This is a genomic window from Marivibrio sp., from assembly GCF_040218065.1.
Classification (GTDB): Bacteria; Pseudomonadota; Alphaproteobacteria; order UBA8366; family Aestuariispiraceae; genus Marivibrio.
On sequence record NZ_JAVJQE010000010.1, the window covers coordinates 170,118 to 223,141 of the forward strand.

The 53,024-nt window shown below is 68.2% G+C and carries 59 protein-coding genes, 1 tRNA gene and 1 pseudogene (2 of these 61 cut by a window edge); 24 read left to right on the forward strand and 37 right to left on the reverse strand.

Going from position 1 to position 53,024, the window contains the following annotated elements:
• A protein-coding gene (locus RIB45_RS10815) for an acyl-CoA thioesterase (protein WP_350050282.1) crosses the window boundary here: on the forward strand, positions 1-279 show its 3' portion. It extends 168 nt beyond the left edge of the window; only the last 279 of its 447 coding nucleotides appear in the window; the start codon falls outside the window, past its left edge; it ends in the stop codon at positions 277-279.
• Positions 280-304: 25 nt separating this feature from the next.
• On the opposite strand, the gene RIB45_RS10820 is transcribed toward RIB45_RS10815, so the two are convergent.
• Together RIB45_RS10820 and RIB45_RS10825 are read right to left on the reverse strand one after the other, a co-directional pair.
• Positions 305-580 (reverse strand): type II toxin-antitoxin system RelE/ParE family toxin, encoded by a 276-nt coding sequence (locus RIB45_RS10820; RefSeq protein WP_350050283.1) that lies wholly within the window; start codon positions 578-580, stop codon positions 305-307.
• A complete protein-coding gene (locus RIB45_RS10825) occupies positions 573-866 on the reverse strand; it encodes a type II toxin-antitoxin system RelB/DinJ family antitoxin (RefSeq protein WP_350050284.1) in 294 nt (97 codons plus the stop codon). Before RIB45_RS10825 ends, RIB45_RS10820 begins: the two co-directional genes overlap by 8 nt.
• A gap of 187 nt (positions 867-1,053) precedes the next feature.
• Here RIB45_RS10825 and RIB45_RS10830 point away from each other — a divergent pair, with 187 nt between their 5' ends.
• Positions 1,054-1,848, forward strand: coding sequence for a phytanoyl-CoA dioxygenase family protein (locus RIB45_RS10830; RefSeq protein ID WP_350050285.1), 795 nt, complete (start codon positions 1,054-1,056; stop codon positions 1,846-1,848).
• Positions 1,849-1,865: 17 nt separating this feature from the next.
• On the opposite strand, the gene RIB45_RS10835 is transcribed toward RIB45_RS10830, so the two are convergent.
• Entirely contained in the window at positions 1,866-2,729 is an 864-nt protein-coding gene (locus RIB45_RS10835) for a ferredoxin--NADP reductase (protein WP_350050286.1), read from the reverse strand.
• Between the two features lie 155 nt (positions 2,730-2,884).
• Here RIB45_RS10835 and RIB45_RS10840 point away from each other — a divergent pair, with 155 nt between their 5' ends.
• From RIB45_RS10840 to RIB45_RS10850, 3 genes are read left to right on the forward strand one after another with little or no spacing between them, the layout of a single operon-like run.
• On the forward strand, positions 2,885-3,523 hold the full coding sequence (locus RIB45_RS10840; protein ID WP_350050287.1) for an HAD family hydrolase: 639 nt from the start codon (positions 2,885-2,887) through the stop codon (positions 3,521-3,523).
• A gap of 15 nt (positions 3,524-3,538) precedes the next feature.
• A complete protein-coding gene (locus tag RIB45_RS10845; RefSeq protein ID WP_350050288.1) occupies positions 3,539-4,504 on the forward strand; it encodes a M14 family metallopeptidase in 966 nt (321 codons plus the stop codon).
• A complete protein-coding gene (locus RIB45_RS10850; RefSeq protein ID WP_350050289.1) occupies positions 4,501-5,577 on the forward strand; it encodes an AbrB family transcriptional regulator in 1,077 nt (358 codons plus the stop codon). Before RIB45_RS10845 ends, RIB45_RS10850 begins: the two co-directional genes overlap by 4 nt.
• Here the strand turns inward: RIB45_RS10850 and RIB45_RS10855 are convergent.
• From RIB45_RS10855 to RIB45_RS10870, 4 genes are all read right to left on the reverse strand, one after another.
• Positions 5,574-6,089 (reverse strand): GNAT family N-acetyltransferase, encoded by a 516-nt coding sequence (locus RIB45_RS10855; protein ID WP_350050290.1) that lies wholly within the window; start codon positions 6,087-6,089, stop codon positions 5,574-5,576. The genes RIB45_RS10850 and RIB45_RS10855 overlap by 4 nt on opposite strands.
• A 113-nt stretch (positions 6,090-6,202) precedes the next feature.
• Entirely contained in the window at positions 6,203-6,730 is a 528-nt protein-coding gene (locus RIB45_RS10860) for a hypothetical protein (protein WP_350050291.1), read from the reverse strand.
• A gap of 14 nt (positions 6,731-6,744) precedes the next feature.
• A complete protein-coding gene (locus RIB45_RS10865) occupies positions 6,745-7,551 on the reverse strand; it encodes an SDR family NAD(P)-dependent oxidoreductase (RefSeq protein ID WP_350050292.1) in 807 nt (268 codons plus the stop codon).
• A gap of 75 nt (positions 7,552-7,626) precedes the next feature.
• Positions 7,627-9,144, reverse strand: a complete 1,518-nt coding sequence (locus RIB45_RS10870) for an AMP-binding protein (protein ID WP_350050293.1) — start codon at positions 9,142-9,144, stop codon at positions 7,627-7,629.
• 124 nt (positions 9,145-9,268) lie between these two features.
• Between RIB45_RS10870 and RIB45_RS10875 the strand changes: the two genes are divergently transcribed.
• The 4 genes and pseudogenes from RIB45_RS10875 to RIB45_RS10890 form a co-directional block, all read left to right on the forward strand.
• Positions 9,269-9,796, forward strand: coding sequence for a GNAT family N-acetyltransferase (locus RIB45_RS10875; RefSeq protein WP_350050294.1), 528 nt, complete (start codon positions 9,269-9,271; stop codon positions 9,794-9,796).
• A 63-nt stretch (positions 9,797-9,859) separates the two neighbouring features.
• Positions 9,860-10,552 carry a rhomboid family intramembrane serine protease gene (locus RIB45_RS10880; RefSeq protein ID WP_350050295.1) on the forward strand — a complete coding sequence of 231 codons (693 nt, stop codon included), beginning with the start codon at positions 9,860-9,862 and terminating at the stop codon, positions 10,550-10,552.
• Between the two features lie 44 nt (positions 10,553-10,596).
• The gene (locus tag RIB45_RS10885) at positions 10,597-11,199 is read left to right on the forward strand and encodes a nitroreductase family protein (RefSeq protein WP_350050296.1); all 603 of its coding nucleotides are present in this window, start codon (positions 10,597-10,599) and stop codon (positions 11,197-11,199) included.
• A 70-nt stretch (positions 11,200-11,269) separates the two neighbouring features.
• Positions 11,270-11,488, forward strand: a pseudogene (locus RIB45_RS10890) (fasciclin domain-containing protein); the annotation flags it as partial.
• Between the two features lie 39 nt (positions 11,489-11,527).
• Here RIB45_RS10890 and tssG read toward each other — a convergent pair.
• The 7 genes from tssG to tssB form a co-directional block, all read right to left on the reverse strand.
• Positions 11,528-12,619 carry a type VI secretion system baseplate subunit TssG gene (gene tssG / locus RIB45_RS10895; RefSeq protein WP_350050297.1) on the reverse strand — a complete coding sequence of 364 codons (1,092 nt, stop codon included), beginning with the start codon at positions 12,617-12,619 and terminating at the stop codon, positions 11,528-11,530.
• Positions 12,583-14,409: a type VI secretion system baseplate subunit TssF gene (gene tssF, locus RIB45_RS10900; RefSeq protein WP_350050298.1), complete on the reverse strand. Its 1,827-nt coding sequence runs from the start codon at positions 14,407-14,409 to the stop codon at positions 12,583-12,585. The genes tssG and tssF overlap by 37 nt, the downstream gene beginning before the upstream one ends.
• Complete coding sequence (gene tssE / locus RIB45_RS10905) at positions 14,406-14,888, reverse strand: type VI secretion system baseplate subunit TssE (protein ID WP_350050299.1); 483 nt, start codon at positions 14,886-14,888, stop codon at positions 14,406-14,408. Before tssE ends, tssF begins: the two co-directional genes overlap by 4 nt.
• A 53-nt stretch (positions 14,889-14,941) precedes the next feature.
• On the reverse strand, positions 14,942-15,487 hold the full coding sequence (locus RIB45_RS10910; protein ID WP_350050300.1) for a hypothetical protein: 546 nt from the start codon (positions 15,485-15,487) through the stop codon (positions 14,942-14,944).
• A gap of 40 nt (positions 15,488-15,527) precedes the next feature.
• On the reverse strand, positions 15,528-16,013 hold the full coding sequence (locus tag RIB45_RS10915) for an Hcp family type VI secretion system effector (protein ID WP_350050301.1): 486 nt from the start codon (positions 16,011-16,013) through the stop codon (positions 15,528-15,530).
• Positions 16,014-16,066: 53 nt separating this feature from the next.
• Entirely contained in the window at positions 16,067-17,518 is a 1,452-nt protein-coding gene (tssC, locus tag RIB45_RS10920; RefSeq protein ID WP_350050302.1) for a type VI secretion system contractile sheath large subunit, read from the reverse strand.
• Between the two features lie 61 nt (positions 17,519-17,579).
• On the reverse strand, positions 17,580-18,104 hold the full coding sequence (gene tssB / locus RIB45_RS10925; RefSeq protein WP_350050303.1) for a type VI secretion system contractile sheath small subunit: 525 nt from the start codon (positions 18,102-18,104) through the stop codon (positions 17,580-17,582).
• A gap of 327 nt (positions 18,105-18,431) precedes the next feature.
• Between tssB and RIB45_RS10930 the strand changes: the two genes are divergently transcribed.
• Together RIB45_RS10930 and RIB45_RS10935 are read left to right on the forward strand one after the other, a co-directional pair.
• On the forward strand, positions 18,432-18,716 hold the full coding sequence (locus RIB45_RS10930) for a hypothetical protein (RefSeq protein WP_350050304.1): 285 nt from the start codon (positions 18,432-18,434) through the stop codon (positions 18,714-18,716).
• A 25-nt stretch (positions 18,717-18,741) separates the two neighbouring features.
• Positions 18,742-18,915, forward strand: a complete 174-nt coding sequence (locus RIB45_RS10935; protein WP_350050305.1) for a hypothetical protein — start codon at positions 18,742-18,744, stop codon at positions 18,913-18,915.
• Between the two features lie 272 nt (positions 18,916-19,187).
• Here the strand turns inward: RIB45_RS10935 and RIB45_RS10940 are convergent, their stop codons facing one another.
• A complete protein-coding gene (locus RIB45_RS10940) occupies positions 19,188-22,865 on the reverse strand; it encodes a vitamin B12-dependent ribonucleotide reductase (RefSeq protein ID WP_350050306.1) in 3,678 nt (1,225 codons plus the stop codon).
• A gap of 407 nt (positions 22,866-23,272) precedes the next feature.
• On the opposite strand from RIB45_RS10940, the gene RIB45_RS10945 reads away from it, so the two are divergent.
• Genes RIB45_RS10945 through RIB45_RS10965 form a run of 5 tightly spaced genes read left to right on the forward strand, consistent with a single transcriptional unit; the run spans position 23,273 to position 25,931 of the window.
• On the forward strand, positions 23,273-23,635 hold the full coding sequence (locus tag RIB45_RS10945; protein ID WP_350050307.1) for an NADH:ubiquinone oxidoreductase subunit NDUFA12: 363 nt from the start codon (positions 23,273-23,275) through the stop codon (positions 23,633-23,635).
• Complete coding sequence (gene mlaD, locus RIB45_RS10950; RefSeq protein WP_350050308.1) at positions 23,632-24,237, forward strand: outer membrane lipid asymmetry maintenance protein MlaD; 606 nt, start codon at positions 23,632-23,634, stop codon at positions 24,235-24,237. Before RIB45_RS10945 ends, mlaD (RIB45_RS10950) begins: the two co-directional genes overlap by 4 nt.
• Positions 24,238-24,262: 25 nt before the next feature.
• Complete coding sequence (mlaD, locus tag RIB45_RS10955; RefSeq protein WP_350050309.1) at positions 24,263-24,718, forward strand: outer membrane lipid asymmetry maintenance protein MlaD; 456 nt, start codon at positions 24,263-24,265, stop codon at positions 24,716-24,718.
• Complete coding sequence (locus RIB45_RS10960; RefSeq protein WP_350050310.1) at positions 24,715-25,494, forward strand: methyltransferase; 780 nt, start codon at positions 24,715-24,717, stop codon at positions 25,492-25,494. The genes mlaD (RIB45_RS10955) and RIB45_RS10960 overlap by 4 nt, the downstream gene beginning before the upstream one ends.
• Before the next feature lie 8 nt (positions 25,495-25,502).
• Positions 25,503-25,931: a DUF2155 domain-containing protein gene (locus tag RIB45_RS10965; RefSeq protein WP_350050311.1), complete on the forward strand. Its 429-nt coding sequence runs from the start codon at positions 25,503-25,505 to the stop codon at positions 25,929-25,931.
• A 9-nt stretch (positions 25,932-25,940) separates the two neighbouring features.
• Here RIB45_RS10965 and RIB45_RS10970 read toward each other — a convergent pair whose 3' ends face one another.
• From RIB45_RS10970 to aroQ, 7 genes are all read right to left on the reverse strand, one after another.
• Complete coding sequence (locus RIB45_RS10970) at positions 25,941-26,462, reverse strand: hypothetical protein (RefSeq protein WP_350050312.1); 522 nt, start codon at positions 26,460-26,462, stop codon at positions 25,941-25,943.
• 158 nt (positions 26,463-26,620) lie between these two features.
• Positions 26,621-27,034, reverse strand: a complete 414-nt coding sequence (locus RIB45_RS10975; RefSeq protein WP_350050313.1) for a hypothetical protein — start codon at positions 27,032-27,034, stop codon at positions 26,621-26,623.
• Positions 27,034-27,468 carry a hypothetical protein gene (locus RIB45_RS10980; protein ID WP_350050314.1) on the reverse strand — a complete coding sequence of 145 codons (435 nt, stop codon included), beginning with the start codon at positions 27,466-27,468 and terminating at the stop codon, positions 27,034-27,036. Before RIB45_RS10980 ends, RIB45_RS10975 begins: the two co-directional genes overlap by 1 nt.
• A 146-nt stretch (positions 27,469-27,614) precedes the next feature.
• Positions 27,615-28,268: a leucyl/phenylalanyl-tRNA--protein transferase gene (aat, locus tag RIB45_RS10985; RefSeq protein WP_350050315.1), complete on the reverse strand. Its 654-nt coding sequence runs from the start codon at positions 28,266-28,268 to the stop codon at positions 27,615-27,617.
• 133 nt (positions 28,269-28,401) lie between these two features.
• The gene (gene accC / locus RIB45_RS10990; RefSeq protein ID WP_350050316.1) at positions 28,402-29,745 is read right to left on the reverse strand and encodes an acetyl-CoA carboxylase biotin carboxylase subunit; all 1,344 of its coding nucleotides are present in this window, start codon (positions 29,743-29,745) and stop codon (positions 28,402-28,404) included.
• A 32-nt stretch (positions 29,746-29,777) separates the two neighbouring features.
• Positions 29,778-30,224 (reverse strand): acetyl-CoA carboxylase biotin carboxyl carrier protein, encoded by a 447-nt coding sequence (gene accB, locus RIB45_RS10995; protein WP_350050317.1) that lies wholly within the window; start codon positions 30,222-30,224, stop codon positions 29,778-29,780.
• A 129-nt stretch (positions 30,225-30,353) separates the two neighbouring features.
• Positions 30,354-30,806, reverse strand: a complete 453-nt coding sequence (gene aroQ, locus RIB45_RS11000) for a type II 3-dehydroquinate dehydratase (protein WP_350050318.1) — start codon at positions 30,804-30,806, stop codon at positions 30,354-30,356.
• Between the two features lie 157 nt (positions 30,807-30,963).
• Between aroQ and RIB45_RS11005 the strand changes: the two genes are divergently transcribed.
• Complete coding sequence (locus RIB45_RS11005) at positions 30,964-32,904, forward strand: S9 family peptidase (protein WP_350050319.1); 1,941 nt, start codon at positions 30,964-30,966, stop codon at positions 32,902-32,904.
• 36 nt (positions 32,905-32,940) lie between these two features.
• On the opposite strand, the gene RIB45_RS11010 is transcribed toward RIB45_RS11005, so the two are convergent.
• From RIB45_RS11010 to RIB45_RS11030, 5 genes are all read right to left on the reverse strand, one after another.
• The gene (locus RIB45_RS11010) at positions 32,941-33,231 is read right to left on the reverse strand and encodes a hypothetical protein (protein WP_350050320.1); all 291 of its coding nucleotides are present in this window, start codon (positions 33,229-33,231) and stop codon (positions 32,941-32,943) included.
• 82 nt (positions 33,232-33,313) lie between these two features.
• On the reverse strand, positions 33,314-34,636 hold the full coding sequence (locus tag RIB45_RS11015) for a sulfite oxidase (protein ID WP_350050321.1): 1,323 nt from the start codon (positions 34,634-34,636) through the stop codon (positions 33,314-33,316).
• Positions 34,637-34,752: 116 nt separating this feature from the next.
• Entirely contained in the window at positions 34,753-35,586 is an 834-nt protein-coding gene (locus RIB45_RS11020) for an anti-sigma factor (RefSeq protein ID WP_350050322.1), read from the reverse strand.
• Positions 35,587-35,602: 16 nt separating this feature from the next.
• Positions 35,603-36,139, reverse strand: a complete 537-nt coding sequence (locus RIB45_RS11025; protein WP_350050323.1) for an RNA polymerase sigma factor — start codon at positions 36,137-36,139, stop codon at positions 35,603-35,605.
• A 93-nt stretch (positions 36,140-36,232) separates the two neighbouring features.
• A complete protein-coding gene (locus RIB45_RS11030; RefSeq protein WP_350050324.1) occupies positions 36,233-37,192 on the reverse strand; it encodes an AEC family transporter in 960 nt (319 codons plus the stop codon).
• Between the two features lie 80 nt (positions 37,193-37,272).
• On the opposite strand from RIB45_RS11030, the gene RIB45_RS11035 reads away from it, so the two are divergent.
• Together RIB45_RS11035 and RIB45_RS11040 are read left to right on the forward strand one after the other, a co-directional pair.
• Positions 37,273-38,061, forward strand: a complete 789-nt coding sequence (locus RIB45_RS11035; protein ID WP_350050325.1) for a competence/damage-inducible protein A — start codon at positions 37,273-37,275, stop codon at positions 38,059-38,061.
• Positions 38,062-38,087: 26 nt separating this feature from the next.
• Entirely contained in the window at positions 38,088-38,339 is a 252-nt protein-coding gene (locus RIB45_RS11040; RefSeq protein WP_350050326.1) for a hypothetical protein, read from the forward strand.
• A gap of 24 nt (positions 38,340-38,363) precedes the next feature.
• Here the strand turns inward: RIB45_RS11040 and RIB45_RS11045 are convergent, their stop codons facing one another.
• The gene (locus RIB45_RS11045) at positions 38,364-38,534 is read right to left on the reverse strand and encodes a hypothetical protein (protein ID WP_350050327.1); all 171 of its coding nucleotides are present in this window, start codon (positions 38,532-38,534) and stop codon (positions 38,364-38,366) included.
• Positions 38,535-38,652: 118 nt separating this feature from the next.
• On the reverse strand, positions 38,653-40,332 hold the full coding sequence (locus RIB45_RS11050) for a multicopper oxidase family protein (RefSeq protein WP_350050328.1): 1,680 nt from the start codon (positions 40,330-40,332) through the stop codon (positions 38,653-38,655).
• 308 nt (positions 40,333-40,640) lie between these two features.
• On the opposite strand from RIB45_RS11050, the gene RIB45_RS11055 reads away from it, so the two are divergent.
• The 3 genes from RIB45_RS11055 to RIB45_RS11065 all read left to right on the forward strand — a co-directional run bounded on the left by RIB45_RS11055 (position 40,641) and on the right by RIB45_RS11065 (position 42,541).
• Positions 40,641-40,970, forward strand: a complete 330-nt coding sequence (locus RIB45_RS11055) for a hypothetical protein (protein ID WP_350050329.1) — start codon at positions 40,641-40,643, stop codon at positions 40,968-40,970.
• A gap of 64 nt (positions 40,971-41,034) precedes the next feature.
• Positions 41,035-41,120: transfer RNA gene (locus RIB45_RS11060), tRNA-Leu, on the forward strand.
• 92 nt (positions 41,121-41,212) lie between these two features.
• Positions 41,213-42,541, forward strand: coding sequence for a hypothetical protein (locus tag RIB45_RS11065; RefSeq protein ID WP_350050330.1), 1,329 nt, complete (start codon positions 41,213-41,215; stop codon positions 42,539-42,541).
• 12 nt (positions 42,542-42,553) lie between these two features.
• Here RIB45_RS11065 and RIB45_RS11070 read toward each other — a convergent pair whose 3' ends face one another.
• The 3 genes from RIB45_RS11070 to RIB45_RS11080 form a co-directional block, all read right to left on the reverse strand.
• Positions 42,554-43,522, reverse strand: coding sequence for an HpcH/HpaI aldolase/citrate lyase family protein (locus RIB45_RS11070; protein ID WP_350050331.1), 969 nt, complete (start codon positions 43,520-43,522; stop codon positions 42,554-42,556).
• A 56-nt stretch (positions 43,523-43,578) separates the two neighbouring features.
• Positions 43,579-44,907 (reverse strand): diguanylate cyclase, encoded by a 1,329-nt coding sequence (locus RIB45_RS11075; RefSeq protein WP_350050332.1) that lies wholly within the window; start codon positions 44,905-44,907, stop codon positions 43,579-43,581.
• Positions 44,908-45,023: 116 nt separating this feature from the next.
• A complete protein-coding gene (locus RIB45_RS11080) occupies positions 45,024-46,193 on the reverse strand; it encodes a GNAT family N-acetyltransferase (protein WP_350050333.1) in 1,170 nt (389 codons plus the stop codon).
• Positions 46,194-46,554: 361 nt separating this feature from the next.
• Here RIB45_RS11080 and RIB45_RS11085 point away from each other — a divergent pair, with 361 nt between their 5' ends.
• Positions 46,555-48,165, forward strand: a complete 1,611-nt coding sequence (locus RIB45_RS11085; protein ID WP_350050334.1) for a phytoene desaturase family protein — start codon at positions 46,555-46,557, stop codon at positions 48,163-48,165.
• 12 nt (positions 48,166-48,177) lie between these two features.
• On the opposite strand, the gene RIB45_RS11090 is transcribed toward RIB45_RS11085, so the two are convergent.
• The 4 genes from RIB45_RS11090 to RIB45_RS11105 form a co-directional block, all read right to left on the reverse strand.
• A complete protein-coding gene (locus RIB45_RS11090; RefSeq protein ID WP_350050335.1) occupies positions 48,178-48,486 on the reverse strand; it encodes an HNH endonuclease family protein in 309 nt (102 codons plus the stop codon).
• Positions 48,486-49,553 (reverse strand): LLM class flavin-dependent oxidoreductase, encoded by a 1,068-nt coding sequence (locus tag RIB45_RS11095; protein ID WP_350050336.1) that lies wholly within the window; start codon positions 49,551-49,553, stop codon positions 48,486-48,488. Before RIB45_RS11095 ends, RIB45_RS11090 begins: the two co-directional genes overlap by 1 nt.
• Before the next feature lie 38 nt (positions 49,554-49,591).
• Positions 49,592-50,371, reverse strand: a complete 780-nt coding sequence (locus RIB45_RS11100; protein WP_350050337.1) for an SDR family NAD(P)-dependent oxidoreductase — start codon at positions 50,369-50,371, stop codon at positions 49,592-49,594.
• Between the two features lie 70 nt (positions 50,372-50,441).
• Positions 50,442-51,104 (reverse strand): hypothetical protein, encoded by a 663-nt coding sequence (locus RIB45_RS11105; protein ID WP_350050338.1) that lies wholly within the window; start codon positions 51,102-51,104, stop codon positions 50,442-50,444.
• A gap of 168 nt (positions 51,105-51,272) precedes the next feature.
• Between RIB45_RS11105 and RIB45_RS11110 the strand changes: the two genes are divergently transcribed.
• Positions 51,273-51,479 carry a YjiS-like domain-containing protein gene (locus RIB45_RS11110; protein WP_350050339.1) on the forward strand — a complete coding sequence of 69 codons (207 nt, stop codon included), beginning with the start codon at positions 51,273-51,275 and terminating at the stop codon, positions 51,477-51,479.
• A gap of 607 nt (positions 51,480-52,086) precedes the next feature.
• Here the strand turns inward: RIB45_RS11110 and RIB45_RS11115 are convergent.
• Positions 52,087-53,024, reverse strand: partial view of an NAD-dependent succinate-semialdehyde dehydrogenase gene (locus tag RIB45_RS11115; RefSeq protein ID WP_350050340.1) — the 3' portion only. The gene runs 523 nt beyond the window's last position; the window shows 938 of its 1,461 coding nt (coding positions 524-1,461); the start codon falls outside the window, past its right edge; its stop codon occupies positions 52,087-52,089.

Sequence of the window (53,024 nt, forward strand, 5' to 3'; positions counted from 1 at the left end):
GATCCCCAGACGACGCAGGAGGTGGGGCTGGTGGTGGAGACACAGTGTCGGTTCCTGAAGGAGATCACCTTTCCGCAGACGGTCGCCGCCGGCGTTCGCGTGGTGAAGCTGGGCGGGCGGTCGATCGTCTACGAGATCGGCTTGTTCCGCGACGAGGAGACGGACGCCGCCGCCGTCGGCCGCTTCGTCCACGTCTATGTCGATCGCGATACCCGCAAGAGCGTCTCCGTGCCCGAGCGCGTGCGCGCGGCGGTCGAGGGGCTGGTCGTGGAGGGGTGAGGGGCGGCGGCGCGATCGCTTGCGCCTATGGCCACATTTGAGCGGCGTGCAACACCCGCAGAATGGCCACATCTCGACCGGTTTCCGCGTAGACGATCAGATACGTCGGCTGCACGATCAACTCTCGCGTTCCCTCCACACGGCCGGGGCGCCCACGTTTCGGATGCGCCGCCAACTTGGAGGCCGATCGGTCGATCTCGTCCAGAAGCGCAAGCGCCGCGCTCTGGTCGTCGTCCGAAATATAGTCGAGGATCGCTTTCAGATCGGCCAGTGCGGCGGCGCGCCAGCGGACCTCACCCACTCCTCTTCCGTTTGATCGCGGCGCGGGCGTCGGCCATGGCCTCATCGTGTAGGACGCCCGGGCCTCTTTCAGTCAAGGCTTCTTGAACTTTCGTGCGGAACCAGGCGTCGTAGGCCGCCGGATCTGCGGTCAGGCCGGCGGGCAGTCCGCCCTCCGCCGCGACGCGGGTGAGCAAGATACGAACGGCGTCGGACAGCGTCAGCCCCACATCGGACAACGCTTCGGCCGCCTTCTCCTTTAACGCGTCGTCCACCCGGACATGAAGCATAGACGTTTGCGCAGGCATAACGATTGTCTCCTCTGATTAGAGAGTATGTCTCTCAATTGAGAGACAATCAAGAGTGCAGATTATTGGTCGGCTTCGCCGGGCCGCTTCGATGGGCGGCCGGGGGCGCCGATTGAGGAAGTTTCACTTGCGCCGGCGTGCGACGCTCTTTTTAGTGCGCTGAAGAGCGTGAGCGAGGAGACGCGCCTTGGCGGACGCGACGCTTAAGGATCGGTTTTTCAAAGACGGCTTCGCGACCGACCTCGACATCCTGTCTGCGGAAGAGGTCGCGACGCAGACCGCCGCCTTGGATCGCGCCGAGGCGCGTTGGGGCGGCTCGCTGCATTATGTGCTGAAGCCGCATCTGCTTTATCCCGAGGCGGCGGCCATGGTCCGCCATCCGAAGCTCCTGGACGCCGTGACGGCGATCTTGGGGCCGGACGTTCTGGCCTACGAATCGAGCTTCATCATCAAGGAGCCGCAGACCGAGAGCTTCGTCAGCTGGCATCAGGATCTGACCTATTGGGGTCTGGATACGGACGAGGTGCTGACGGCCTGGATCGCGCTGTCGCCGGTCACGGTCGAAAACGGATGCATGCGCATGGTCCCCGGCTCCCACAAACAGGGCAAGCGCGCGCATGTCGACGCAGCCGCCGGCGCCAACATTCTCTCGCGCGGGCAGACGGTGGCCGACGTGGCGGAGGAGGCTGCGGCGGACCTTGTTCTGGCCCCGGGCGAAGCCTCGCTGCATCACGGCTGGACGCTGCACGCTTCGCAGCCGAACCGCAGCGCGGGGCGGCGGATCGGCTTCAGCGTCATCTTCATCACGCCGCGCGTGCAGCAGACCGTAAGCGGCCGGGAGAGCGCCGTGCTGGTCCGCGGCCGAGACGCCTACGGCTTCTACGAGACGGAGCCGACCGCCGAGCGCTTTTTCGACCCGGAGATGGTCGCGCTCCAGGCGGAGCTCGACGCCCGGCGCAAAGCCCTGTGGGAGACCGCCTAGGAGCGACGGCGGCGGGCCTACTCCGCGAACGCCTTCTCGATCACGAAATGGCCGGGCTTGTTGTTGGCGCCTTCCTCGAGCCCTCGTGTGAGGCAGATCCGCTTGAGGTCCTGCAGCATCGCCATGGAGCCGCAGATCATCACCCGATCCTCCTGCGCGCTCAACGGCGGCACGTCGAGATCCTTCGACAGCGTGCCGTTCTCCAGCAGCATCGTGATGCGGCCCTGGCGCGGGTAGTCGGGGTCGCGGGTGACGCTGGTGTAGTGAATCAGGCGGCCCTCGACCAACTCGCCGACCAGCGGGTCGTCGCGCATGGCGGCCACCAGTTCCTCGCCGTAGCGCAACTCGGCGCCCAAGCGGCAGGTGTGGGTCAGAATCACCTGCTCGAACTTCTCGTAGGTCTCCGGGTCGCGGATCAGGCTGGCGAAGGGCGCGATGCCGGTGCCCGTGGAGAACATGTAGAGCCGCTTGCCCGGCAGCAGCGCGTCGAGCACCAGCGTGCCCGTCGGCTTCTTGCGCATCAGCACCGTGTCGCCCGGCACGATCTTCTGCAAATGCTGGGTCAGCGGCCCGTCCGGCACCTTGATCGAAAAGAACTCCAGCGTCTCATCCCAGGCCGGGCTCGCCATCGAATAGGCGCGATAGACCGGCTTCTCGGCGTTCGGCAGGCCGATCATCGCGAATTCGCCGGATCGGAAGCGAAAGCTGTCGGGCCGGGTCGTGCGGAAGCGGAACAGACGGTCGGTGTAGTGCTCGACCTCCGTCACCGTCAGCGCGAAGACGTTGTCGGGGATGGGATACCCGCCGACGCCGGCGCGCTCGGCTTCGGCGCTCGGCTGCTGGGCGTCGGTACGGGTCTCTTGGCCGGCCCCGTCGGTCATGTCGCGTCTCTCCCGCCGGATCATGAAAGCGGCGGCGCCGGCAAAGGACGCCGCGGATGTGTGGAATCCCTACGGCTTTCGACCGCCGGGTCAAGGGATAAGTCCCGCGCCGTGCGGCTTTCCGGCCGCGCGCGGCTGCGCTATGAAGCGGCGTCATGGAGCGATTCGACGCCTATCTCTTCGATCTCGGCAACGTCGTCATCCGCTGGCGGCCCGAGCGGCTGCTGGCCGACATCCTGGGCGGACCGGAGGCGGCCGCGGCATTCTCGCGCGCGATCGATCTGCCGGCGCTGATTCTGGATCAGGATCGCGGCCTCAGCGTCGCCGGCGCTGAAGCCGAAGTCGCCCGTCGCGCGCCGGAATGCTTGGCCGCCTTTCAGGAGTACGAGCGTCGATGGGTCGAGACCATCGACGGCGAGATCGCGGAGACCGTGCGCTTCCTGGAGGCGCTGCGGGCCGACGGCCGGCCCGTCTTCGCGCTCAGCAACTACGCGGCGGAACATATGGACTGGTCCGAACCGCACTATCCCGTGCTGACGTCGTTCGACGGGCGCATCGTCTCCGCCCATGAAGGCGTGATCAAGCCGGAGAGGGAGATCTTCGAGCGCGCGATCGCGCGCTTCGGCCTAGAGCCTGGCCGGACGCTCTTCATCGACGATCGGCCGGAGAACGCCGCTGCGGCGCAGGCCCTCGGCTTTCGCGCCCATGTCTTCGACCCTGATCGACCGCGCGCGCTGGGCGCCGCGCTTCCGCCCTCCGACGCGGCGCTGTTCGCGACGGCGCTTGGCGCTTAGGCTCGGGTCCCCGCGATGACCGAGACGTCCCCGAACAGAATGGAGTTGGTCCCGCCCGATCTCACCCGTTGGCGCGGCGACGGGACCCCGCCGCATGTCCACCGCCTCGCCGCGCCTGACGGTCCCGAGGCGGCGGGTCCGCACGCCGTGGTCTGCGGGCTGGTGCACGGCAACGAGCTGTGCGGCGGCCTGGCGTTGGAGCGGCTGCTCGCCCGCGGCTTTCGGCCGGCGCGCGGGCGGTTGACCCTGGTCTTCGCCAATCCGGAGGCCTGCTCGCGCTTCGATCCGGCGCGTCCCTTCGCCAGTCGCGCTGTTGTCGAAGACTTGAACCGGCTGTGGGCGCCCGATGTGCTGGCCGCGTGCGCGCGCAGCCCCGACCATGTTCGCGCCAAGGCGCTGCGTCCGGTCGTGGATCAGGCGGACTATTTGCTCGACCTGCATTCCACCGCGGGCGACGAGCCGCCGATGATCCTGGCCGGCGAGACGGCGAAAAGCCTCGATCTCGCCCGCCGTATGGGCGCGCCGCGCGACATCCTGATCGACGCCGGGCATGCGGAAGGCGTGCGGTTGCGCGATTACGGCCCGTTCGCCGACCCGGCGCGGGCGGAGACGGCGCTGCTGGTCGAATGCGGTCAGCATTGGCGCGCGGCCAGCCTGACCACGGCGCTCGACGTCATCGCGCGGTTTCTGGCGGCGCTCGATATGTTGCCGCCGCACGACGCGGTCCTGCCGGCGCCGAGCCCGGCCCCCTCGCAGCGCCTGCTCAGGGTCACCCATGCGGTGACGGTGGAGACGGGGCCTCTGACCTTCACCAGCCCCTTTCAGGGCGGCGAGCGAATCGCCGAAGCCGGCGTCGTGATCGCCCATGACGGGTCCCGCGCGATCGTCACGCCCTATGACGACTGCATTCTCGTCATGCCGACCCATCGCGCCGGACCGGGCCAAACGGCGGTGCGCTTTGCGACGGCGGAGCCGTCATGAAGCGTCCGAGCGGCCTTGCTATCGCCCAGATGCTGATCGCGCTGGGGGCGGGCGTCGTCGGCGCGTTGGCTGCGAGCGCCGCGTCTCTGCCGTTGCCCTGGATGCTCGGCCCGATGATCGCCTGCACGGGCCTCGCGCTGTTCAAGGCGCCGATCCGCGGACCCCAGCCCTTGCGCCCGCCTATGATCATGGTGCTCGGCGTGATGCTGGGCTCCGGCTTCACCCCCTCGATGATCGAGCGCGCGGGCGAGTGGGCGGCGAGCCTCGCGCTGTTGAGCGCCTACATCCTCGTCGTCGGCGCGCTCGCCTATCCCTATTTCCGAAAGATCGGCGGCTATGACCGGGTGACCGCCTATTTCGCCGGCATGCCCGGCGGCCTGACGGAAATGATGCTGGTCGGCGGGGCGCTGGGCGGCGACGACCGGCGCATCGTGCTCACCCACGCCAGCCGCATCCTGTTGGCCGTGTTGGCGATCCCGATCTTCTTTCGGCTGACCTCTGACATCGACATGACCGACCGCGCGCGCTTCGGCGTCGGCCTCGACGAGGTGTCCGCCCTCGACTACGCGATCCTGATCGCCTGCGGGCTGATCGGGGCGCCGCTGGCCAGGCTGCTCCGTCTGCCTGCGTGGCTGCTGGTCGGGCCGATGCTGGTCAGCGCGGCCGTCCATCTCGCCGGCCTAAGCGCGGCCCAGCCGCCGACCGTGATCGTCAACCTGGCGCAGTGGGTGATCGGTACGGTGATCGGCTGTCGCTTCGTCGGCGTGGCGCGCGCGGAGATCCTGCGGGTCATCGGCCTGTCGGTCGGCTCGACCGCGATGATGCTGGGGGTGACCGTTCTGTTCGCGGCGGCGCTGCACCAGATGACGGGGGTGCGGATCGATTCCGTGGTGCTGGCCTACGCACCGGGCGGGCTGGCCGAGATGTCGCTGGTCGCGCTGGCGCTGGGCGCGGACGTGGCCTTCGTCGCCACTCACCATGTCGTGCGCATCATGCTGGTGGTGATCGCCGCGCCGACGGCCTTTCGCCTCGTCTTTCCCGCCTCGCGAGGCGATCCGCAGCGCGAGCCTTAGCCGCCCCACAGCGCCGGGTCGCGCCACACCTCGGGGACCTGCAGGGTCTGCGCCCGGGGCGCCGGCGCCCCGCCGAGCGCGAGACCGCGCCAGGCCGGCGCCCAGCCGTCGGGCAGGGGGTAGGGCGGGGCGACCGCCGTTTCCGGCGCGAAACCCGCGCGCGCGTAGTAGGCGGGATCGCCCAGCACCAGCACGCGGCCGACGCCGGTCAATGTCAGGCGGCGGACTCCTTCGCGCGTCAAGGCGGTCCCGATGCCGGCGCGCTGGCGCGCGGGCGTCACGCACAAAGGCCCCAGCAGCGCCAGATCGGGTCCGCCGCCGGCGGCCGGGCAGCGCGTGAAGACGATGTGGCCTACGACGGCGTCGCCCTCCGCCGCGATCAGCGACAACGCGTCGGGATGCGTCAGCAACGCCTGCACCAGCGCCGTCAGATCCTCCGCCGGAAAGGCGAGGGGGTAGAGCGCGAGGATCGAGTCGGCGTCGGTCGGGCCGGCGGATCTGATGGCGGTCATGACCAGTGTCCTGAGGATGGCCAAGGCGTGCGCCCGGAAAACGTCGACGGAGATATCGGGGACGCAATCCGTGACGTTGAGTGTCGTATTGTGTCCCCGAAACAGAGGGTCGTTCAGTTGGCGCGCCGCGGGGCGCCCGGTTGGCGCGCCGGGACGGCGTTCGGGTCGGCCAGGCCCCAGCGGCCTTTCTCCGCCGTCATCGTCAGCATGTGGGTCAGCCCGTGCAGCTCGCGCTGGGAGACGCCGATCTTGACCTGATCCGGCTTGTCGCCCGCGCCGGCGAAAATCAGGTCCAACCGTCCGTCCTTGTGGGCGGTCACCGTCAGCTTCGCGACCAGCAGCGGCCCGTCCGCCGGCCAGGGGCTGAGCGGCTCCTCTGGTCCGGGCTCGCGATAGGGCTTCTGGAAGTCGGTTCCCTGCACGGCGCTTTCGCGATTGAATTGCGCGACCGCGCGGCGCTGGGCGGGCGGCTGGGCCTCGCCGCCCTGTACATGCTCCAGCACGCGCGCGCTCGCCTGCAGCCATTGCTCGGCCATGCGGCGGGTGAGCCACAGGCGCACCTGTTTGGCGCCTGCGCGGTGGCGCATCAGGATGCGATCCTCGACCGCCTCGTAACTCATCGCGATCTGGACGCCCGCCATCGCCTCCGCCCGGTTCAGCTGTATTTCAGCGTGATGCCGCCGTCGACCACGAGCTCGAGCCCGGTGACGTACTTGCTCTCGTCGCTCGCCAGGAACAGGCAGGCGTGCGCGACGTCCCAGGCGTCGCCCATATGGCCCATCGGGACCTGCTTGTCGCGCACGCGCCACATCTCCTCCACATCGCCCTTGGCGTAGGAGCCGGCGAGGCCGACGGACTTCTCCACCATCGGCGTCTTCATCAGGCCGGGCAGCACCGCGTTGATGCGGATCCCCTTGGACGCGTACTGCACGGCGGTCGTCTTGGTCAGGTGGTTCATCGCCGCCTTGGTGGCGTAGTAGGTGGCGTAGGCGACGCCGGTGTAGCGGATCGAGGCGATCGAGGAGATGTTGACGATCGAGCCGCCGCCCTGCGCCTCCATCAGCGGGATCACGTGCTTCATGGTGAGATAGCAGCCCTTGAGATTCACGTCGAAGACGCGGCCCCACTCCTCCTCCGGAAGCTCCACCACGCCGCCGACATGGGCGAGGCCGACATTGTAGTCCAGCACGTCGATGCGCCCGAAGGTCTTATGGGTTTCGGCCACCATCGCCTCGACGTCGCCCGCGCGGGCGACGTCGGCGGAGAGCGCGATCGCTTCGCCGCCCTCGTCGCGGATCAGGGCGGCGGTCTCCTCCGCCGCGTCGGCGTTGACGTCGACGCAGGCGACGCGCGCCCCTTCGCGCGCAAACAGCGCCGCCGTCGCCTTGCCGTTGCCCCAACCCGGCCCGATCGAGCCCGCGCCGACCACCAGCGCGGCTTTGCCTTCCAAACGTCCGCTCACCTTTTCTTCTCCCCGTTTGCTCGGTCGCCAGAATTCCGTCGCCGGCCGGCCTGACGCGCCTCATCCGGCGGCGCGTCAGGCCGAGCGTCCCTCGTCCAACTTACGCAGTTCGGTCTTCAGGATCTTGCCGTAGTTGCTCTTCGGCAGATCGTCGACGAAGACGTAGACCTTCGGGCGCTTGAAGCGCGCCATATGCTCCAGGCAGTGGGCGTCAAGCGCGCCTTGATCGACGGCGCCGACGATGTAGGCGACGACGATCTCGCCCCAGTCCGGATCGCGCCTGCCGATGACCGAGCACTCCTCCACGCCCGTATGGGTCAGCAGCACCTCCTCCACCTCGCGCGGATAGATGTTGGTCCCGCCCGAGATGATCAGGTCTTTGGATCGGTCCATCAGCGTCAGATAGCCGTCCGCGTCGAACGCGCCGACATCGCCGGTGTGCAGCCAACCGCCGCGCAGGGTCTCGGCGGTGGCCTCCGGATTGTCGAGATAGCCCAGCATCACGCTGTCGCCGCGGCACACGATTTCGCCGCTTTCGCCGACGCCCACGGGACGGTCGTCCCGGTCGACGACGCGCACCTCGACGTTGACGTAGGGGCGCCCGGCCGATCCCAGGCGCTGCGCCGCGCGCGGATGGGCGCGATCGGCGATTTCGGCGCGGCTGAGGCAGGTGATCGTCATCGGGCTTTCGCCCTGGCCGTAGATTTGAACCAACCGGGGACCGAGGCGCGCAAGCGCCGCCTGCGCATCCTCCACATACATCGGCGCGCCGCCGTAAATGATCGCCTTCAGGTTTTCCAGCGCGCTCTGTGGGATCTCGCCCTCCCAGCGCACCAGACGGTTCACCATGGTCGGCGCGGCGAACATCGCGGCCCCCGGCCAGGCCTTCAGCAGATCGACGATTTCGGACGGCGAGAAGCCGCCGCTCTCGGGCGTGACGTTGACGCCGGCGTGAGCCAGATGCGGCAGGATGTAGAGGCCTGATCCATGGCTCATCGGGGCGGCGTGCAGGCACGCGTCGCCGGGCGCGACCGGCGCCACGTCCGCCAGATAGGCCGTCGTCATCGCCATCAGATTGCGGTGGCTCAACATCGCGCCCTTCGGCCGGCCCGTGGTGCCGGAGGTGAAGAACAGCCAGGCCAGTTCGTCCGGACCCGTCTCGGCCAAACGGGCCGGCGCGGCGTCGGCGATCAGGGCCTCATAGCCCTCGCCCTCCAGATCGATCAGATGCACCCCGGAGGCGGCGGCCGCGCCGGCCGTTTCGGCCAGATCGGGCGTGGTGAAGACGAGCGCCGCGCTGGACGCCTCTAGGATGTAGGCGACCTCGTCCCGGTGCAGCTTGTTATTGATCGGCACGGCGGCCATGCCGGCGCGCCAGATCGCGACCATCGCCTCGACATAGGCGGGGTGGTTCTTGGCGAACAGCGCGATCCGCGCGCCGGGGGCGAGGCCGAGATCCTTGAGGCCGCCGGCGAGCCGCGCGGCGCGGTCCGCCATCTCAGCGTAGGTGCGATGGACCCGCGAACCCCAACCTAGCGCCGGCGCGTCGCTGTAGGCGGCGCCCGCCCGCTCGACCCACACCGCCAGATTCATGGAACGCCTCCTCGCGCCGCGACTGTTTTCAACGAACGGCGGGGAGTATGCCCAAGCCCCGCAGGGCTGGCCAGAGGGCGCATCGGGGCGCTAAAAGCCTGGTCGGACTTTCTGGAGCGAGACCATGGCGCCCCCTCGGCCGCCCGTACGCACGCGCCCTGAACTGCGCCTCATGCGGGCGGCGGACGCCGCCGCCGTCGCCTTGCTGGCGGAGAAGCTGAACCGTCATTTCGGGGTGGCGGCGCCCGCCTTCGGCGCCAGCGCGATCGCGCCTTTGCTGGAGGGCGATCCGCCTTTCTTGAGCGGCCTGATCGCCGAGACCGGCGACCGTTCGACGACCCGCGAGCCGGTCGCCTACGCCCTCGCACAGGATTTCTTCGACACCGATACCGGGCGCATGGGGCTGTGGCTGTTCGACCTGTATGTCGAGCCGGATTGGCGCGGCGCCGGTCTGGGGCGATCGATGATAGCCGCGCTGGCGGCCCGGGCCGCGGGCCAAGGCAAGGGGATGATCGCGCTTGCGGCCTATCGCTCAAACCCGGCGCGCCGGCTCTATGAGCGGATCGGCGCCGCGCTGCCGGAAGAGGCGCTGGTCTACGAGCTGCGCGACGAAAAGCTGCAGGCGCTCGCCGACGAGGCGCCGGCGCTTTGACCGGGCGGCCCTGGCTCGGCATCATCGCGCGGTCACCGCGCCGGCAGGAAAGGCTCAACGCGCATGTCCGATCCCCAAGGCGGCAAGCAGCCGATCCTGAACGCCCCGGGCGTGGTGCGCTGGCTGCTGACCATCACGCTGGGCGCGCACATCCTGCGCATGGTGTCCGGCGACGGGCTGCTGATTCCGCAGAATGTCGCGGGCGAGATTTTCTTTACCCTGGCCTTCATCCCGGCGCGCTACGTGGTGCAGGTCGACCCGTCGGGCGATCTGCTGGCGGCGATCGTCTCGCCGGTCGGGCACACGCTGGTGCATGGCAACTGGATCCATCTGCTGACCAATCTGGGCTTTCTCCTGGCGTTCGGGACGCCGGTGGCGCGGCGGATGGGGCCGGTCGTCTTTCTGATCTTCTACGGGCTGTGCGCGGCGGCGGGCGCGTTTCTTTTCACCGCGTTGTCGCCGACGCAGATCACGCCGCTGGTCGGCGCGTCGGGCGCGATCTTCGGGTTGCTGGGGGCCATCTTGCGGGTCGCGCTGTACCCGCCCGAAGGCGCGCCGCCGGCGCCCTTTCCCTTCAACAACCGCCGCACGGCCTTTATGTTTGCGGGCGTCTATCTGGCCATTAACCTGTTGATGGGGATTGCGCCGGCGCTTTTCGGCGTCGACGCCGCCATCGCCTGGGAAGCGCATCTGGGCGGCTTCGCGGCCGGCTTTCTGCTGGCGCCCTTTGTGGACGGGCGCGGTCGAGTTAGATAGAAGACCGGTCCGGTCCCCTTTCTTGAAGCAGGAGTTGCGACGCCATGAGCGAAAGCCGGCCTTCGTCCGACGCGCTGATCGACTTCATCGCCTCGCGTCAGTCTTTCAAGGCGCTCGATCTCAACGAACCGGCGCCCGACGACGGCGAGTTGGAACGGTTGATGACGGCCGCGGTGACCGCGCCGGACCACGGGGCCTTGCGCCCCTGGCGGTTCCTGACGATCCGCGGCGCGGCGCGCGAGCGGTTGGCCGACGTCTTTGAGACGGCCCAGCGCGCCCGCGACCCGCAGAGCTGCGAGGAGGACGTGCTGGCGCTCAAGCAAAAGCCGCTGCGCTCGCCGCTCATCGTCGCCGTGGCGGCCGAGATTACCGAGAACCATCCGAAGGTGCCGCCGGAGGAGCAGGTGATCGCCGCCGCCTGCGCCGCGCAGAACTTCATGCTGGCCGCTCACGCCGCCGGATGGGGCGCGATTCTGCTGACGGGGTGGACCGCGCATGATCCGACGGTTCGCCACGCGTTGGGCTTCCAGGAGAAGGACCGGTTGATCGGCTGGATTTACATGGGAACCCCGCCGACGGGGCGCCGGGTCAAGAAGCGCCCGGAGCCGACGAAGTTCCTGACGGAATGGACGGCCCCGCCGTCCTGATGGGCGCCGCCGCCGTCCCGTCCGTCGCGCTTCCGACGGCCTTGGCCGCCGGCGCCGCCGGCGCGGCCGGCTGACGGAAAGGGCGGCGGACGTCACGGTTTTCGCCTCGACCGACGAGGCCTACGCCCGTCTGCCGGAGGGCGAGCTTGAGGCGCTGCTTGAGCCGGAAAACCGCGAGACGCTCACGGCGCTCCTTTGCTGTCACGCGGCGCAGGGTCAGGTGAGCTCGACGGACGCCTGCCGGAAAAGCCGCCTTGATCCCGACACCCCGCAGGGCCATGCGGTGCGCATCGACGCCGCCGGCGGGCGCGCCTCGCGTCGGGCGGGGCTAAAGGCGCGTCAGCGCGCTCTGGTCGCGGATGGTGATGCGGACTTGATCGTCGTCCCGCGTGAAGGGCTTGGTTTTGAGCCAGGTCGTCCAGCCGAGGCGCAGGTCCTGGCCCAGACGCATCTCCGGCGCGGTTTCCTTTTGCAGCACCAAGCGCGCCGTGAAGTTGAATTCCGGCGAGACGTAGAACAGCACCATCGACAAGAGCGGCTTGTTGGCTGCGCCCCCGGGCAGAAACTCAATGAAGCGCTCGTAGGGCAGGGGGCCGATGACGAGCTCGATGCCCGCCTGCTGCTCCCAGAAGCGCCCGCCCAGCACCGCGCTCTCCCCCAACACGCTGTTGGTCCGGCCGAGGCGCGTCCATTGGTCTTCGTCGAGCCGAAACCAGGCCCCCTGGAATTGCGCGAGGCGCATGGGGACGTCGTAATAGTCGCGGAACATCTGCTCCAGCCCCGCCGCGGTGCGCGGGCGATGGGCGAGCAGGCCGGCGTAGCGCACCAGCGCCCGATCCGGCGTCGTCATCCGGGCCTGCAAACCCGGCGTGCCGAGACCCATCAGCGAAAACAGGTAGCGCGCCAGCCGGCTGCGATGCGGCGCTCGGGTCTCCAGCGCGATGCGATGGGCCTTTTTGACCCGCACCATCAGCGAGATCAGCCGGTGATTGAAGATGTCGAGGAAGGCGCGCCATGCGCGGTCCTTCTTCGCCTGACGGTCCAACAGCCGCTCGGTGACGGGCCGCGGAAGGGGGCCCAGCGCGCCTGCGAGGCCTAGGAAGCGGGTCGTCATCGGCCGCGGACGGTCGGGCCGTTCCGCTTCGCCGATCGTCTCGATGGCGCTGGCGGGAAAGCGCAAGGACGGATCGGCGGTGAAGCGGACGGCCTCGCGCCGCGGGTCGCCGGTTTCGCCCACGGGCACGGCGCGCGGCGGCGCCTCGGCGCTTGGCGACAGGCGCTCCTCATGCGCCGGGTCGGCGTGCTCCAGGCCTCGGGCCTGCTCCAGGATCCGCACCGCCTGATAGACGTCGAAGCGCCAGGGCTCCGCCTCCAGGGCGCGGATCAGAGGAGGAATTGATCGCCGGCGCGTGGCGGCCATTGCTTCCAGATCCCGTCGCGTTGTTGCGAGCGCGCGGTCAATTGCGCGAATGAATTGATCGAGGCGTAGAGCCCCAGAAAGCGGTTGAGGACGCTAGCCAGCAGGATGGCGCTGGAGCCGACAAAGGCGCGCTCGTCGAAGGTGAGATTCACGTCGACTCCGCGCGCGAAGCCGCGCCACGCGTCGACCCCGAGCCGGCGCACGGCGCGCCGGCACTCCATCTTCACCACGCCGTTGATCTGCTGCTCGACCGCCGGATCGCCGGAGCGCGCGTAAAGGCGCAGGATCTCCTGCAGGGCTTTCAGCGAGCCCTCGAACTGGCTGAGCGAGAGGTAGTTCAGCGAGAGATGCGAGACGAGCCGCCACAGCGTCTCCCCGCCCATCGGCGGGTTGAACTGGCGCGTCGGCTTGGTCAGCGCTTCCGCGCCGGAGACGGGCGCGCCTTCCTCAATCTGCAGCATAGCGCCGGCCTGAAGTTGATCGGTCAAGCCGCGGTTGGTGCAGAGCGTGTGCGCGTAGAGCGTGGCGGCCGCCGGCTGCGCCGGCGTCCAATCGAGGTCGAGGAAGCTGATCCACAGATCGGTGCCGCTCAAATCCGCCCGCGCGGTCGCATCGCGTCGTGCGGACCAGAAGGCCTGGGCGCCGCGCCCGCCGTTCTGCTGCGAGGCGGCGTGATTGTAGGAGAAAAACGGTTGAACGCGATAGGCGTCGGCCTCCGGCAGATTACTGGCGGTGACGTCCAGAATGGAATGGATCTCGGTCGTGCGTTCGCGCCGCCGGTCGGCGACGAGGCGGTATTCGCTCTGCCGGCCGTCGATGCGCACGGGCTCCGAGGTCTTGCGGAACAGATTGATCGCCGGCGTGCAATGCAGCGCAAAGCTCTCGGCGTCGACGCTGAGCCGGCGTTCCGGCGTCTTGTCCAGCAGGATCAGGATGTCGAGCGTCTCGGCCGCCGGCTGCCGGTCCAGGCCGTCGACGTCGAAGAACAGGAACTTCTGCGGAAAGGTGAAATATTCCTGCAGCAGGTGATAGGCGGGCTGGCCGTGGGGCGGGGTGTCGATCACCGCTTCCTCGCGCTCAAAGCCGACCGGGCGGATCGCGTCGGCCGGCAATTCGTGCGGGCGTTTGCGGTCGCCGTCGGCCAGCAGCGCGACGCCGCGGGCGTGCACGAACAGCAATTCGTAGAGCGCGTCCGCCGTCACCCGGTCGGCGTTCAGATAGAAACGCAGCGATTTCAGGCCGAGATCGCGGATCGGCTCGTCCGTCGTGCGAATCTGCAGGCGCAACACCGCGTTCACGTTGCGCCGACTGTCCAGAAAATCGTAGCCGTCGGTCGATTCGATCGCGCCGACGCTGGTCTCCAACGGCCACAGCACCGTCGGATAGCTGGTGCGAAACCGGCAATCCATGCCGTTCGGCGCCGTCGCGAACAGGGCCGATCCTTTGGGGATCTCGTAGCCGCCGGTGAGCTTGCCGCGTTTCGGGTCGGGCCGGAATCGCGCGACGGTCATGGAGGGCGTCGGCGTTGTGAATTGAGGATAGAGGACGCCCAGCAGCGCCTCCGGGATCTTCGGAAACTCCGCGTCGACATTCTGTTGGATTCGCGCGGTCAGGAAGGCGACGCTTTCGATCAGGCGCTCGACATGGGGATCGGCGCTCTCTCCCTCGCCAATCTCGAGGCGTCCGGCGATCTTTGGGTAAGTCTGGGCGAAGGCGGCGCCCATGCGGCGCAGATAATCGAGCTCGCGCTGGTAATGCGGCAGCAGATCGGCGCGGTAGTCGTCGCTCATAGCGCGGCCTCCGCGCCGTCGCCTTCGCCGGGCGGGGCGATGCGCACGGGAAAGGCGATCGGATGGACGATCTCCCCCACCCGCATTTCGCCGGCGATCACGACGTCGAGCGCCCGCACCTCCCTGTGCAGCCGCTCCACCGTCACCGCGACCTTGGCGAGGCGCGGCTCGTACGCCGCGATGGTGCGCGCGATATGCTGCGACAGACGGCGCTGATCCTGGAGATCGGCGGTGAAGAAGCCGGAGAGATCGATCAGCCCGTAGTCGATCACGGTGCGGGCGTCATAGTCGATCTCGACCTCCGTCAGCGGGCAGCGGCTGTTGAGCAGCGTGCGGACCTCGCGTTCGACCGAGTCCGCAAGCCCCTCGATGTCGAGATAGATCTTCGGCATCGGCTCGCCTGGCGTTCCCGGGTTATCGTCGATCAGCCGGTCGAACAGCGGGGCGCGGGCGCCGTCGGATTTGTGCAGCGGGCGCATGGGCCTCCTTGCAGCCGGCTTCGGGGCGCCGGCGAGACGGCGCGCGGCCGGTATCAGGCGGCGGGACCGGCGGCGGCCTCCACCGCGGCGTTCTCGCGGGAATTCTTGTCGATCAGGTCGACGGCCCCGACACGCCGGATGTCGCCGTTCGCGTCCAGGCCCGGGATGTAGAACTGATAGCCTGTCAGCGGCCCGCCCGTCGCCGCGCTCGCCGCGCCGGACTGTCGGCGGATCTTGCCGAAAGCGGCCCAGGCCGGGACCATCAACTGGGCGATCACGACATAGCGCAGGCCCGCCCGCTCGTTCGCGTAGGCGCCGCTGTCCAGGAACACGTCGACCAGCGATGCGGTGGTCGACGCGCCGAGCTCCCGCCGGGCCTTGTAGCCGGGGTCGCCCTTGAAGCGCTTGTAGGGCGACCACCATTGGGTGACCTGGCCGCGGTCGCGGCCCTTGGGATTCTCCAGGCCGCGGCGTTGGGACAGCGTGAAGATCCGCGTGCCGCGCGGCAGCTCGATGAACCGGATCGACCCCTTAAAGGACTTCCTGACATAGCCCGGCAGATCGCCGGTCGAGCTGTTCGGCCCCAGTTTCGCGAGCATGCGCTCCGATCCTTCCAGGCGGCGTGCGGGGAGAGGGCCGTTACTGACCCTTGTTGACGGTCACGTCCCATTCGGACGCGATGGAGCCCGGCTCCTTCGACTGTTCGTCCTGAACCTTCACCTCCCATTTGATCTTGGTGTAGTTCAGCGAGACCATCTCGATCGGCGAGTCGCCGCCGCCGCCGGAGATCGAGACGGAGGAGACCATCGTGTTCTCCATCGTGTAGATCATCTGCGGCGCGTGCGCCTTCTCGCCCGTTGTGCGCAGCACCGTGAAGGTGACCGTGCCCAGATTGGCGCCGATGCAGCACTTGTAATTCAACAGCGGCGAGGCCTTGTCGGCGTATTTCGAGATCACGAAATCCGAATGCTCCACCCGACCGCGCGAGCGGCCGACGTTGGAGACGTCGGTATGCAGATGGTTGTGCACCGAGTGATTGAAGCTCTGGCACATGATCTGCTTTTCATAGCCCTCGATGGTGGCTTCGCCCTCCACCCCGTCGATCTTGATGACCAGCACGTCCATGACGGCTTCCCCCTAAATTAGCTGTTCGATCCCGCGGCCGACGAGGCGGCCGATCAGGCGGCCGGCGGCGGCAGTTCGGCCACCAGACGGACCGAGGCGGTGAGCTCCTCCAATTGGAAGTGCGGCTTCAGGAAGACGGTGGCGTTGTAGGCCCCCGGCTTGCCTGGGATCTCGCGCACGTCGACGCGCGCCTCGCGCAGCGGGAAGCGCGCTTTCGTCGCCTGCGGGGCGTCGTCCGTGAGCAGCACGTAATTCGCGATCCAGGTGTTGAGATACTCCTCTACATTGGCCGCAGTCAGGAAGCTGCCGACCTTGTCGCGCATGATCGCCTTCAGGTAATGGGCGAAGCGCGAGGCGGCGAGCACATAGGGCAGACGCGCCGACAGGGCCGCGTTGGCGTTGGCGCTGTCGAGATTGTACTTCTTCGGCTTCTGCGCCGTCTGGCCGCCGAAGAAGGCGGCGAAGTCGGCGCCCTTGCAATGGCACAGCGCGATGAAGCCGAGGTCGGAGAGCTCTTTCTCCCGCCGGTCGGTGATCGCGATCTCGGTCGGGCATTTCAGCGCGATGTCGCCTTCGTCGGTGCGGAAGGTGTGGGTCGGCAGGCCCTTGACCACCCCGCCGCCCTCGACGCCGCGGATGGCCGCCGTCCAACCGTAGAGCGAGAAGGCGTTGGTGATGCGCTGCGCAAGCGCCCACCCGGCGTTGCCCCAGAGATACTTGGAGTGGTCGCGGCCGTCGACGTCCTCTACGAACTCGAAGCCTTCGACCGGCACCGTGTCAGGCCCGTAGGGCAGGCGCAGCAGCACGTGCGGCAGGGTGAGCGCGACGTAGCGGCTCTCCTCGCTGTCGCGGAAACTGCGCCATTTGATCAGCTCCGCGCTCTCGAAGATCTTGGCCAGATCGCGCGGTCCGCCGAGGTCGGTGAAGCTGTCCATGTCGAACAGCCGCGGATTGGCGGCCGAGATCATCGGCGCGTGCGCCGCGGCGGCGACTTCCGCCAGCTTCTCCAGCAGGGCCATGTCCTGCGGATGGCGACCGAACTCGAAATCGACCATCAAGGCGCTGTAGGGGTGGCCGCCGAAGGTGCCGTACTCTTCCTCGTAAATCTTCTTGAAGAGCGCCGACTGGTCGAACTCCACCGCCTTTTCCAGGTCGGTGAGAACGTCCTTCCTGTTGGCGTTGAGGACGCGCAGCTTGAGCTGCGTGCCCGTCTCCGTGTTCATCACGAGGTAATGCAGACCGCGCCAGGTGGACTCCAACGTCTGGAAATCCTCATGGTGCATGATCTCGTTCAGCTGTTCGGTGATCAGCGCATCGATCTCGGCGATCTTCTGCGAGATCAAGGCGGCCGTGTCGGCGGAGACGTCGGTCCCCTCCGCCGCCACGCTGTCGATGAATTCGCCGATCAGATCGACGGCGTAGGGCTTTTGCTCCTCCGCCCGGGCCAGCTTGCCCTCGGTCATGATCTGCTCGAGGACGTTCAGTTCGCTTTTCTCGTCAGCCATCGCTCGCTTCCCCTAGTCGACGGCGCGCCCCCATCGGGCGGCGCTTCGGCCGTCCGCCCGCTTACTCGTCGCCCTTTTTCGCCGCATCCAGAAGCTTCTTGAGCTCCTTCTGCTTGGCGTCGTCGGAGACCATCTCGCGCAGCAGGCGATCGAGATCGTCGTTGCCGTCGAGCTTGGTCATCAGATCGGCGAGCCGCCGACGCGCGTCGAACAGCTTCTTCAGCGGTTCGATCTGTTTGACCACGTTCTCGGGTTCGAAATCGTCGAGGCTGCGGAAGGCGAGCTCGACATTCATCTTGCCGGCGTCCTTGTCGTCCTCGCCGACCATGCGGTTTTCGACCTGGAAGGCCGCGCGCGGCTTCACGCCGGCCAGCACGTCGTCGAAATTGTCGCGGTCGATCTCGACGAACTTCCGCTCCTTCATCTTGGGCAACGGCTCTTCGGGCTTGCCCGACAGATCCGCGATGATCCCCATGACGAAGGGCAGCTCCTTCATCTCGATCGCGCCGCCGATCTCGACGTCGTAGGTGATCTGCACGCGCGGCGGGCGAACCCGGCCGATCTTGTGCTGGATGCTGTCAGACATGGCGTCCCCCAAATGTGCGCCCAAACCTCTGTCGGCGGGCGCGCCGCTGCGCCCCCAACGCCAGAGGGAAGTAAAAGGGAATTAGTAAATTCTGGCAAGCATCGAAAACGCCTTCGTTTTTGTCCGGTTTGTTACTTGAGGAACATTCCCGAGTCTTGGAGTAATGCCGGGCGAAGGCCGAACGCTATTTGGCGATCGCATGGGGTAATGCTAACCATATGATATTAATGATATTTTCCCTTCTGGCCGCGCTGCGCGGTTGCCCGTAAACTGATCTCGGACGCACGCGGGGCGGCCCGTGCGCGCAGTCATCAAACGGGGGAGGCGATGAGCGAGGAAATCGTCGAACTGAACGGCGCCGAGAGCCCGACCGGCCGCATCCGGGTGAAGCTCGATCTGGAGTTGCCGCATTCCGAGGCGATGGCGGTGCTCGCCATCGTCCATGATTACAAGGACAAGGCCAAGAAACAGGCGGAGGCGGACCGTCGGCGCGCCGAGGCCGACCGCCGCAAGGCCGAGGCCGCCGCCAAGAAAGCCGCCAAGGCGGAGGCCGCGAAGGCGGGCAAGAAGGCGCCGGCCGCAAAACCTGACGCCGCGAAGACGGCGGACTGACCCTGACTGACGGGAGCGATCGAGAATGGCGGAGAAAGTGCTGGAGTTCATCGGGTCGGATACGCTGCCGGACTCGATGCGCGTCAACATTCAGATGGAGATGCCGTACGATTTGGCGGTGAAGATCCTCGATCTGATCCAAAAGAACATGCCCGAGGAGCCGCCGGCGCCGGCGGGAGCGGGCGGCGACGAGGGGTGAGCGCGGCGGCGGGCGGTGAGCGCGGCGGCGAGCGGTGATCGCGGCCCGTTCGTCCTGCCGCCCCTCCGGCCGGCCAGCTTGCTCGCACACGGCTTGGCGCACACGGCTTGGCGTCGCTTCGGTCGGCGGCGCGCCGTTCGGCAACGGTCCCGCCCGGCGCCGCGACTCCCATGAAAAAGCCCCCGACCGCAAGGATCGGGGGCAGTTTCACAGGGAGCACCGTGGTGCGGACTAGGACGTCCGCACCGCCCGGCAAAAGGCAGGGCCGGGCCTCATGAGCACCCGCTGGTGGCGCCGCAGGTGACGCACTTCATGCAGGTGCCGTTCCGCACGAGGGTGAAGTTGCCGCAATCGCCGCAGCTGTCGCCCTCGTATCCTTTGGCGCGGGCTTCGCGAATGCGATCCGTCCGCGTGTCGACGTCTTCCATCACCGTTTCCTCGACGGCGACGGCCGCCGAGACGTGGGTGTGGCTCTGGGTGCGGGCCGCGCTCGGGCCGGCGTCGTTCGACGCCGTCGGCTGGCCCGCCGAAAGCTCGGTGACGTTCGAGTAGAGCGTCAGATCGCTCTTCCGCACGAAGCCGCGGCTCGCCACCTTCTGAATCGCGGCGAAGGCGGCCGCGGTCTCCGGCGGCAGCGTGCCTTCCTTATCGCCCTTGCCCATCGTGTCCGGCAGCATGTCGTCGGGCTGCACGTGGGCCAGGTCGTCCCGCCCGAGATAGCTGATCGCCACCTCGCGGAAGATGTAGTCGAGGATCGAGGTCGCCATCTTGATGGCGTCGTTGCCCTCGACCATGCCCTGGGGTTCGAAGCGCGTGAAGGTGAAGGCCTCCACGTACTCCTCCAAGGGCACGCCGTACTGCAGGCCGATCGACACCGCGATCGCGAAATTGTTCATCAATGAGCGGAAGGCCGCGCCTTCCTTGTGCATGTCGATGAAAATCTCGCCGAGCCGTCCGTCCTCGTATTCGCCCGTGCGCAGGTAGACCTTGTGGCCGCCGACCATCGCCTTTTGCGTATAGCCCTTGCGGCGGTGAGGCAGGCGCTGACGCTCGGCCGCCCGCTCGACGATCCGCTCGACGATCCGCTCGGCCACCATCGGGGCGGCGGCTTGCGGCGTCGCCGCCGCCAGCTCCTCGGCCGCGTCTTCCGCGTCGTCGACGTCGTCGACCAGCGAGGCGGCCAACGGCTGGGAGAGCTTCGAGCCGTCGCGATAGAGCGCGTTCGCCTTCAGGCCGAGCCGCCAGCTCATCATGTAGGCTTTCTTGCAATCCTCGACCGTCGCGCTGTTCGGCATGTTGATGGTCTTGGAGATCGCGCCCGAGATGAACGGCTGCGCGGCCGCCATCATCTGGATGTGGCTCTCGAAGGAGAGGTAGCGCTTGCCCAGCTTGCCGCAGGGATTGGCGCAATCGAAGACCGGCAGATGCTCGGTCTTCAAATGCGGCGCGCCCTCCAGCGTCATCGCCCCGCAACAGTAGATGTTCGCGGCCTCGATATCCGCCTTGGCGAAGCCGAGATGGGTCAGGAGATCGAACGAGAAGTCGTCCATCAGCGCCGCGTCGACGCCCAGCCGCGCGGTGCAGAACTCCTCGCCCAGCGTCCATTTGTTGAAGGCGAACTTGATGTCGAAGGCCGAACCGAGCGCCGCTTCGACCTTCGCCAGCGCCTCTTCGTCGAAGCCCTTGTCCTTCAGCGTCGCATGATTGACGCCGGGCGCGTCCTTCAACGTGCCGCAACCGACCGCGTAGCGCACCATCTCGTCGATTTGCGCGTTAGAGTAGCCGAGCTTGGCCAGCGCCTCCGGGGCGGTGCGGTTGATGATCTTGAAGTAGCCGCCCCCGGCCAGCTTCTTGAACTTCACCAACGCGAAGTCAGGCTCGATCCCGGTGGTGTCGCAATCCATCACCAGGCCGATCGTGCCGGTCGGCGCGATGACGGTGGCCTGGGCGTTGCGGAAGCCGTACGCTTCGCCCTTCTTGAGGGCGCGATCCCAGGAGGCCGCCGCGGCCTTGGCCAGATCCTTGTGCGGGACGTTCGGCGCGTCCAGCGGCACCGGGGCGATCGCCAGGCCTTCATAGCCGTCGGCCCAACCGTGGGCGGCGATGCGATGGTTTCGGATCACCCGCAACATGTCGTCGCGATTCTTGGCGTAGCCGGGGAAAGGACCCAACTCCTGCGCCATTTCGGCGGAGGTCTCGTAGGAGACGCCGGTCATCAGGGCCGTGATCGCGCCGCACAGCGCGCGGCCTTCGTCTGAATCGTAGGACAGGCCCGAGGCCATCAGCAGGCCGCCGATATTGGCGTAGCCGAGCCCGAGCGTCCGGTACTCGTAAGAGAGCTGCGCGATCTCCTTCGAGGGGAACTGCGCCATCAGCACCGAGACTTCGAGCGTGACGGTCCACAGCCGCACCGCGTGCTCGAACGCGTCGACGTCGAAGCTCCCGTCCTCGCGGCGGAACTGCATCAGGTTGAGCGAGGCGAGATTGCACGCCGTGTCGTCCAGGAACATGTATTCCGAACACGGGTTGGACGCATTGATGCGTCCCGACTGCGGGCAGGTGTGCCAATCGTTGATGGTGGTGTCGTACTGCAGGCCCGGATCGGCGCTGGCCCAGGCGGCGTGCGCGATCTGCTCCCACAGGTCGCGAGCCTTCACGACCTTGGCGATCTTGCCGTCGGTGCGGCGGATCAACTCCCAGTCGGCGTCTTCCTCGACCGCGCGCAGGAAGCTGTCGGTCACCCGCACCGTGTTGTTGGCGTTCTGGCCGGAGACAGTGTTGTAGGCCTCCGAATCCCAATCCGTGTCGTAGGTCGGGAACTCGATCTCGGCGTAGCCCTGGCGTGCGAACTGAATGACGCGCTGGACGTAGTTCTCCGGGATCAGCGCCTTGCGGGCCGCGCGGATTTCAGCCTTCAGCTCCGCATTGGCCTTGGGATCGAAGCGGGCCTCCTCGGACAGGCTGGTCGCGTCGTGACAGGCGCGCATGATGGCGTTCAGGTGCCGGGCGTGCAGCTTGGAGCCGGCGACCAGCGCCGCGACCTTCTGCTCCTCGACCACCTTCCAGTCGATGAACTGCTCGACGTCCGGGTGGTCGACGTCGACGACGACCATCTTGGCGGCCCGGCGCGTCGTGCCGCCGGATTTGATGGCGCCGGCCGCGCGGTCGCCGATCTTTAGAAAGCTCATCAGGCCCGAGGACTTGCCGCCGCCGGCCAACGGCTCGCTCGCGCTGCGCAGCGCCGAGAAATTGGCGCCCGTGCCGGACCCGTACTTGAACAATCGCGCTTCGCGGACCCACAGGTCCATGATGCCGCCGTCGTTCACCAGGTCGTCCTTGACGCCCTGGATGAAACAGGCGTGCGGCTGAGGGTGTTCATAGGCGCTTTTCGACTTCGTCAGTTTGCCGGTCTTGAAGTCGACGTAATGGTGACCCTGGCTGGGGCCGTCGATGCCGTGCAACCAATGCAGGCCGGTGTTGAACCATTGCGGGCTGTTCGGCGCCGCCATCTGGCGCGCCAGCATGTAGCGCATCTCGTCATAGTAGGCTTGAGCGTCCTCGGCGGCGTCGAAATAGCCGCCCTTCCAACCCCAATAGGCCCAAGCGCCGGCGAGGCGGTCGAACACCTGCTTGGCGCTGTTCTCGTGGGTGGTCCGGGCGTCCTCCGGCAACTTCGCGAGCGCCTTCTCGTCCGCTTCGCGCCGATGCAGGAAGGCGGGCACGTCCTTCTCGGCGACCGGCTTGGTCGCCGCCGGAACGCCGGCCTTGCGGAAATACTTCTGCGCCAGCACGTCGCAGGCGACCTGCGACCAATGGCCGGGGACCTCGATGTTCTTCAGCGAGAAGACGGTCGTCCCGTCCGGATTGCGAATTTCGCTGTCGGTCCGCCGGAATTCGATGGTCGCGTAGGGCGACTCCCCTTCGCTCGTGAATCGTCGAGATACCCGCATTGCTTCCTCGCGCCAGGATGGTTGAACGACCGATGTTGATCGAAACTGATGAGCGTTCGTGAGGCCGGAAGAAGGTGATCACGCGCCGTAAAACGGTCCCCAAACCGTTGGAATCCCCTGTTTTGGCGCTACCCCTTGGGGCCACGTCTTGCAGGATACACCAGATATGGATTGGCTCAAGGATTTTGTGTTTACGAACTATTAAAATACCACATATAGACTTCTTGACATTTTCAGACCCCGCGGCGCGCCCCGCGCCGCCCTCTTTCGCGCCGCCGAGCCGTCCGGTCGCCGCGCCGCGGCCGCCACTGGACGCGGCCGGTCTGCGGTGCGATAAAGCGGGCGCGCCGGGGCGGACGGTTTCGTCCCGACGCGCGCGAGTTCGGCGAGGCGAGGAGCGGTTTCCCATGCCCAATGCGATCACCCGGCTGATCACCTGGATGCGCGGCGCGTTTGTCGGCGAGGACGAGTTCGGCAACCGCTACTACCAGGATAAGACCGCGCCGGCGCGCGGCCGACGGCGGCGCTGGGTCGTCTACGCCGCCGGCGGCGACGAGGCGACCCGGGTCCCGCCGATGCATCACGCTTGGCTGCATTACACGCTGGCCGACTTCCCGGATGCGGCCAAGCTGAAGAAGCGGTCTTGGATGAAGCCTCACACGCCTAACATGACAGGCACGCCTATGGCCTATCGACCCCCCGGCCACACCCTGCAGGGCGGCCAGCGCGACCGCGCCACCGGCGATTACGAGGCCTGGACGCCCGAATGACGGGCGCCGCCCTCTCCGCCTCAGGCGCGCCCGCCCGCATGACGATGAGCCGTCAGAACCTCCATATCCTGATCGGCGCGCTGACCGTCCTGGTCGGCGCGCTTTTGATCGTCGCCAGTTATCTGGGCGATCAGCCGGGCGAGACCGAGGCGGACGGCTACCGCCTCACCGCAAGCTTCCGCGCGATCGACGGCATTCAGCCGGGTTCCGAGGTGTTGCTGGCGGGGGTGCCGGTCGGCGAAGTGGAGAAGCAGTATCTCAACGTCGAGACCAATAACGCCGTCGTCGTAATGCGCATTCGCGAGGGGATCGAGATCCCCGCCGACAGTTCGCTCAAAATCCTGAGTGAGGGAATCGCCGGCGCGAAATATCTCAAGATTACGCCCGGCGGCGATTTTGAGATGCTGGGGCCGGGCGACAGCTTCGATTTCACCCAAAGCGCCATTCGCTTCGAGGCGTTGCTGCAGAAGTTGATTCAGTCCGCGGAAGCCCGGCGCGAGCAGGCGGCGACGCAGGACGAGGCGGCCGAGCAAAGCCCGTCGGACGGCGCGCAGGAAGACGGACCGGGCGGTTTCGGCCTGCCCGGTCTCTCCGGCGACTGACGGCGGAAAAGAAGGAGCGAGCGCGATGCAACGCAGCGCCATCGAAACCATCATGGGGGCCGTCGTCCTGCTGGTCGCGGGCTTCTTCCTGGTCTTCGCCTATCAGTCGACCGATCTGCGCATCGGCGGCAGCTACGAGGTGTCGGCGCGGTTCAACGCGGTCGACGGGTTGACCCTCGGCTCCGACGTACGCGTCGGCGGGGTCAAGGTCGGCTCGGTGGTGGAGCAGGGGATCGACCAGGAGGTCTATCAGGCGGTGGTGCGCATGGCTGTGCGGCCGGACGTCTCCCTGCCGATCGACAGCAAGGCGGTGATCGCGAGCGACGGGCTGCTCGGCGGCCGGTACGTCAAGATCGAACCGGGCTCGGCGGCGGAGACGCTCGGCGACGGGGACCGGATCGAAGAGACCGAAGACGCCATCGCCCTGGAAGAGCTGCTGGGCAGGGCGATGTTCCTGGTGACGGGCGAAGATCCGCAATGACCGCACCGCCCGCCCCGCACCAGCGCTGGGATCCGGATCGCTATCGCTCGGAGGCCGGCTTCGTCGCCGAACTCGGCTTGCCGGTCGTGGATCTGCTGGCGCCCCGGGCGGGGGAGCGCATTCTCGATCTCGGATGCGGCGAAGGCGCCCTGACCTCCAAGCTTGTCGCGCTGGGGTGCCACGTGGTCGGCGTCGACGCAAGCGCCGATCAGATCGCCCGCGCGCGGGCCGAGGGGCTGGACGCGCATGTGCTCGACGGCCGGCGCCTGCGGGACGAGGCGCGCTTCCGCGCGGCGTTCGACGCCGTCTTCAGCAATGCGGCGCTGCATTGGATGAAGGACGACCCGGACGCGGTGCTGGCGGGCGTCGCCGCCGCCCTCAAACGCGGCGGGCGCTTTGTCGGCGAAATGGGCGGCTTTGGAAATGTCGACGCAATCCGCCGCGCCTGCCATGCGGAACTGCGCGCGCGCGGCGCCGATCCGGAGGCCGTCGATCCCTGGTTCTTTCCCGACGTTGCGGATTATCGCGCGCGGCTTGAGCGCGCCGGGTTCGCCGTCCGGGCGATCGAATTGATCCCGCGACCCACCCGGCTGCCGGGGGACGTAAGGGGATGGCTCGCCACCTTCGCGGACTGCTTTCTGACGGCCCTGCCGCAGACGGAGCGGGAAGAGGCGGCGGCCGCGATTCGCGCCCGGCTCGCCCCCGACCTTCAGGCGGCCGACGGGACTTGGACGGCGGACTATGTCAGGCTGCGCTTCGCGGCCGATCTGCGATGAGGCGACGGATGGGACGCGGACGACTTTACGCGGCGCTGGCGGCCGTCGGACTGGGCGTTTGGTTGGGGGCGGGTTTAGGCCTGGGCGAGGCCGCAGCCGTCCCCCGCGCGATCGCCGTCCTGCAGGGCCTCGACAAGGTGACGGCCCGCGTCTCGACCTTCGAGGCGCCGGTGGGGGAGACGGTGACCTTCGGCGCGCTTCAGATTCGCGTGCGCCACTGCGATCGCACCCCGCCGCAGGAGGCTCCTGAATCGGCGGCCTTTCTCGAAATCGACGAGGTGAAGCAAGGGGAAGAGCCGGCCGCGCTCTTCACCGGCTGGATGTTCGCGTCTTCGCCGGGCCTCAATGCGCTTGAGCATCCGGTCTATGACGTGTGGGTTCTGCAGTGCAAGGGCGCAGAACTCGAGGGCGGCGTCGCTCCGCCGTCGCCGGAATAGGCGGGCGGGTCACCCGCCGCCGGCGCCGCTCGCGCCTGACGATCCGGACGTCTCGCCGCCCGCGCCGTTCAGCGCGCCGGACGTCTGCTGCATCTGCTCGGCCGCCTGACGCGCGGCCTCGGGATCGGTGAAGAAGCCGGCGAAAAGGCTCGCCGCCAGCAGCAGCGCCGCCTGATCCCAATGCGTCAGATGCGGGGCGGTCGGCGCCTTGCGGGTGAATAGGCCCCACAGCATCGCCGCGCCCGCCGCTGCAAACAGATAGCCCGAGAACATGGGCGCGATCAGCGCGTCCGGCTGCGGCAGGGCGAACGCCAGACACAACGCCATGATCAGCGCCGTGCCGCGCAAGATCGCCCGGTTCATGCGCTCGTAATCGTCAGGGCCCTGCGGGCCGCCGCCGGTGCGATTGCGCTGGTCGCGTTGGTCGCGCCCGGCGGGTTCGTCGATGCTCCAGCGGTTGTCGAGCCCGTCGGCCTGCGGTCGACCGCGGCGGTCGTCGTCGTTCGACTGTCGGTCGCGATAAAGGGCCATGGGGTCTGCCTGCCTTTCGGTTCAAAGCGCGAAGCAGGCCCGCGGAGAGGGTCGCAGAAGTCAGCGACCCCGCGCCGCGGCCTGTCGCTGTCCCGGAAGACATGGGGGCCGAGCCATCCGACATCAAGCGGCCCGGCCCTTGGCTCACAGCGGCGGCGTCAATCGACCGTCGCGAGGCGAATGCCGGACCCCAACTCGGCCAACTGCTTGTTGAAGGCCTCCATGTCCTCAGGCGGGTCGGTTTCGGCCAACAAGGCGAGAGCGAGAGCGGAGCGCTCCCGGTCGTTCATCTCTGACGCCATCGCATCGAACCTGGCGTTGAAGAAGTTAAGACCGTCGTCGAAGCCGACTTGGCTAGGTCGGAACCGGTGCGGCTTCTCCGGCTCGATCGTCATTTCCGCGGCGCCCGTAGCCGTCGGGACGGTGGAGTGGGTCTTCTCGGTGATTGCGCCGTTGGGTGCGATATGGCTCGTGCGATACTGCGGGGTCACGAGGACGCGCACGGGATCTTTGCTTTGCGCCTGACGCTGCTTGAAGGGGTCGACCCGTGTGGTCGGCAGAGTTATCTGCACTACCCTCGCGCCTCAAGCGGCGCGGCGAAGGGGTCGACCGCGACGGCGTCGCCTCCAAGCGGCGGAAGAAAAGTCTGCGGCGTCACGGCGACAAGGGCCGTCTCGTGCGCGGTCAGCGAGAAGCCAGGTCCGGGCAGAGTGAAAACCTTGCCGTCGTTGGTGTTCAGCAAGGTGTTTGTGGGGCCCGCGCCGGTCGGTCGTAGGATGGTCACCACGGTGTTGAACGGGTTCGCGCTCCCCGGGTCCGCGAGATCGCGTCCGGGCAGGGAAGACGGCGGGATGACGAACCTCAGATTGTAGATATAGGACCTGTCCTCAAGATTGGTGATCGATAGGAAGTAACCTTGCAGCACGCTGTCCGGCGTGGGACCGCCCGGCGTTGGGGAGTTCGGGCGTTTGTAAATCAGTTCGAAATTGGAAACCGTTGCAGCCATGATGACCCTCCCCAAAATTGAATGCGGGGCCGCTCTCGGGCGCTCCGTGAATACGATTATAACGCGAAAATTTCATGAAATACAGGTATATCGGGCAAGTTCTTGCACGCGAAGCGGCGCGCGGTCGCTCGCTGAGCGGCGTCGGATCAGTTGTTGCGATAGCGCTCCAGGAAGGCTTCCGCCTCGCCCGCTTGGTAGCGGCTGAAGAAGTCGGCGTGGCGGTTCAGCGCCTCGGCCAGCATCGCCCGGTAGTCGGCGCGCGGGACCTCGCTCGCCCCGAAACGCTCCAGATGCTTGGTGACGAATTGCGTGTCGAGCAGCGAGAAACCCGCCGCCTTCAGGCGCGCCACCAAATGCACCAACGCCACCTTGCTGGCGTCCCGCCGGCGGGAGAACATGCTCTCCCCGAAGAAGGCGGCGCCCAGCGTCACGCCGTAGAGGCCGCCGGCCAACCGATCGCCGTCCCACACCTCCACCGAATGGGCGTGCCCCATGCGATGCAGCGAGGTGTAGAGGGTGAGGATCTTGTCGTTGATCCAGGTGCGCGGCCGGCGCTCGGTCGACTCGGCGCAGCCGTCCATCACCCCTTCGAAATCCTCGTCGAAACTAACCCGATAACGGCGCGAGCGGATCGTCTTGCGCAGCCGTGCGGGGACGTGGAAGGTCTCCATGTCGATGACGCCGCGCATGCGCGGGTCGATCCAGAAAAGGTCCGGATCCTCGCGATCCTCCGCCATCGGAAAGACCCCGATGGCGTAAGCGCGAAGAAGCATGTCCGGGGTGAGGTCGAGGGGCTCCATAACCGTCCGCTTTCATGCGCCTCCGCCGCGCCGTCGCCGGCGGATGCGCGCTGCGCTCGCACGTAGACTCTAGCCGCCGGCGCGCCCGCTTGTCTTGCAAAAACGGCGGGCCGGCGCCGCGCCGGTCGCGAGCCTACTTCTTCAGGCCCATCCACTTCTCGAGCCAATGGATGTCGTAGTCGCCGTCAATGAATCGTTTCTCGGCGATGATCTTCTGATGCAACGGGATCGTCGTCTTTACGCCGCCGATGACGTATTCGGCAAGCGACCGGCGCAGACGCATCAGGCATTCGTTGCGGTTCTGCCCGTGCACGATCAGCTTCGAGACCAGACTGTCGTAGAAGGGCGGCACGGCGTAGCCGGAATAGAGCTGGCTGTCGACGCGCACGCCCAGGCCGCCCGGCGCGTGATAGTCGGTGATGCGCCCTGGCGTCGGCATGAAGCTTTCGGGATCTTCGGCCGTGATGCGGCATTCGATCGCGTGGCCTTGGATCTTGATATCCTTCTGCTCGAGGTCGAGCGCGGCTCCGGCGGCGATGCGAATCTGCTCGCGCACCAAATCGACGCCGCAGACCATCTCCGAAATCGGATGCTCCACCTGCAGGCGCGTGTTCATCTCTATGAAGTAGAATTCGCCGTCCTCATAAAGGAACTCGATCGTGCCGGCGCTGCGGTAGCCGAGCTCCTTCATCGCGTCGGTGACGGTGTCGCCGATGCGCTTGCGTTCCTCGGCGTTGAGCGCAGGCGAAGGCGCCTCCTCGATCACTTTCTGGTGGCGGCGCTGGATCGAGCAGTCGCGCTCGCCCAGATGGATGCAGCCGCCTTGACCGTCGCCCAACAACTGCACTTCGATGTGGCGCGGACGCGCGAGATAGCGTTCGATATAGACGGCGTCGTCGCCGAAAGCGGCCTTGGCCTCCGTTCGGCAGATGGAGAGCGCGGTCCCGACCTCATCCATCGAATAGGCGACCTTCATGCCGCGTCCGCCGCCGCCGGCGGCGGCCTTGATGATCAGCGGGAAGCCGATCTCCTCGGCGATCTTGAAGGCTTCTTCATCGGTCTCGACCGCGCCGTCGCTGCCGGGTACGCAGGGAATGCCGAGGCGCTTGGCCGCGATCTTCGCCTCGATCTTGTCGCCCATCATGCGGATGTGCTCGGAGCTCGGTCCGATGAAGGCGATGCCGTGCTCCTCCACCATCTCGGCGAAGGCGGCGTTCTCCGACAGGAACCCGACGCCCGGATGAATCGCGTCCGCGCCGGTCAAGGTCGCCGCGGTGAGGATCGCCGCCTTGTTGAGGTAGCTGTCCTTCGGCGCCGGCGGCCCGATGCACACCGCTTCGTCGGCGAGGCGAACATGCATCGCCTCCGAATCCGCGGTCGAATGCACCGCGACCGTGTGGATGCCCATCTCCTGGCAGGCGCGATGGATGCGCAGCGCGATCTCGCCCCGGTTCGCGATGAGAACCTTTTCGAACAAACGCGATCTCCCTATGCGCGGCCGCGGCGGCTCTACTCGATGATCACCAGCGGCTCGCCGAACTCCACCGGGCTGCCGTCGGCGACCAGCACTTCCTTAACCGTGCCCGCGCGCGGCGCGGGGATCGGGTTCATCACCTTCATCGCTTCGATGATCAGCAGCGTCTGCCCTTCCTTGACCGCCTCGCCCGGCGTCACGAAAGCGTCCGCACCCGGCTGGGGAGCGAGATAGGCCGTTCCGACCATCGGGGAGGGCACCGCGCCCGGATGCGAGGATTTGTCCGCCGGCGCCGACGTCGTCGGGGCGGCGGGCGCGGCGGCGGCCGGGGCGGGAGCGGGGGCGGCCGGCGCGGGCGCCTGCGCGCGGGACAGCTTCAGCTTGTGCTCTCCCTGAGCGAGCTCAAGCTCCGTCAGGTTCTTCTCGTCCATCAGGTCGGCGAGCTGCTCGATCAGCTCGGCGTCAACGGTCAGTTTCGGCATCTCGGCCCCTCAGGCTCTTGGGCGTCGGATGGCGGCGGCGGCGCCGGCCGCGCGATCCGGCAGGTCTTCATGCATGTAGCCCCCGCAGGCGGCCCCGCTCAACCCCCAATTCGGTCTCCTCGCGCGCGCCTACGCAACATGCGCCTTCACGATCTCCGCCATCGCCTGCAGAGCCAGCACATAGCCTTGCACGCCCAATCCGCAGATCACCCCTGCGGCGATCGGCGAAAGATAGCTGTGATGGCGAAAGCTTTCGCGCGCGTAAATGTTGGAGAGGTGCACTTCGATCAGCGGCAGTTCAGCCGCCGTCACCGCATCGCGCAGCGCGAGCGAGGTGTGCGTGTAGGCGCCGGCGTTGATGATCAGGCCCGCGTGCGTCTCGCGGGCTTGCTGGCACCAGGTGACAAGCTCGCCCTCATGATTCGATTGTCGGCAATCCACTGCGAGGCCGAGCGGCTTCGCGGCGTCGGCCAGCATGCGCTCTACGTCCGCGAGCGTCGTCGCGCCGTAAATCGCCGGCTCCCGCTTGCCCAACATGTTGAGGTTCGGCCCGTTCAGGACCATCACCGTCGGATCGGCCATCGACCGCCGCCCCCTTCTCTCGCGCACGTCCCCCGACTGTCGGCGCGAGTATACAGCCCGCACTGACGGCGGCAAGGCGCGCCTCTTTCCCCGGACGCCGGGGGTCGATAGGCTCAGGGCGCTCTGACAGACGCGGCGACCGAGGAGAGTTTCGCCCATGGCGCGCAAAAAAACGGCCCCCTGCGGCGGCTGGGCCTCGCCCATCACGACGGACCTGATGACCCGAGGGGCGGTCGGTCTGGGCCAGGTGATGCTGGACGGCGACGCCGTCTATTGGACCGAACAGCGGCCGTGGGAGCAGGGCCGAACCGTGCTGGTTCGCCGCGGTCCGGACGGCGCCGTCCGCGACCTGACGCCCGCGCCTTACAACGTGCGCTCCAAGGTCCACGAATACGGCGGCGGCGCGATGCTCGCCGGGCGCGGCGGCGCCTGGTTCGTCGACGCGCGCGATCAGCGGATCTATCGCGCGGACGGCGAGGGCGGAGCGATCCGGCCGATCACCAAGGCCGACGGGGCGGGCTACGCCGACCTGCAGCTCGACCCCGCGCGCGAGCGGCTGGTCGCCGTCCGCGAGGCCCCGCGCGAGGGCGGCGAGCCGGAGAACAGTCTCGTCGCGATCCATTTCGACGGGCGGATCGAGACGCTCGCCGAGGGCGCGGACTTTTACGCCATGCCGGCCTTCTCGCCGGACGGCGATCGCCTCGCCTGGATAGAATGGCGCCACCCCAACATGCCTTGGGACGGGACCGACTGCCGCGAGGCGCGCCTCGACGCCGAGGGTCGCGTGACGGCGCGGACCCACATCGCGGGCGGGCGCGACGTGTCCGTCTTTCAGCCGAGCTATGCGCCGGACGGGCGACTGCATTACGTCTCGGACGAAAGCGGCTTTTGGAACCTCTACCGCCACGGCGAGCCGGCGGAGCATTTCAAGGCCGAGGCCGAGTTCGGTCAGCCGCACTGGCAATTCGGCATGCGCACCTACGCCTTCCTGGATGCGGAACGCGCCGTCTGCGCCTTCGCGCGCGACGGCGACTGGAGCTTGGGCGTCTTCGATCTGGATCAGAAGAAGCTCTCCCCCGTTTCGCTCGACGGCGGCTGGCGCGTCTTCGACGGGATCGTCAGCGAAGGCTCGCGGGTCGCCTTCACCGCCGGACGCGCCGCCGGCCCGGCGGCTGCGGTGACGCTCGACCTCGCCTCGGGCCGCGAGACGGTGCTGCGCGAGGCGTTCGATCTCAAGCTGTCGGAAGACGCCGTCTCCCTCGCCCAGAAGGTTGAGTTTCCGACCGAGACGCCGGACGGCGGATCGGCCCGCGCCTTCGGCTATTTCTATCCCCCGGCGAGCGCCGAGTTCGAGCCGCCCGAGGGCGAGCGCCCGCCGTTGATCGTGATGAGCCACGGCGGCCCGACCGGGCAGACGACGGCGGCCTTCTCCCTCAAGGTGCAGTTCTGGACCAGCCGCGGCTTCGCGGTGCTCGACGTCAATTACGGCGGCTCCACCGGCTTCGGGCGGGCCTATCGCCGGCGGCTCAACGGGGCCTGGGGGGTGGTCGACGTGGAGGATTGCTGCCGCGGGGCCAAGTGGCTCGCCGATCGCGGATTGGTCGACGAGCAACGGCTGGTCGCGGTCGGCGGCAGCGCCGGCGGCTACACGACGCTCGCCGCGCTGACATTCCGCGACGTCTTCGCGGCCGGGCGCTCCAGCTACGGGATCGGCGATCTGGAGACGTTGGCCCGCGACACCCACAAGTTCGAAAGCCGCTATCTCGACACCCTCGTCGGCCCCTGGCCCGAGGCGGCCGAGATCTACCGCGCGCGCAGCCCGATCCGCCACACCAAGGGCCTCAACTGCCCCGTCATCTTCCTGCAGGGGGAGGAGGACAAGGTCGTCCCGCCCAATCAGGCGGAGGCGATGGTCGGCGTCCTGCGCGAGAAGGGCCTGCCCGTCGCCTACATCCTGTTCGAGGGCGAGGGCCACGGCTTCCGCCGGGCGGAGAGCATCAAGCGCGCCTTCGAGGCGGAACTCAGCTTCTACGCGCAGCTTTTCGGCTTCGAGCCGGCCGATAAGATCGCCCCGGTGGAGATCGAGAACTTGAAGTGAGGGGCGGACCCGGCCGACGGCGCCCGCAAGAACGGGTCAGCGATCTTCGCCGAGATATGTGGCCAGATAATCCAAGACGTAGGTGCGGTCCGGCTCCTCTAGGGGATACATCCCCTGCTCCTCCACCATCCAGACCAGCATCTTGTCCCAGCGCTCGCGGTTGAGGCCCTGCTGGGCGACCAGCTTGTTGGAGTGGCACGCGCCGCAATAGGCGAAGACCAGATCGCGGTGTTCGCCCGGCGGCAGGCCATCGTACTCGTCGTCGGCTGCACCGGCGGGCGCGGTCAAGGCGGCGGTCAGGAAGAGGGCGGCGAGAGCGGAACGCATCAGGGAACTCCGTCGTCGATCGTCTGCAGAAAGGGAAAGCGGGCGACGGCGATAGGCCGCCGCCCGCCAGTCGAACGCGGCCTCAGGCCACCCGCACCGAGACGCGGTGCATCGAGTTGTTGAGGTAGCCCTTCGGGTTCCAGGCGATCGCATGAGGCTGGGAGACGCCCTTGTCGCTCGTCGCCCGCGCCCAGACTTCGTAGTAGCCGGCCTGGGGGAAAGAGACCTGCGCCCGCCACTGCTGCCAGGCGTAGGGATTCACGGGCGCGTCCAACTCCGCCTCCATCCACGTGGCCCCGAAGTCGATGGAGACCTCCATCTTCGCGACCTGGTCGTCGCCGGCCCAGGCGTGCCCGCGAACCTCCATCGAGCGGGAGTCGGTCTCAACGCCGGTCATCGGCGAGGTGATCAGCGACTTCACCGGCATCGCCTCGATGATGACGAAGTCCTCGTTTGCGACCTCTTCGCCCGGCGCAACGGGGCGGTTGGGGACGCGGTAGCTCTTGCCGGTCATCTTCGGGCCGTCATGCACGACGTCTCGCAGTTGGATTCGCGTCAACCATTTCTGCGAGCACGAGCCCGGCCAGCCCGGAACCACAAGGCGCAGCGGCGCGCCGTTCATCGTGTGGATCGGTTCGCCATTCTGTTCGAAAGCGATCAGGTTGTGCGGGTTCATCGCCTTCTCAATCGGCACCCCGCGGGAGATCGGCAGCTTCTCCGGATCTCCCGACAGATGCATGTCGGCCCCGTAATGGGCGGTGTAGATCGCGGAGTCCTTCACGCCGGCCGCCTTCAGGACGTCCGCCAGCCGCACGCCCGTCCACTGGGAGCAGCCGACCGCGCCTAGCGTCCACTGATTGCCCGAAGCCGGCGGATCAAAGAAGGACCGGCCGTTGCCGCCGCATTCGATGGTCAGATTCTCGGTCACCACCTCGAAGTTCGATCGTAGATCGCCGATCGACAACTCCATCGGCTTGTCCACCAATCCGTCGACGGTAAGCGTCCAGGAGTCCGGGTCCCGGTCCGCGGGCACGAGGCCGTTATTGCGGATGAAGTGGCGGCTGGTCGGGGTCACGGCGTCGTCCAGCAGGTGCGGCGGCGTCTCGGCGTTGACCGGCCGGTCGTTCAGAACGGTGAGCCCGTCCTTGCCCTCCAACGCGCCCTCGCTCTCCGCCAGCGCCATCGGGATGAAGCCGGACGGCATGGTGCGGTGGAACGGAATCGCCATACCGACCATCGCCGTCATGGTGGCGAGGCCCGCGCCGCGCAGGAAGCCGCGGCGGTCGGGGTAGGGGACGCGGCCGAACAGACGCTTGTCGGCGCCCTCCGGATCGTCCTTGAACATTTTGAAGAGACGCGGCGTGTCGGCGCCGCCTCGGCGCTCGCCGGGGTCGTGCTCGGCCATCAGATTTTCCTCCCGATCGGTTCTTTTCAGCTGCGGCGTTTTCGCCGTCGCAGGAAGAAACGAGCGGGCGGTCTGATTTATTCCCTCACTCGGTGAGCTTTTCTCGGCGGGACGGTTTAGACCCGGCAGGGCTGGCTTTCCGCCCGGGCCTGGGCGAGGCGCAACCGGGTGTCCGCCGGCGTCGGCTGATGCAGGCGGCTCGCCTCGTGCGCGGCCTGGGCGACGGCGGCGAAGCGCCGTTTGTCCATCCCGCTCGCCAGCAGTTGATAGCGAACAGCCCCGACACGCCAGATATAGCCCTGCGCGTGGGCGAGCGGGGACAGCGCCTCCGACACGCCCTTCGCCCCGTCGCGCAGCGCGATCAGGGTCACGCGACAACCGCGTGCGCCTCGATAATGGACCGCCAATCCAGGCGCCCCGTCGGGTCCGTCGAAGCCTATGTGCGCCAGGATCCGCAGGCGCGCGGCCTCAAGCGAGGGCACGAAGGGCGCGAAGCCGGCGATTGTCGTTCGCTCCAGACGCGGCGCGGCCGCGTCGATCGGCTGCGGCAAGCGCGACAGCTCGGCATGTTGCGCAGCGGCGGCCTGCGCCCAGTCGGGCGAGGCGGGAGCCTCGGCCGGCGGCGCCAGCGTCAAGCCGACCGCCACCGCCGCCGACGCCGCAAGCGCGCCGAGTCCGGCCGCCCAGCGACGCAGGCGCGCGCGGCGGCGCAGGCCGGGCGTGGCGCTGGGCACGCTCAGCGCGGGCGCGGCGATCGCCTGACCCAGCGCCTCCTTGGCGGAAGCGAGCTGCGCGGCTTCACGCGCGGCGTTCGGGTCGTCGGCGATTTGCTGCGCGGTCTCGGCGGCCTCGCGCGCGCCCAACTCGCCGTCTACGAAAGCGCTCAGCCGGCGCCATCGGGCGGCGTCCGCGTCATTCGGCGCGTTGTGTGATGAAGGGCGGTCGGTCATGGGTCCCAGGTGCGAGTCAGGCGCGGCGGTCGCGGCGGCCGCGGTGCGCCAGCGGAATAATGTTGCTTTCGCCCACGGCGTCAAGCAGCGCGGCGCGGGCGCGCGCCAGCCGGCTCATCACCGTGCCCGGCGGAACCTCGAGGATTTGCGCGGCTTCCGCGTAGCTAAAGCCGGCGACGTCGACCAGCGCCAGGATTTCGCGTTGGCGCGGCGTCAGCTTCATCAGGCCGAAGCGCACGGTCAGCGCGGTGATCACCGGCGGCTCTCCGGTCGGACGATCGGCGGCGCCGTAATCGTCGGCGTCGCTCATCTCGTCGAGCGGCGTCTCCTCGCGCCGCCGGCTGCGCTGCAGGTCGATGAAGCGGTTGCGCAGGATGCGGAAAAGCCAGGCGCGGAAGGCCGACGCCTCAGGCGGGACGCGTCGTGCGTCCATCGCGCGCACGAAGGTGTCCTGCACCAGATCCTCCGCATCGGCTGCGTCGCGCGTGAGCGCGTACGCGTAGCCGTAAAGCCGCGTCGCATAGGCTTGAAGCTCGCCGCGCCGATCGCCCATCCGCCGTTTCCAGTCCCGCTCGTCGCGCCCTCTTCCGATCGGGACGCTGCGTCGGAAAGGCTAGCATGGATCGCCCGATGCGCTATAGGGGCTTTATCCGACGCCGAGCCACAGGATCGCGAGCGGCGTGGTGACGACCGCGATGAGGGTTGAGATCAGGATTGCGGTGGAGCCGCGAGCGACGTAGCGGCCGTAGCGCCCGCCGATGATGAACACGTTGGCCGCCACCGGCAGCGCGGCCGTCAGAACGCCCGCCGCCGCCCAGAAAGGATCGACCGGAAAAAGCTGAAAGCAGACGAGCCACACCGCCAGCGGGTGGACGACCAGCTTGAAGAGGCTCATCGACGCCACTTCGCCGAGGCCCTTGGAGATCGGCCGTCCCCACAGGCCGGCGCCCAGGGCGAACAGCGCCGCCGGCCCGGCCGCATCGGCCAGCAGGCCGATCAGCACCGCGATCGGCCCCGGCAGGGCGAGCCCGGTCGCCGACCAGCCGACGCCGGCTGCGATCGACAGGACGAAAGGGTTGAGGGCCGCGCCCTTCAGCGCCTGCAGCACCGTCGCGCCGATCTTGCGCCCGGCCTGTGCGGCGCGCGCCTCCGCGACCTCCAGCAGCAGAATAGAAAGCGTGATGGTGACGACCAGATCCCACAGGATCGCGATCACCACCGGCGGGGCCGCGGCCTCGCCCATCACGCCGACGATCAGCGGAATGCCGAGGAAGCCCGCATTGCTGACCGCGCCCGCCTGGCCATGCAGCGCCGCCTCCCCCAGCTTCAGGCGAAAGACCAGAACGCCCGCCGCGACGGCCGCCAGATAGACCAGCAGCGTCGGGACGCCGTAGGCCAGCAGGTAATCGATGCGCAGGATCTCCCCCAGGTCGCGCGTCGCGAAGGCGCGGAAGATCAGGCAGGGCAAGGCGAAATAGAAGACGAAGGCGTGCACGCCCTTGACCGCGCGCTCGTCCATCAGGCCGCGCCAACGGGCGGCGGCGCCGCATCCGATGACGGCGAAGAAGGGCAGAGTCGCGGCGAGCGCGGCGAGAAAGGCGGTCATGACCGTCCTTATCGCCGGCCCGGTCCGCCGGGACAAGGTCGACGCTTTTCAAGCCCGCCGACGGCGCTACATTGCCGGCCATGACCGAACCGTCCGACGCCTCCCGACCCGAGCCGACCGCCGCGCTGCTGATCGTCGGCGATGAAATCCTGTCCGGCCGCACCCGCGACGCCAATCTGCAGCATCTGGCCGAGCGGCTGCAGACCGTCGGCGTGCCGGTGGTGGAGGCGCGCGTCATCCCCGATCGCGCCGAAACCGTCATCGCCGCCGTCCGCGAGCTGTCCTCCCGGGTCGATTATCTTTTCACCAGCGGCGGCATCGGGCCGACGCATGACGACATCACGGCGGACTGCGTCGCCGCCGCCTTCGAGCGCGCCATCGACGTTCATCCGGAGGCGCGCGCCCGGCTGGAGCGACACTACGCTGAAAGCGAGCACGCGTTGAACGAGGCGCGCCTGCGCATGGCGCGCATCCCGGACGGTGCGGAATTGATCGACAACCCCGTCTCCGCCGCCCCGGGCTTCCGCCTGGAAAACGTCTACGTCATGGCCGGGGTGCCCCGGATCATGGCGGCGATGCTGGATCAGGTGATCCCGACGCTGAAAGGCGGCGGGCCGCTTCTGGCGGAGACCGTGCGCTGCAATCTGCCGGAAGGCGAGGCGGCCGAGGGCCTGCGCCGCATCGCGGAGGAAAATCCGACCGTCGGCGTCGGCAGCTATCCGAAATACGGGTCGGGCGGCTTCCAGCTCTCCATCGTCGTGCGCGGGCGCGACGCAAAGGCGGTCGAGGCGGCGGCCCAGGACGTCGAGACGTTGGTCCGCGAGCTCGGCGGCCAGCCCGAGCGGCTGGCGCCCGGCGAGCCGGCCTGAGGCGAACATTATCAGCAGGAGGCGAGATGCCGCTGCACCCTTTCGAGCGCCGCGTGGTGCGCTTCTGGCTGACCCATTTGAGCGTCGGCGCCGGCGTCGCGGCGCTGATCACCGGCGCGATCTTGATTTTCGATTTCGGCGGGCTGGGCGGGCTCGTCTCGCGGGCCGGCAATCCCTGGATGTGGGGCCTGTTCCTCTACGGCAGCCTGACGCTAAGCTGCGCGCCGCTCAGCGTTTTCATCGCGTTGATGGCGGGCCAGGAAGACGACGATCCATAAGGCGATCAAGCCCCGAGGCGCGGCCTAGAAGCGCCCCTGCATGTGCATCAAGAGCCCCATCGCCAACGCCACCGCGATCGCGACCGGCAGCACGCGCGCCCACAGGCTTCCCCGTGCGCGCCGCCCGCGCACGATCAGCCACAAGATCACCGCGCCCAGCCCGATCAGCGCGTAAAAGGTAAGGTCCCGGTCCATCGCGGCTGGATAGCACGGCCCGGCGTTCCCGCCCAGGTTTCGGGGACACAATACGAAAGCCGGCGGAGAGAGGCGTCGCGCCCCCGAAATATTGTGTCCCGGAACAAGAAGCCGGGCGCTACGGAAGGATGGTCACCAGTTCCATCATCCCCTGATCCTCGTGATCCAGGATGTGGCAGTGGATGACGAAGGTCCCGATGAAGCGCTCATAGCGGGTTCGCACCGTCACCGGCGGCTCGCCCTCTCGGATGAAGAGCGTGTCCTTCCAGATCTTGCCTTCTCGGCCGTCGGGGAGGATCTGCGTCACCTCGAAGGGGTTCACGTGGATGTGGAACGGATGGCTCGCCCGTTTGCTGGAGAGCGTCCACTCCGCCGCCGTTCCGAGCTTCAGGGATCGGCTGTAGAAATCCGAGTAGGTGCGGTCCGAGATCAGGAAGCGGAAGCGGCAATTCGCGTCGCGCGACGGGTCGCAGGTCGCCGGCTCGCACTTGCCGGTCGCGTCGCACACCCGGTTGTCGAGATTGAAGACCACCGACTGCGCGCCGGCCGGGTCGATCTCGTCGTCCGCGATCCAGGGGTGCGCCAAATAGGGGGCGACTTCCCGCGTCGTCGGCAACGCCATGTCCCGATCGCCGGGCAGCACGCGGACGATCGCCAGCAGGCGCTCCTGTTCGGCCTCCTGCAGCAGGGCGGCGTCGCTGAACAGCGCTTCGTCGGTCAGCAGATAGATCTGCGCGCCCTCTGCGCCGTTCGCCGGCGCCTTCACCATCACGTCGCTGCGATAGCCGGGCTGGAGCTGGATCGCGTCCCACCTATCCACCCGTCCGAAGGCGAGGCCGTCGGCCGCGATCTCATGCAGCGGGACGGCGCGCGGCAACGCGTTCAGCGCCTCGGCGCTCAAGTCGTTCAGCATCGAGCCCAGCGGGACGCCGCCGCGATCGGCCGCGTCGCCCGCGCGAAACCGGCGCAGCGTCGGGCTGATGGTCTCGCGCACGCCGGCGTGCACCATCCGCCAGCGCTGCACCTCGCCGCCGGTCATCACGATCTCTGGGACGATCTGGCCGTTGATCGTGGTCATCCGATGGGATTTGGCCCAGGTGCCGGGGCCGAAGCCGTCGTAGTTTTCGATCTCGCCGTTCTCGTCGTAGCCGATCTGCTGGAAGACCATCAGCTTTTCGGCCGCGGGCGCGATCGACGGGACCTCGTCCAGCCCGCCCTCGATGACGATCAGGCCGGCCATGCCGCTGGAGACCTGCAACGCGGTCGAGCCGTGCACGTGCGCGTGATACCAGAAGGTTCCCGGCGCGTGGTCCTCCGGGATCTCGATCTCATAGTCGAACGCGGTTCCCGGCTCGATCTTTAAGGTCACGTTGTCGCCGTTGCCGAGCGGCGAAACCCAAAGCCCGTGGGTGTGCAGGTTCGTCGTGTTGAAGCCGTGCGGGACGTTCGGGTCGTGCGCGTGATGCGGCTTGTTGGGGGGCAGATCGTTGACGAGACGCACCCGCAGCACGTCGCCCGGCTTCACCCGCAGGGTCGGTCCGACCAGCGCGCCGTTGTAGGTGCGCAGCCGCACCGCGCAGTCCGCGATGGTGTAATGGTCGTAGGCGACCCGTAGATCGGCCTCCAGCACGCCGTTGCGCGAGGCGACGATTTCGCTCGGGGCGGCGAAGGGCTTGCCGGCGTATGTCGACAGATCGATCGGCGCGTAGGCGCAGCCGGGCTTCGCGACGGCCGGTTGCACGATGAACGCGACGAGGCCCAGGGCGGCGCCGAAGACGCCCGCGACGAGACGGATCATGATGTTGCGCTCCCCCTATCGGCTGTCGGCGCGCCTGCGTTGCACGTCGATCGTAACGCGATTATAGCGAGTAAAATATGATAGTCACACTTTTACGACGCCGCGCCCCGACATCGGCGGCGAGGGCTGCTGCGGCGGCGGCGAATGGCGCCGTCTCGCCACATTGCGGTCGCGGCGCGGACATCCGCGCATGGTGCCGTCGCGCCTTGGGCAGGTGCGCAGGTGTTGAACCCGTCGCCGGGCTGCGCTAGCCCAAGGGCGGCCGACGAACGGCTTGAGGCGACCCGGCGCTAACGGACGAAATGGGCGTGAGCAGAAAATACAGCCGAAGCAAGATCCGCCTCGACCGCGGCGATACGCTGGGCGGGACCGTGCCGCTCAGCCTGCGCGACCACGTGCAGCCGGACGTCGGATTCGGCGAACGGCGCTTCAGTCGGCGCCGGCGCGGCGGGTCGGCATGGCTGTCCTGGACGTTCACCATCCTGCTCGCGCTTGCGCTCGCCGGCGGCTTGGGCCTCTTGCTCGGCGCGCTGGGCGAGGCGGCGCCGGCGGCCGAGGGCGAGGAGACGGCCGGCCTCTGGTCCTCAATCCAGGCTTGGCTCGACGCGCAGTTGGCGGCTCTGAAAGAGCTGTTCTAGGCGCGCCGAAGATCCATCGACCCCCTTCCAAAAACCGGACCCAGAGGCTAGCGTCACCCGCGCCGCGGGCGTGGCGAAATTGGTAGACGCAAGGGACTTAAAATCCCTCGGGCTTTGCCCGTACCGGTTCGAGTCCGGTCGCCCGCACCATTTCTCTCTACAACCAGTAAATAAAAAATTTTAATTTTGCTCGGGAAGGATGCGTTAAGCTCCCCCGGGGACATTTACTGGGGGACGCCGGTATGGGGAAGAGACGAGCCGGTTTGCTGGCGGCGATCGCGTTATTGGCGAGCGGCTGCCTCGGGACCGACATGCGGGGGATGGTCGCGCGGGAATGGTCCCGCGACATGCGCGCGCTTCAGATCAACGCGGTGTTTCCGCCGCGCGAGGATTTTCAGGTCGGCGACCTTTATCTGGCGCCCGTCCCGCCGGATCAGCACGAAGACGTCGCGGACGAGGGGGGCTATGCGCCGCTGGCGAGCTGGGTCGGATCGATCGATTTCTCGCGCGAATTGCTGGCTTTCTACAGCACGCGGCGCGCTTATCCGGCGACGCCGCCCAACCAATCGCAGGAGGCGGCGCAGCCGACCCTCGATTGCGCCGCGGCGAATCTGCCCGCGCTAAACGCCGCGCCCGGCGCCCAGGCCGCCGCCGACGCGTTGAATGCAGCCGACGGCGGCGCCGAGACGGCTGAGACCGCGCCGACGGACGGCGTCGTGCAGGGCGCAGCCGCCAGCTTGTGCAACAGCTTCACGTCGCCCCAGGCCCGCAGCGTCGATCGGATGCGTCTTGTCGCCTTCCCGGATTTTTCGAAGACGACGGTGACGGAAGGCGATCTCTCCGGCCTGATTCCGGTGGAGGCGCTGACCGTCGCCTTCGGCGCGCGCTCGCGCGAGACGCGATCGGTCACCTTCAGCGTGCCGATCGCCGAGTCGGTGGGACTGCCGCTCAGTCGCGTCGCGACGAAGCTGACGGCTGAGGCGGAGAATGCGGCGATGTGCCCGCTCTATATTCGCGCCTTGCCGAAAAAGCAGCGGGAAGAGTTCTTGAAGACCCAGATTTTCCATCTGACCGCGGTGACCGAGGTCTTCTACGCCCGCTCCATCGATGTGGCGGTCACCTTTGAGGAGCAGGACGGAGTGGGCCTCGATCTCGGTCTTGCGGATCCGACGGGGACGGCCGCCGGCCAGCAGGGCTCGGTCACGCAGGAGCCCCTTCTCCCGCCGTCGGAGAGCGATCAGTCGACCGCGGAGGCCCAAGACGAGGGCGATCGCCCGAGCGGCGCAATGACGCTTGCGGAGGCGCAGAAGCGGATCGACGCCCTCAATCGGGCGCTGTCCGCCAGTCTCGAGCGCGGCGGCCCCGGCGGCGGGCTGAAGGTGCTGTCGCTCTCGGCCGGCTCGATCGGGATGCGGCGCAGCTTCTCGCAGCCGGTCGCGATCGGCTATCGCGGCGTCAATCTCGCGGTCAAGTCGACGCCGGGTTCTGACGGCGAACCGACCTGCGCCGTCGTCGGGAGCGGTCCGGCCGACGGCGACCTGCCGAAAGATATCGATGCGGCTGCCGGATGATCCTCCAGCCGATCAGTCGGCGTCGGCCGCGGCGAACGCCGCCGCCCGCACGATCAGACGGCGTGCGTTCATCACCAGCGGGACTTCCAGATTGACGCCGTCCATCTCGACCGTGCCGAGGCCGCGGGCCTGGGCCGCGTCGAAGATCTCCACCATGCGGCGGGCGCGGGCGACGACGTCCGCGTCCGGGGTCAAAAGTCGATTGATGACGGCGGCGTGGGTCGGCGAAACGCAGCTCTTCGCGGTCATGCCCAGGCGCCGCGCGTCGCGGGTTTCCGCCTCCAGCCCCGCCTGATCGAGAAAGGTGTAGGGACAGTCGATCGAGACGACGCCCGCCGCCCGGCATTCCAGATGGAAGCGTTCGCGCACATAGGCGAGTTCGCGGCCGTCCGGCCCGCGTTCGGCGCCCAGGTCGGCGGCCATGTCCTCGCTCGCCACCAGGCAGGCGCTGACGGCGGGCGCGGCCGTCGCGATCGCATAGGTCTGCATCAGCCCGCGGGCCAGTTCGATGTTCGGGACCAGCTCGACCGCGCCGACGGGCAGACCGCAGGCGGCCTCTTCGGCGGCGACGCTTTCGGCCAGACGCTGGACCTGCGCGGGCTCGGCGACCTTCGGCATCAGGATCGCGTCGGGAACGCCGGTCTGCGGGTCGGCGAAGCAGGCCGCCAGGTCGCGCGCCCCGTCTTCGGTCTCAAGCGGATTGATGCGCACGGCGGCGACTCGCCCGCCGGCGCGCCAGGCCGCCATCAATTGCGGGATCAACGTGCGCGCCGTCGCGCGGCGATCGGGGGCGGTGAAATCCTCCAGCTCGTGGATCACGACGTCGGCCGGGCCCTCGGCGCGGGTCAGCAGGTCGGCCAGATCGTCGCCGCCGGCGAACAGCCAACTGCGGCGCAGCGCGACCGCGCGGCGGCCGGCGGCCTCGGGTCGGGCGCCGGAGGGGGTGTCGGAGGGGGCGGACGGGTCAGCGGGCGCGCTCATCGGCGGCGGGTCTCCTCGCGGATTGGATCGGTTTGGAGGCGGCGTCGAAGCGCCCCTCATCCGGCGAGGGCTGCTGTCCCCGCGGGCGCGTCACCGTAGGCCGCGTCGTCGGCGATGGCCACCCGATTGCGTCCGGCGGCCTTGGCGGCGTAGAGGGCCCGATCCGCGGCCTCCGTCAGGCGAGAGACGTCGCCGGCGCGCGGCAGCCCGGCGAGGCCGGCCGAAAAGGTGGCCGTGAAGGGACCCGCTTCGCTCGCCTGCGGCAGGACGGCGAAGGCTTCCCGGATCTCCTCCAGCACGCGCGCGGCCGACTCGACGTCGGTGTCGGGCAGGGCGATCGCGAATTCCTCGCCGCCGTAGCGGCCGATCACGTCCGAGACCCGGAGGCGCTGGCGCAGCAGATGGGCGAGCGCGCGCAGCACCCGATCGCCGGCGGGGTGGCCGTGCACGTCGTTCACCTGCTTGAAGCGGTCGAGGTCGAGGAGACACAGCGCAAGCGGCTTGCCGAGGCGTTGCATGCGGGCCGCGTCGCCCGCCAGATGCTCCTTCGTCGCCGTATGATTCAGCAGACCGGTCAGGCTGTCGCGCAGCATCGTCGCGCGCAGCGCCCGGAACCGTCGGGCGCGGGTCTTGACCGCGCTCACCAGATGTTCCGAGCGGATCGCCTTGTTCAGGAAGTCGTCGGCGCCGACCCCGATCACCCGTTGTTGGGCGGCGGCGTCGTCCTCGGCGGAGAGGAAGACGATCGGTATCGAATCGAAGGCCGGCTCCTGCCGGATGACGGCGGCTAATTCGCGGCCCTGCACCTCCGGCATGTAATGATCCATCAGGATCAATTCCGGGCGAAAATCGGCCAGATGCCCCAGCACCGCCATCGGCTCGCTCACCGCCAACACGGTCATGCCGGCCTGTTCCAGCACCGCCTGATAGTATTTCGAGATCACCACGTCGTCGTCGACGATCAGGATGCGATAGGGCTCCGCCTGACCGGGACCCGACAGTCCTTCCATCCGGTCGATCAGCGCCAGGGCGTTCAGGGGCGGCGTCAGATAGGCCGCAGCGCCGGCGCGCACCGCCGCGATGCGCGCGTCGATCGAGGCGTCGTCGGCGATGAAGATCAACGGCGTGCGCGGCTCGCTCGTCCGCGCGGCCTGGGCGACGGCGCGGACCAGATCGGCGTTGTCCCGACCGGCGTGCAGGCGCAGCAACAGATGGCTGGGGCGCAGCGAGGAGACGCTTGCGGCGAGATCGAGCGAGTCGGCGCGGGTTTCAACCCGCCAGCCGAAGGGAGCGAGCAGGGCGGCCGCTTCGGTCGCGCTCGCCTCGTCCGGATCGACCAGCAGCACAGGAGCGGCTTTCGCCTCCGGCGCGCATGCTTCGACCATGATCGACGCCCCCTTCGTCTCGGTCCCCGAGCTTCTCTGTTACCCCGGATGGACTGCTTGCAGCAAGACACGTGGAACGGGCGCCTGGCTTGAGTCGGCGCTTCAAGACGCGACGCTCAGTCCTCCGCGCGGTCGCGGCGGAACGGGGAGTGTTCGGCCAGCAGGTCCTGGACGCGCGCCTCGTGGCGGCGTTCCTCGTCCAGGAAGCGCGCGACGGCGTCGCGGAAGGAGGGGTTGGGGATGTAGTGGGCCGAGCGCGTCTCGACCGGCAGATAGCCGCGCTGGATTTTATGCTCCCCCTGGACGCCGGCCTCGACGCGAGCGAGGCCCGTCTTGATCGCGAAATCGATCGCGCGGTAATAGCACAGTTCGAAATGCAGGAACTTGAAGCGCGCGGCTGCGCCCCAGTTGCGCCCGTAGATCGCGTTTGCGCCGGCGAAATTGAGGGCGCCGGCGATCGGCGTGTCGTCGGCGTACGCCAGCATCAGGACGGTCCGGTCCGTCAGCCGCTCCTGCACCCGATCGAAGAAGTCGCGCGTCAGGTAGGGCGCGCCCCATTTGCGGTCGTAGGTGTCGGTGTAGAAGTCGTAGAACACCTCCCAATGCTCGGGCTTCAGGGCGTCGCCGGTCAGCGTCTCGACCCGCACGCCGGCCTCTTCGACCTTGCGGCGCTCCTTGCGGATCGCTTTGCGCTTGCGGCTTGAGAGCTGGGCGAGGAAATCGTCGAAGCTCTCGTAGCCTTCGTTGGTCCAGTGATATTGATGGCCGGTGCGGATCAGGAAGCCCTGCTCTTTGAGCGCAGGGGCCTCCGCTTCGGTCGGGAAGTTGACGTGCAGGCTGGAGAGGCCGCGCCGCTCGACCAGTTCGATCATGCCGGCGCTCAAGGCCTCGATCGCGTGCGCCGGGTCGGGAGCGGCGGCGGTAAGGAAGCGCGGGCCGGTGACCGGCGTAAAGGGGATCGCCGAGAGCAGTTTGGGATAATAGCGGCCGCCCGCCCGCTCATAGGCGTTGGCCCAGCCGTAGTCGAAGACGTATTCGCCCATGCTGTGGCCTTTGAGGTAGCAGATCGCGGCCGCCTGCAGGCGGCCGTCCGGCCCCTTCATCAACAGATGCTGGGGCAGCCAGCCGGTCTCGGCCGTCACCGACCGGCTTTCCTCAAGCGCGCTCAGGAAGTCGTGGCTGACGAAGGGGTTCTCCGCGCCGGCGCAGGCGTCCCACTCGGCCTTGGGGACGTCGGCCAGCCGCTCGCACACCTCGATCGTCACCGTCTGTTCACCGTCCGGCATCGTCGCCTTGTCGTCCTCTCGCCTGAGCCTGAAGCGAAAGTGTCGCGCGCATGCGGCGCTTTCAAGGCGCCGCACGCGCGCGGACGGGCGAGGAGCCGTCGGACGGCGCCCGGCTGAAACGCCGTCGGGCCGGACTTGATCCGGTCCAACAGGGGCGCGCTCCGGCCGCGCGGGACGCCGTTCCCCCCGGCGCAAGGCCGGAGTGACGGGGTAAGAAGTTTTGGGGGACACGATACTGTTTTCACTCGCGGATCAGCCGAAGGCGGCCAAATTCCTCGTGCGGCCGGAAATCCCCGCTCTTTCCATCCGCCCTGAAGGCGATCACAATTGAACGAGTGTTCAGCGAGCGGGAGAGGGAAGAATGGCGGACGAGGTCGACGCGATCGTCATCGGCGCGGGCCACAACGGGCTGACGGCGGCGGGTTATCTGGCCCGCGCTGGGCTGTCCGTGCGCGTGCTCGAGCGCGCCGACCACATCGGCGGCGCCGCGCTGACAGAGGAGTTTCACCCGGGCTACCGCAACTCCGTCTTCTCCTATCTGGTCAGCCTGCTGGACCGGCGGGTGATCGAGGATCTTGAGCTCAACGCGCACGGGCTGGACTTGATCCAGCGCCCCGGCGGCAGTCTTTCGATCCTGGAGGGCGACCACCTCTACCTGCCGCGCGACGCAGCGGCTGCGAAGGCGGCGCTCGCCCGCTTCTCGGAAAAGGACGCCGAGCGCTTCGAGGCGTTCGAGGCGATGCTGGAGCGCTTCGGCGATCTCGTCCGCGCGCTGGCGCACGAGCCGCCGCCGGACTTCGGCGGCGGGGCCGGCGATCTGTGGACGCTGCTGGGCGCCGCCAATCGGATGCGCAAGCTCTCACCCGAAGATCAGGCGACGCTGGCCGAGCTGATGACCATGTCGATCGGCGATTTCCTGGATCGCTGGTTCGAAAGCGATCCGATCAAGGGGTTGTTCGGCTTTGAAGGCGTGATCGGCAACTTCCAGGGCCCGTACGAGCAGGGCACGGCCTACGTCCTGCTGCATCATGTCTTCGGGCAGGTCGACGGGCGCACCGGCGCCTGGGCTTACGCGCGCGGCGGCATGGGGGCGATCACGCAGGCGATGGCCTCCTTCGCGCGCGCGAAAGGGGCCGTGATCGAGACCGGGGCCGAGGTCGCGGAAGTGCTGCGCAAAGGCGGCAAGGCCGTCGGCGTCGCCCTCGGCGACGGGCGGGAGGTGCGCGCGCCGTTGGTGTTGGCGAACTGCCATCCGCAGGTCCTGTTCGGCCGGTTGATCCCGGGCGAGGAAACGCCGCCCGCCTTCGCGACCAAGATCGCGCATTATCGCTCGGAAAGCGCCACTTTCCGGATGAACCTAGCGCTCTCGGAGCTGCCGAAGTTCGAGACCGTGCCGCATGACGAGACGGGCCTGACGGCCATGCAGAACACGATCGATATCTGCCCCTCGCTGCATTACATGCAGGCGGCCTATGACGACGCGCGCAGCCACGGCTGGGCCAAGCGGCCGATCGTCTCGATGTGCATCCCCTCGATCAGCGACGACACGCTGGCGCCGGAAGGCTGTCACGTGATGAGCCTGTTCTGTCAGCATTTTCGCCGTCATTTGCCGGACGGACGCAGCTGGGACGACGTGCGCGACGGCGTCGCCGACCAGATCGTCGAGACGGTCGCCGAGCATGCGCCCAATCTGAAGCGCTCCATCGTGGGTCGGCAAATCCACTCGCCGCTCGACATCGAACGGCGGCTCAACATGGTCGGCGGCGACATCTTCCACGGCAAGCTCGCGCTCGACCAGATCTACAGCCTGCGCCCGGCGCCGGGCTACGCCTCCCACCGCATGCCGGTCGCGGGCGTCTATCTCTGCGGGTCCGGTGCCCATCCGGGCGGCGGGGTCTCGGGCGTGCCCGGGCGTAACGCAGCGCTCGCCGCGCTGAAGGATCTGAAGCGCGGGCGGGTGAAGGCGGCGTAGGAACAGTCTTTTTCACCGCCGGCGCTTCGGCCGCGCGTGGCGACCCGTCGCCTCAGGCGGCTGTTTGCGCGCCCATTTGATGAATTTTGCGATCTCCGGATCGGCGCGGGCGCTCGCCGCGTCGGGCAGGCGACGCGCCAGCTCCTTCTCGTCATAGAGACTGTGGAGCTTTTTGTGGCACAGGCGATGAAGCCAGTCCCATTCGACCCCGCCCTCCTTCTTCGGGATCCAGTGATGGCGGTCGATCGAGGGGCCGGCGATCATCGGCCGACCGCACAGCGGGCAGGGGCCCAGATCCGCGCCGCGCTCAGGGTCCGCCATCAGGCGGCCTTGCGGCCGATCTCGTCCAGCGGGCCCAGCGCGCGCTCCAGCTTCGGCATGACGTCGGCGCCGAATTTCTCAAGCGACGCCAGCGCCTGAGCGCCCGGCATCGAGGCGATCTGCATGAAGCAGCTGTAGTGGCTGGGGCGCAGCTCGGCGATCTCGGCGGCCATCTTCTCGGCGACCGTTTCCGCGTCGCCGATCACCAGCGCGTCCTCGATCGCCTCAAGAGAGGGCTCGTCGTTCGTCGCCTCGGCCAGGATGAAGGGGCCGTCTAGGCTGGGGACCCCGGCGCGCATGGCGCTGACCACCCGGCCGATATAGCGCGCGCGCTCCGCCACCTCGCGCGCCTCCGCCTTGTCGTCGGTGACGAAGACATATTGCTGCATGGCGAGCGGCGGACGGTCCGGATCGGCCAGCCCGATGCGATGCGCCGCCTCGACGACCGCCTCACGCATCCCGCGCAGCGCCGGCAGGCCGCGAGCCCCGCCGGTGATGAAGGGCGTCGCGCCCGAAGCCAGCGCGCGGTCGAGAACCGTAGGCGCCAGGCCGGTGACGTAGAGCGGCGGCGGGGCCGCCGGCGTCATGGCGATAGGGCTTTCGGGGATTTGGAAATGCGCGCCGCTATGCTGCAGGCGGCCTTCGCCGAGCGCCTGATCGAGGATGTCCCAGATCTCAAGGAACAGCGCCTGCTTCTCCTCGAGCGGCCGGCCGTAGCGCTCGAACTCGAAGCGCTGATAGCCCGACCCGATCCCGATCGCCACGCGTCCGCCGCTGACCCGGTCGAGCAGCCCGATCTCCTGCACCAGACGCAAGGGATCATAGAGCGGCAGCACCAACACCGCTGCGCCGAGGCGGATGGTCTTCGTCAGCCCCGCGCAGTGCGCCGCCATCATCAAGGGGGACGGGCAGACGGAATAGTTGGAGAAATGATGCTCGGCGAACCAGGCGGTCCCGAAGCCGATCTCGTCGGCGAGCCGGGTCATCGCCTTGGCGTCCTCGACCACCTGCTGCACGCCGACGCCGGCGTCGCGTTGGGTCATCAGATTGAACAGGCCGAAATCCATCGCGTCGCGCCCCCTTAGCGCTCCCCTCGTCGTGCGTCTCACTCCATAACATAGCCGCCGGCGACCAGCAGAGTCTCCCCGGCGATGTAGCTGTTCTCCGGTCCGGCCAGATGCAGGATCGCGGCCGCCACCTCGGCCGGGTCGGCGGCGCGGCCGATCGGGGTCTGGGCCGCAAACTCCTCCAGGAAGCCGCTGCCGGCCGCTTTCTGCGTCGCCATCGCCGCCGGCGCGACGGCGTTGACCAGAACGCCCTTGGGCGCGAGGTCGAGGGCGAAGCTCTTGGTCAGGCTCAAGACCGCCGCCTTAACCGCGGCGTAGTGCGCGTTCGCCGGGTGCGCCTTGAAGGCGTCGACGGACGACACGGCGACGATCCGCCCGCGCACCGGCCGGCCGCTGGGGGCGGCGGCCCGGGGCTCGTTGCCGGCCAGGATCGGCGCCGCCGCGGCCGTCATGTTGTAGACGCCGCGCAGATTGACGCCGACCGAGGCCTCCCAGTCCGCGTCGCCGATCTCGTAAAGCTCTTTGCGGGGATAGACGCCGGCGTTGTTGATCAGGCTGTCGAGCCGGCCCAGCGCCGCGTGCGCCTGGGCCAGCGCCGCCTCCGCCTCCGCCCGTCGGACGACGGAGCCGGGGATCGCGTGGACGGGCGCGCCGGTCTCGGCGGCGAGCCGCTCGGCGGCGCGGTCCAGCGTCTCGCCGTTCAGGTCGATCAGCGCGACGCCCGCGCCGCGCCGCGCAAAGGCTTCCGCGCAGGCGTAGCCGAGGCCCTGCGCGCCGCCCGTGACGGCGACGCCCCAGCCGTCCAGATCGACGCTCATCTCCGCTCCCGTCCTCAATGGTGTCTGCGGGGAGCAGTCTAACGGGTGCGGACCAAAGGGGAAGGCCCGCCTAAAGCGCCACGGCCTCGTCCAGATAGACGCGCGCGGGCGGCGGGCCGTCGCCCTCGCCCTTCTCGGCGTAGAACAGCGCGCTCTCGCCCATCAGGCTCATCGGCAGGATGGCGGTGCGGAAGGTGAGCGCCGGGTGGGTGTCGTCGGCGGTGAGCGCCGCCTCCTCGCCCTCCTTGACGAACCAGGCCCCGCCCGGGCGGTGCGGCGTCTCGCGGTTGGCGAGGCGTACGGTGACCGCCCCGTTCGCCAGCACGCGCAGGCTGGGGCCGGGGATGATGTGTGTCGGGTCTTCCGCGCCCGCCTCCAGCGCGACGGCGTCGAGGCGCATAAGCCGCTCCTCGCCCTCGGGCAGGTCGATCACGCTTTCCATCAAGAGGCCCGAGGTGACGCCAGCCTCCTCAAGCTCCTCCGCCTCCTCGCTCGGCGCCAGCTCCCAGCGCAGCACCAGGGCGCCGGTGTGCCCTGTCTCGACCCGCGCCATCCCCCGGGACAGCGCCGCCTCGTCCCGCTCCATCGGCGCCAGATCCGGCAGCGCGCCGCCGCCGACGCCGAGCGACCCTTCGACGCAATAGAGCGCGCGGCTCGCTCCGGGCGTCGCGATCTCCATCCAGCCGCCGGGTGCGATGCGGTCTTCATGCAGGCTGAAGCGGTAAGCGGTCATGGGGCCTCCGGGTCGATCAGACAGGATGCCTAACGCGGGGCGCCCGCCGCGGCAAGCGCCCTCTCATGCGCATTTCGCAGGTGCAGCATGCAAGAAAGGAAGTCGACCGCCCCCTATTTGGTAGGGCAACAACCCTGTCCTAATAACAACAGCTAAGGAGTTGGTTCGATGACCACCAACACGCTTGCGATCTCTGGCGTTCAGCGCCGTTTCGGCCTCCTGGCCGCCTTCGAGGGCGCCGTGGCGCGCTTCAACCGCCGCCGCCAACTGGCCCGCGCGCGCGCCGAACTGCACCGTCTGAGCGACGCCGAACTCGCCGACATCGGCATCGCGCGCTCCGACATCGCGCGCGTCGTGGAGACGGGACGGCGCTGAGCGCCTGACGGGCGTCGGCGCGACCGGCGAGAGATCCCCGGGTCGAGCCCGGGGATGACGAGGGGGCTCCATCGCCGGAAGCCGTTACGGTGTCAGAACGCGATAACAAGAGGGCTGTCATCCCGGCCGGAGCCCAGCGGAGAGCCGGGATCTCGTTGACCGAGCGCTTGCCAGCGAGATCCCGGGTCGGCCTTACGGCCGCCCGGGATGACATCATCGCCCGGCGCTCGGACAGCCCCCCAAAGCCAACCCGTCGTCACCTCAGGCTGGTCCCGGGGGAACAGCAGCACGCGCCGTCGAATGCGTGACGCTTTTGACCCGGAACGGGTCCGGGTCGACGAGTCATGAAGGCGGGCATCAGGTCAGAGGCACAGGGGGCGGCGGTCCGCACGGACTGACTGGGTGACATTGTTCGCCGACACCCTCCGGGCGCCCCCTCGGAAGCGGGAGCCTCAGGCGGCTCGCTTCGGCTTCAGCGCGGGCAGAGGAAGGTCCCCGCTTCCGCGGGGACTCCCCTGCGACAGAGAGACTTGATGACTCACCTTGATGGAGGAGTCATGGCCGGGCTTGACCCGGCCATCTCGCGCGTGGCGCTCCGACGAGCGGCTCAGATGTCGCCCATGCACAGATACTTGATCTCCATCCACTCCTCGATGCCGTACTTGGAGCCTTCGCGGCCGATGCCGCTCTCCTTCACGCCGCCGAAGGGGGCGACTTCGGTCGAGAGGATGCCGGTGTTGATGCCGACCATGCCGTATTCCAGTCCCTCCGCCACGCGCCAGACGCGGCCGACGTCGCGGGCGTAGAAATAGGCGGCGAGGCCGTAGGGCGTGTCGTTGGCGATGCGGATGGCGTCCGCCTCGTCCTTGAAGCGGATGATCGGGGCGACGGGGCCGAAGATCTCGTTGTTCGCGATCTCCATGTCCTGGTCGACGCCTTCCAGCACGGTCGGGCTGAAGAAGTTGCCGCCGAGTTCATGCGGGTCGCCGCCGAGCGAGGCCTTCGCGCCCGCCGACTTCGCGCCGCCGACGAGCTCCGTCACCTTCTTGATGGCGCGCTCGTCGATCAGCGGGCCGATGGTGACGCCGTCCTGCAGGCCGTCGCCGACCTTCATTTTCGCGACCTCGGACTTCAGACGGTCGACGAATTTGTCGTAGATGCCGTCCTGCACCAGGATGCGGTTGGCGCACACGCAGGTCTGTCCGGCGTTGCGGAACTTGCAGGCGATGGCGCCCGGCAGCGCGCTTTCGATGTCGGCGTCGTCGAAGACGATGAAGGGCGCGTTGCCGCCGAGCTCGAGGCTCACCTTCTTCACCGTGTCGGAGGCCTGGCGCATCAGCAGCTTGCCGACGGCGGTCGAGCCGGTGAAGCCGATCTTGCGCACGGTCGGGTTGGACGTCATCTCGCCGCCGATCTCGGCCGACTGATCGCGATCGCCGGTGACGACGGAGAGCACCCCTTTCGGAATCCCCGCCTCTTCCGCCAGCACGCACAGCGCCAGCGCCGACAAGGGCGTCGCCTCGGCCGGCTTGATCACCATCGGAC

What these genes read in the sequence shown, in the direction of transcription:
- RIB45_RS10825 (WP_350050284.1), bottom strand. Translation starts at nt 866, where the DNA reads ATGCCTGCGCAAACGTCTATGCTTCATGTCCGGGTGGACGACGCGTTA.
- RIB45_RS10835 (WP_350050286.1), bottom strand. Translation starts at nt 2,729, where the DNA reads ATGACCGACGGGGCCGGCCAAGAGACCCGTACCGACGCCCAGCAGCCG.
- RIB45_RS10840 (WP_350050287.1), top strand. Translation starts at nt 2,885, where the DNA reads ATGGAGCGATTCGACGCCTATCTCTTCGATCTCGGCAACGTCGTCATC.
- RIB45_RS10845 (WP_350050288.1), top strand. Translation starts at nt 3,539, where the DNA reads ATGACCGAGACGTCCCCGAACAGAATGGAGTTGGTCCCGCCCGATCTC.
- RIB45_RS10850 (WP_350050289.1), top strand. Translation starts at nt 4,501, where the DNA reads ATGAAGCGTCCGAGCGGCCTTGCTATCGCCCAGATGCTGATCGCGCTG.
- RIB45_RS10855 (WP_350050290.1), bottom strand. Translation starts at nt 6,089, where the DNA reads ATGACCGCCATCAGATCCGCCGGCCCGACCGACGCCGACTCGATCCTC.
- RIB45_RS10860 (WP_350050291.1), bottom strand. Translation starts at nt 6,730, where the DNA reads ATGGCGGGCGTCCAGATCGCGATGAGTTACGAGGCGGTCGAGGATCGC.
- RIB45_RS10870 (WP_350050293.1), bottom strand. Translation starts at nt 9,144, where the DNA reads ATGAATCTGGCGGTGTGGGTCGAGCGGGCGGGCGCCGCCTACAGCGAC.
- RIB45_RS10875 (WP_350050294.1), top strand. Translation starts at nt 9,269, where the DNA reads ATGGCGCCCCCTCGGCCGCCCGTACGCACGCGCCCTGAACTGCGCCTC.
- RIB45_RS10880 (WP_350050295.1), top strand. Translation starts at nt 9,860, where the DNA reads ATGTCCGATCCCCAAGGCGGCAAGCAGCCGATCCTGAACGCCCCGGGC.
- RIB45_RS10885 (WP_350050296.1), top strand. Translation starts at nt 10,597, where the DNA reads ATGAGCGAAAGCCGGCCTTCGTCCGACGCGCTGATCGACTTCATCGCC.
- tssG (WP_350050297.1), bottom strand. Translation starts at nt 12,619, where the DNA reads ATGGCCGCCACGCGCCGGCGATCAATTCCTCCTCTGATCCGCGCCCTG.
- tssF (WP_350050298.1), bottom strand. Translation starts at nt 14,409, where the DNA reads ATGAGCGACGACTACCGCGCCGATCTGCTGCCGCATTACCAGCGCGAG.
- tssE (WP_350050299.1), bottom strand. Translation starts at nt 14,888, where the DNA reads ATGCGCCCGCTGCACAAATCCGACGGCGCCCGCGCCCCGCTGTTCGAC.
- RIB45_RS10910 (WP_350050300.1), bottom strand. Translation starts at nt 15,487, where the DNA reads ATGCTCGCGAAACTGGGGCCGAACAGCTCGACCGGCGATCTGCCGGGC.
- RIB45_RS10915 (WP_350050301.1), bottom strand. Translation starts at nt 16,013, where the DNA reads ATGGACGTGCTGGTCATCAAGATCGACGGGGTGGAGGGCGAAGCCACC.
- tssC (WP_350050302.1), bottom strand. Translation starts at nt 17,518, where the DNA reads ATGGCTGACGAGAAAAGCGAACTGAACGTCCTCGAGCAGATCATGACC.
- tssB (WP_350050303.1), bottom strand. Translation starts at nt 18,104, where the DNA reads ATGTCTGACAGCATCCAGCACAAGATCGGCCGGGTTCGCCCGCCGCGC.
- RIB45_RS10930 (WP_350050304.1), top strand. Translation starts at nt 18,432, where the DNA reads ATGAGCGAGGAAATCGTCGAACTGAACGGCGCCGAGAGCCCGACCGGC.
- RIB45_RS10935 (WP_350050305.1), top strand. Translation starts at nt 18,742, where the DNA reads ATGGCGGAGAAAGTGCTGGAGTTCATCGGGTCGGATACGCTGCCGGAC.
- RIB45_RS10940 (WP_350050306.1), bottom strand. Translation starts at nt 22,865, where the DNA reads ATGCGGGTATCTCGACGATTCACGAGCGAAGGGGAGTCGCCCTACGCG.
- RIB45_RS10945 (WP_350050307.1), top strand. Translation starts at nt 23,273, where the DNA reads ATGCCCAATGCGATCACCCGGCTGATCACCTGGATGCGCGGCGCGTTT.
- mlaD (WP_350050308.1), top strand. Translation starts at nt 23,632, where the DNA reads ATGACGGGCGCCGCCCTCTCCGCCTCAGGCGCGCCCGCCCGCATGACG.
- mlaD (WP_350050309.1), top strand. Translation starts at nt 24,263, where the DNA reads ATGCAACGCAGCGCCATCGAAACCATCATGGGGGCCGTCGTCCTGCTG.
- RIB45_RS10960 (WP_350050310.1), top strand. Translation starts at nt 24,715, where the DNA reads ATGACCGCACCGCCCGCCCCGCACCAGCGCTGGGATCCGGATCGCTAT.
- RIB45_RS10965 (WP_350050311.1), top strand. Translation starts at nt 25,503, where the DNA reads ATGGGACGCGGACGACTTTACGCGGCGCTGGCGGCCGTCGGACTGGGC.
- RIB45_RS10970 (WP_350050312.1), bottom strand. Translation starts at nt 26,462, where the DNA reads ATGGCCCTTTATCGCGACCGACAGTCGAACGACGACGACCGCCGCGGT.
- RIB45_RS10980 (WP_350050314.1), bottom strand. Translation starts at nt 27,468, where the DNA reads ATGGCTGCAACGGTTTCCAATTTCGAACTGATTTACAAACGCCCGAAC.
- aat (WP_350050315.1), bottom strand. Translation starts at nt 28,268, where the DNA reads ATGGAGCCCCTCGACCTCACCCCGGACATGCTTCTTCGCGCTTACGCC.
- accB (WP_350050317.1), bottom strand. Translation starts at nt 30,224, where the DNA reads ATGCCGAAACTGACCGTTGACGCCGAGCTGATCGAGCAGCTCGCCGAC.
- aroQ (WP_350050318.1), bottom strand. Translation starts at nt 30,806, where the DNA reads ATGGCCGATCCGACGGTGATGGTCCTGAACGGGCCGAACCTCAACATG.
- RIB45_RS11005 (WP_350050319.1), top strand. Translation starts at nt 30,964, where the DNA reads ATGGCGCGCAAAAAAACGGCCCCCTGCGGCGGCTGGGCCTCGCCCATC.
- RIB45_RS11010 (WP_350050320.1), bottom strand. Translation starts at nt 33,231, where the DNA reads ATGCGTTCCGCTCTCGCCGCCCTCTTCCTGACCGCCGCCTTGACCGCG.
- RIB45_RS11015 (WP_350050321.1), bottom strand. Translation starts at nt 34,636, where the DNA reads ATGGCCGAGCACGACCCCGGCGAGCGCCGAGGCGGCGCCGACACGCCG.
- RIB45_RS11020 (WP_350050322.1), bottom strand. Translation starts at nt 35,586, where the DNA reads ATGACCGACCGCCCTTCATCACACAACGCGCCGAATGACGCGGACGCC.
- RIB45_RS11025 (WP_350050323.1), bottom strand. Translation starts at nt 36,139, where the DNA reads ATGGGCGATCGGCGCGGCGAGCTTCAAGCCTATGCGACGCGGCTTTAC.
- RIB45_RS11030 (WP_350050324.1), bottom strand. Translation starts at nt 37,192, where the DNA reads ATGACCGCCTTTCTCGCCGCGCTCGCCGCGACTCTGCCCTTCTTCGCC.
- RIB45_RS11035 (WP_350050325.1), top strand. Translation starts at nt 37,273, where the DNA reads ATGACCGAACCGTCCGACGCCTCCCGACCCGAGCCGACCGCCGCGCTG.
- RIB45_RS11040 (WP_350050326.1), top strand. Translation starts at nt 38,088, where the DNA reads ATGCCGCTGCACCCTTTCGAGCGCCGCGTGGTGCGCTTCTGGCTGACC.
- RIB45_RS11045 (WP_350050327.1), bottom strand. Translation starts at nt 38,534, where the DNA reads ATGGACCGGGACCTTACCTTTTACGCGCTGATCGGGCTGGGCGCGGTG.
- RIB45_RS11050 (WP_350050328.1), bottom strand. Translation starts at nt 40,332, where the DNA reads ATGATCCGTCTCGTCGCGGGCGTCTTCGGCGCCGCCCTGGGCCTCGTC.
- RIB45_RS11065 (WP_350050330.1), top strand. Translation starts at nt 41,213, where the DNA reads ATGGGGAAGAGACGAGCCGGTTTGCTGGCGGCGATCGCGTTATTGGCG.
- RIB45_RS11070 (WP_350050331.1), bottom strand. Translation starts at nt 43,522, where the DNA reads ATGAGCGCGCCCGCTGACCCGTCCGCCCCCTCCGACACCCCCTCCGGC.
- RIB45_RS11075 (WP_350050332.1), bottom strand. Translation starts at nt 44,907, where the DNA reads ATGGTCGAAGCATGCGCGCCGGAGGCGAAAGCCGCTCCTGTGCTGCTG.
- RIB45_RS11080 (WP_350050333.1), bottom strand. Translation starts at nt 46,193, where the DNA reads ATGCCGGACGGTGAACAGACGGTGACGATCGAGGTGTGCGAGCGGCTG.
- RIB45_RS11085 (WP_350050334.1), top strand. Translation starts at nt 46,555, where the DNA reads ATGGCGGACGAGGTCGACGCGATCGTCATCGGCGCGGGCCACAACGGG.
- RIB45_RS11090 (WP_350050335.1), bottom strand. Translation starts at nt 48,486, where the DNA reads ATGGCGGACCCTGAGCGCGGCGCGGATCTGGGCCCCTGCCCGCTGTGC.
- RIB45_RS11095 (WP_350050336.1), bottom strand. Translation starts at nt 49,553, where the DNA reads ATGGATTTCGGCCTGTTCAATCTGATGACCCAACGCGACGCCGGCGTC.
- RIB45_RS11100 (WP_350050337.1), bottom strand. Translation starts at nt 50,371, where the DNA reads ATGAGCGTCGATCTGGACGGCTGGGGCGTCGCCGTCACGGGCGGCGCG.
- RIB45_RS11105 (WP_350050338.1), bottom strand. Translation starts at nt 51,104, where the DNA reads ATGACCGCTTACCGCTTCAGCCTGCATGAAGACCGCATCGCACCCGGC.
- RIB45_RS11110 (WP_350050339.1), top strand. Translation starts at nt 51,273, where the DNA reads ATGACCACCAACACGCTTGCGATCTCTGGCGTTCAGCGCCGTTTCGGC.